This is a genomic window from Halomonas sp. DQ26W, assembly GCF_003339685.1.
Lineage (GTDB): Bacteria > Pseudomonadota > Gammaproteobacteria > Pseudomonadales > Halomonadaceae > Halomonas.
In genome coordinates this window covers 1-56,066 of sequence record NZ_QPKI01000024.1, presented here as the reverse complement: position 1 = coordinate 56,066, position 56,066 = coordinate 1, and the positions used below count along the sequence as shown (strand labels likewise).

At 62.0% G+C, this 56,066-nt stretch carries 51 protein-coding genes and 3 pseudogenes; 37 read left to right on the top strand and 17 right to left on the bottom strand.

Annotated elements, in window-relative coordinates; genetic code table 11:
- Positions 1–75 precede the first annotated feature (75 nt).
- The 6 genes from DU490_RS12840 to DU490_RS12815 all read left to right on the top strand — a co-directional run bounded on the left by DU490_RS12840 (position 76) and on the right by DU490_RS12815 (position 7,941).
- A complete protein-coding gene (locus DU490_RS12840) occupies positions 76–2,274 on the top strand; it encodes a thiamine pyrophosphate-dependent enzyme (protein ID WP_114574685.1) in 2,199 nt (732 codons plus the stop codon).
- Between the two features lie 78 nt (positions 2,275–2,352).
- Complete coding sequence (locus DU490_RS12835; RefSeq protein WP_114574684.1) at positions 2,353–2,892, top strand: VOC family protein; 540 nt, start codon at positions 2,353–2,355, stop codon at positions 2,890–2,892.
- A gap of 60 nt (positions 2,893–2,952) precedes the next feature.
- Complete coding sequence (locus DU490_RS12830) at positions 2,953–4,254, top strand: pyruvate dehydrogenase complex dihydrolipoamide acetyltransferase (RefSeq protein WP_114574683.1); 1,302 nt, start codon at positions 2,953–2,955, stop codon at positions 4,252–4,254.
- Positions 4,255–4,309: 55 nt separating this feature from the next.
- Positions 4,310–5,701 (top strand): dihydrolipoyl dehydrogenase, encoded by a 1,392-nt coding sequence (gene lpdA / locus DU490_RS12825; RefSeq protein ID WP_220270495.1) that lies wholly within the window; start codon positions 4,310–4,312, stop codon positions 5,699–5,701.
- Positions 5,702–5,746: 45 nt separating this feature from the next.
- Positions 5,747–5,995 (top strand): zinc ribbon domain-containing protein, encoded by a 249-nt coding sequence (locus tag DU490_RS12820; RefSeq protein ID WP_114574681.1) that lies wholly within the window; start codon positions 5,747–5,749, stop codon positions 5,993–5,995.
- 176 nt (positions 5,996–6,171) lie between these two features.
- Positions 6,172–7,941: an extracellular solute-binding protein gene (locus DU490_RS12815; protein WP_114574680.1), complete on the top strand. Its 1,770-nt coding sequence runs from the start codon at positions 6,172–6,174 to the stop codon at positions 7,939–7,941.
- A gap of 22 nt (positions 7,942–7,963) precedes the next feature.
- Here the strand turns inward: DU490_RS12815 and DU490_RS12810 are convergent, their stop codons facing one another.
- The 3 genes from DU490_RS12810 to DU490_RS12800 form a co-directional block, all read right to left on the bottom strand.
- Positions 7,964–8,770, bottom strand: a complete 807-nt coding sequence (locus tag DU490_RS12810) for an SDR family NAD(P)-dependent oxidoreductase (protein ID WP_114574679.1) — start codon at positions 8,768–8,770, stop codon at positions 7,964–7,966.
- A gap of 299 nt (positions 8,771–9,069) precedes the next feature.
- Complete coding sequence (locus tag DU490_RS12805; protein WP_114574678.1) at positions 9,070–9,360, bottom strand: hypothetical protein; 291 nt, start codon at positions 9,358–9,360, stop codon at positions 9,070–9,072.
- Between the two features lie 132 nt (positions 9,361–9,492).
- Positions 9,493–10,272, bottom strand: coding sequence for an IclR family transcriptional regulator C-terminal domain-containing protein (locus tag DU490_RS12800; protein ID WP_114574677.1), 780 nt, complete (start codon positions 10,270–10,272; stop codon positions 9,493–9,495).
- Between the two features lie 245 nt (positions 10,273–10,517).
- Between DU490_RS12800 and DU490_RS12795 the strand changes: the two genes are divergently transcribed.
- The 6 genes from DU490_RS12795 to DU490_RS12770 all read left to right on the top strand — a co-directional run bounded on the left by DU490_RS12795 (position 10,518) and on the right by DU490_RS12770 (position 17,492).
- Entirely contained in the window at positions 10,518–11,504 is a 987-nt protein-coding gene (locus DU490_RS12795) for a tripartite tricarboxylate transporter substrate binding protein (protein ID WP_114574676.1), read from the top strand.
- Positions 11,505–11,581: 77 nt separating this feature from the next.
- Positions 11,582–12,082 (top strand): tripartite tricarboxylate transporter TctB family protein, encoded by a 501-nt coding sequence (locus DU490_RS12790; protein ID WP_114574675.1) that lies wholly within the window; start codon positions 11,582–11,584, stop codon positions 12,080–12,082.
- Positions 12,083–12,114: 32 nt separating this feature from the next.
- Positions 12,115–13,617 (top strand): tripartite tricarboxylate transporter permease, encoded by a 1,503-nt coding sequence (locus tag DU490_RS12785; RefSeq protein WP_114574674.1) that lies wholly within the window; start codon positions 12,115–12,117, stop codon positions 13,615–13,617.
- Entirely contained in the window at positions 13,614–14,630 is a 1,017-nt protein-coding gene (locus DU490_RS12780; RefSeq protein ID WP_220270494.1) for an NAD(P)H-quinone oxidoreductase, read from the top strand. Before DU490_RS12785 ends, DU490_RS12780 begins: the two co-directional genes overlap by 4 nt.
- A gap of 220 nt (positions 14,631–14,850) precedes the next feature.
- Positions 14,851–16,074, top strand: coding sequence for a CaiB/BaiF CoA-transferase family protein (locus tag DU490_RS12775; protein ID WP_114574673.1), 1,224 nt, complete (start codon positions 14,851–14,853; stop codon positions 16,072–16,074).
- Between the two features lie 8 nt (positions 16,075–16,082).
- Positions 16,083–17,492, top strand: coding sequence for a hypothetical protein (locus tag DU490_RS12770; RefSeq protein WP_114574672.1), 1,410 nt, complete (start codon positions 16,083–16,085; stop codon positions 17,490–17,492).
- Positions 17,493–17,554: 62 nt separating this feature from the next.
- Here the strand turns inward: DU490_RS12770 and DU490_RS12765 are convergent, their stop codons facing one another.
- Complete coding sequence (locus DU490_RS12765) at positions 17,555–18,268, bottom strand: SDR family NAD(P)-dependent oxidoreductase (protein WP_114574671.1); 714 nt, start codon at positions 18,266–18,268, stop codon at positions 17,555–17,557.
- A gap of 176 nt (positions 18,269–18,444) precedes the next feature.
- On the opposite strand from DU490_RS12765, the gene DU490_RS12760 reads away from it, so the two are divergent.
- From DU490_RS12760 to DU490_RS12735, 5 genes are all read left to right on the top strand, one after another.
- The gene (locus tag DU490_RS12760) at positions 18,445–19,347 is read left to right on the top strand and encodes a 3-hydroxyacyl-CoA dehydrogenase family protein (protein WP_114574670.1); all 903 of its coding nucleotides are present in this window, start codon (positions 18,445–18,447) and stop codon (positions 19,345–19,347) included.
- 223 nt (positions 19,348–19,570) lie between these two features.
- Positions 19,571–20,416, top strand: coding sequence for a CoA transferase subunit A (locus tag DU490_RS12755; protein ID WP_114574669.1), 846 nt, complete (start codon positions 19,571–19,573; stop codon positions 20,414–20,416).
- A complete protein-coding gene (locus DU490_RS12750) occupies positions 20,416–21,189 on the top strand; it encodes a CoA-transferase subunit beta (RefSeq protein ID WP_114574668.1) in 774 nt (257 codons plus the stop codon). Before DU490_RS12755 ends, DU490_RS12750 begins: the two co-directional genes overlap by 1 nt.
- Before the next feature lie 62 nt (positions 21,190–21,251).
- Positions 21,252–22,454 (top strand): 3-oxoadipyl-CoA thiolase, encoded by a 1,203-nt coding sequence (gene pcaF / locus DU490_RS12745; protein ID WP_114574667.1) that lies wholly within the window; start codon positions 21,252–21,254, stop codon positions 22,452–22,454.
- Positions 22,455–22,728: 274 nt separating this feature from the next.
- Positions 22,729–23,772 carry a nucleoside monophosphate kinase gene (locus DU490_RS12735; protein ID WP_114574666.1) on the top strand — a complete coding sequence of 348 codons (1,044 nt, stop codon included), beginning with the start codon at positions 22,729–22,731 and terminating at the stop codon, positions 23,770–23,772.
- A gap of 176 nt (positions 23,773–23,948) precedes the next feature.
- Here the strand turns inward: DU490_RS12735 and DU490_RS12730 are convergent, their stop codons facing one another.
- The 6 genes from DU490_RS12730 to DU490_RS12705 all read right to left on the bottom strand — a co-directional run bounded on the left by DU490_RS12730 (position 23,949) and on the right by DU490_RS12705 (position 28,734).
- Positions 23,949–25,655, bottom strand: coding sequence for a potassium/proton antiporter (locus DU490_RS12730; protein ID WP_114574665.1), 1,707 nt, complete (start codon positions 25,653–25,655; stop codon positions 23,949–23,951).
- A 105-nt stretch (positions 25,656–25,760) separates the two neighbouring features.
- A complete protein-coding gene (locus DU490_RS17230; protein WP_181870038.1) occupies positions 25,761–25,904 on the bottom strand; it encodes a hypothetical protein in 144 nt (47 codons plus the stop codon).
- A gap of 288 nt (positions 25,905–26,192) precedes the next feature.
- Entirely contained in the window at positions 26,193–26,576 is a 384-nt protein-coding gene (locus DU490_RS12720; protein WP_258801655.1) for a hypothetical protein, read from the bottom strand.
- 144 nt (positions 26,577–26,720) lie between these two features.
- Positions 26,721–27,029, bottom strand: a complete 309-nt coding sequence (locus tag DU490_RS12715; RefSeq protein WP_114574664.1) for an AzlD family protein — start codon at positions 27,027–27,029, stop codon at positions 26,721–26,723.
- Between the two features lie 2 nt (positions 27,030–27,031).
- Complete coding sequence (locus tag DU490_RS12710; protein WP_114574663.1) at positions 27,032–27,742, bottom strand: AzlC family ABC transporter permease; 711 nt, start codon at positions 27,740–27,742, stop codon at positions 27,032–27,034.
- Entirely contained in the window at positions 27,739–28,734 is a 996-nt protein-coding gene (locus DU490_RS12705; RefSeq protein ID WP_114574662.1) for an LLM class flavin-dependent oxidoreductase, read from the bottom strand. The genes DU490_RS12710 and DU490_RS12705 overlap by 4 nt, the downstream gene beginning before the upstream one ends.
- Before the next feature lie 226 nt (positions 28,735–28,960).
- Here DU490_RS12705 and DU490_RS17225 point away from each other — a divergent pair, with 226 nt between their 5' ends.
- The 3 genes from DU490_RS17225 (at position 28,961) to DU490_RS12695 (ending at position 31,569) form a co-directional block, all read left to right on the top strand.
- Positions 28,961–29,137 (top strand): hypothetical protein, encoded by a 177-nt coding sequence (locus tag DU490_RS17225; protein WP_181870037.1) that lies wholly within the window; start codon positions 28,961–28,963, stop codon positions 29,135–29,137.
- 148 nt (positions 29,138–29,285) lie between these two features.
- Entirely contained in the window at positions 29,286–30,233 is a 948-nt protein-coding gene (locus DU490_RS12700) for a cobyrinic acid a,c-diamide synthase (protein ID WP_114574661.1), read from the top strand.
- A 106-nt stretch (positions 30,234–30,339) separates the two neighbouring features.
- A complete protein-coding gene (locus DU490_RS12695; protein ID WP_114574660.1) occupies positions 30,340–31,569 on the top strand; it encodes a toxic anion resistance protein in 1,230 nt (409 codons plus the stop codon).
- Here DU490_RS12695 and DU490_RS12690 read toward each other — a convergent pair.
- From DU490_RS12690 to DU490_RS12680, 3 genes are all read right to left on the bottom strand, one after another.
- Positions 31,566–31,913, bottom strand: a complete 348-nt coding sequence (locus DU490_RS12690) for a hypothetical protein (RefSeq protein WP_114574659.1) — start codon at positions 31,911–31,913, stop codon at positions 31,566–31,568. The two genes, DU490_RS12695 and DU490_RS12690, sit on opposite strands and share 4 nt — an antisense overlap.
- An 80-nt stretch (positions 31,914–31,993) precedes the next feature.
- The gene (locus tag DU490_RS12685; RefSeq protein WP_114574658.1) at positions 31,994–33,265 is read right to left on the bottom strand and encodes a GGDEF domain-containing protein; all 1,272 of its coding nucleotides are present in this window, start codon (positions 33,263–33,265) and stop codon (positions 31,994–31,996) included.
- Entirely contained in the window at positions 33,262–33,987 is a 726-nt protein-coding gene (locus DU490_RS12680; protein WP_114574657.1) for an ABC transporter substrate-binding protein, read from the bottom strand. Before DU490_RS12680 ends, DU490_RS12685 begins: the two co-directional genes overlap by 4 nt.
- A gap of 365 nt (positions 33,988–34,352) precedes the next feature.
- Between DU490_RS12680 and DU490_RS12675 the strand changes: the two genes are divergently transcribed.
- The 9 genes and pseudogenes from DU490_RS12675 (at position 34,353) to DU490_RS12640 (ending at position 41,330) form a co-directional block, all read left to right on the top strand.
- Positions 34,353–35,654, top strand: a complete 1,302-nt coding sequence (locus tag DU490_RS12675; protein WP_114574656.1) for an MFS transporter — start codon at positions 34,353–34,355, stop codon at positions 35,652–35,654.
- The gene (locus tag DU490_RS12670) at positions 35,655–36,410 is read left to right on the top strand and encodes a sulfite exporter TauE/SafE family protein (RefSeq protein WP_258801654.1); all 756 of its coding nucleotides are present in this window, start codon (positions 35,655–35,657) and stop codon (positions 36,408–36,410) included. It abuts the gene before it with no gap.
- 217 nt (positions 36,411–36,627) lie between these two features.
- Positions 36,628–37,155 carry a TIGR02281 family clan AA aspartic protease gene (locus DU490_RS12665; RefSeq protein ID WP_114574655.1) on the top strand — a complete coding sequence of 176 codons (528 nt, stop codon included), beginning with the start codon at positions 36,628–36,630 and terminating at the stop codon, positions 37,153–37,155.
- A gap of 7 nt (positions 37,156–37,162) precedes the next feature.
- Complete coding sequence (locus DU490_RS12660) at positions 37,163–38,155, top strand: YihY/virulence factor BrkB family protein (protein WP_114574654.1); 993 nt, start codon at positions 37,163–37,165, stop codon at positions 38,153–38,155.
- Complete coding sequence (locus DU490_RS12655) at positions 38,152–39,192, top strand: nitronate monooxygenase family protein (RefSeq protein ID WP_114574653.1); 1,041 nt, start codon at positions 38,152–38,154, stop codon at positions 39,190–39,192. Before DU490_RS12660 ends, DU490_RS12655 begins: the two co-directional genes overlap by 4 nt.
- A gap of 43 nt (positions 39,193–39,235) precedes the next feature.
- A pseudogene (locus DU490_RS17655) lies at positions 39,236–39,472 on the top strand (VRR-NUC domain-containing protein); the annotation flags it as partial.
- Between the two features lie 80 nt (positions 39,473–39,552).
- Positions 39,553–40,059, top strand: a pseudogene (locus DU490_RS12650) (VRR-NUC domain-containing protein); the annotation flags it as partial.
- Between the two features lie 131 nt (positions 40,060–40,190).
- A pseudogene (locus DU490_RS12645) lies at positions 40,191–41,043 on the top strand (helicase C-terminal domain-containing protein); the annotation flags it as partial.
- A 107-nt stretch (positions 41,044–41,150) separates the two neighbouring features.
- Positions 41,151–41,330 (top strand): PLD nuclease N-terminal domain-containing protein, encoded by a 180-nt coding sequence (locus DU490_RS12640; protein ID WP_114574651.1) that lies wholly within the window; start codon positions 41,151–41,153, stop codon positions 41,328–41,330.
- A gap of 14 nt (positions 41,331–41,344) precedes the next feature.
- Here the strand turns inward: DU490_RS12640 and DU490_RS12635 are convergent, their stop codons facing one another.
- Complete coding sequence (locus DU490_RS12635; protein WP_114574650.1) at positions 41,345–41,893, bottom strand: GspH/FimT family pseudopilin; 549 nt, start codon at positions 41,891–41,893, stop codon at positions 41,345–41,347.
- A 132-nt stretch (positions 41,894–42,025) separates the two neighbouring features.
- Positions 42,026–42,289: a PP0621 family protein gene (locus tag DU490_RS12630; protein ID WP_114574649.1), complete on the bottom strand. Its 264-nt coding sequence runs from the start codon at positions 42,287–42,289 to the stop codon at positions 42,026–42,028.
- Positions 42,290–42,392: 103 nt separating this feature from the next.
- Between DU490_RS12630 and DU490_RS12625 the strand changes: the two genes are divergently transcribed.
- A complete protein-coding gene (locus DU490_RS12625) occupies positions 42,393–44,024 on the top strand; it encodes an NAD+ synthase (RefSeq protein ID WP_114574648.1) in 1,632 nt (543 codons plus the stop codon).
- A 46-nt stretch (positions 44,025–44,070) separates the two neighbouring features.
- On the opposite strand, the gene DU490_RS12620 is transcribed toward DU490_RS12625, so the two are convergent.
- Entirely contained in the window at positions 44,071–44,892 is an 822-nt protein-coding gene (locus tag DU490_RS12620) for an outer membrane protein assembly factor BamD (RefSeq protein WP_114574647.1), read from the bottom strand.
- A gap of 120 nt (positions 44,893–45,012) precedes the next feature.
- Here DU490_RS12620 and rluD point away from each other — a divergent pair, with 120 nt between their 5' ends.
- From rluD to ilvN, 5 genes are all read left to right on the top strand, one after another.
- Positions 45,013–45,972, top strand: a complete 960-nt coding sequence (gene rluD, locus DU490_RS12615; RefSeq protein WP_114574646.1) for a 23S rRNA pseudouridine(1911/1915/1917) synthase RluD — start codon at positions 45,013–45,015, stop codon at positions 45,970–45,972.
- On the top strand, positions 45,969–46,724 hold the full coding sequence (gene pgeF / locus DU490_RS12610; protein ID WP_114574645.1) for a peptidoglycan editing factor PgeF: 756 nt from the start codon (positions 45,969–45,971) through the stop codon (positions 46,722–46,724). The genes rluD and pgeF overlap by 4 nt, the downstream gene beginning before the upstream one ends.
- A gap of 290 nt (positions 46,725–47,014) precedes the next feature.
- Positions 47,015–49,597, top strand: a complete 2,583-nt coding sequence (gene clpB / locus DU490_RS12605; protein WP_114574644.1) for an ATP-dependent chaperone ClpB — start codon at positions 47,015–47,017, stop codon at positions 49,595–49,597.
- Between the two features lie 487 nt (positions 49,598–50,084).
- The gene (locus DU490_RS12600; protein ID WP_114574643.1) at positions 50,085–51,809 is read left to right on the top strand and encodes an acetolactate synthase 3 large subunit; all 1,725 of its coding nucleotides are present in this window, start codon (positions 50,085–50,087) and stop codon (positions 51,807–51,809) included.
- Positions 51,809–52,300, top strand: coding sequence for an acetolactate synthase small subunit (ilvN, locus tag DU490_RS12595; protein ID WP_114574642.1), 492 nt, complete (start codon positions 51,809–51,811; stop codon positions 52,298–52,300). Before DU490_RS12600 ends, ilvN begins: the two co-directional genes overlap by 1 nt.
- A gap of 51 nt (positions 52,301–52,351) precedes the next feature.
- Here ilvN and ilvY read toward each other — a convergent pair whose 3' ends face one another.
- Positions 52,352–53,239, bottom strand: a complete 888-nt coding sequence (gene ilvY / locus DU490_RS12590) for an HTH-type transcriptional activator IlvY (protein ID WP_114574641.1) — start codon at positions 53,237–53,239, stop codon at positions 52,352–52,354.
- A gap of 179 nt (positions 53,240–53,418) precedes the next feature.
- Between ilvY and ilvC the strand changes: the two genes are divergently transcribed.
- Both ilvC and pssA read left to right on the top strand, forming a co-directional pair.
- Positions 53,419–54,435 carry a ketol-acid reductoisomerase gene (gene ilvC, locus DU490_RS12585; RefSeq protein ID WP_114574640.1) on the top strand — a complete coding sequence of 339 codons (1,017 nt, stop codon included), beginning with the start codon at positions 53,419–53,421 and terminating at the stop codon, positions 54,433–54,435.
- Positions 54,436–54,584: 149 nt separating this feature from the next.
- The gene (pssA, locus tag DU490_RS12580) at positions 54,585–55,463 is read left to right on the top strand and encodes a CDP-diacylglycerol--serine O-phosphatidyltransferase (RefSeq protein ID WP_114574639.1); all 879 of its coding nucleotides are present in this window, start codon (positions 54,585–54,587) and stop codon (positions 55,461–55,463) included.
- Positions 55,464–56,066: the final 603 nt, after the last annotated feature.

The following is a 56,066-nucleotide window of genomic DNA, read 5'->3' as shown; positions in this document are numbered from 1 at the left end:
ATACGGGAGTCGGAAGGCGCAGCATGTTTCCCCTGCTTTGCTTGACTCGATCCCGAATGCTACAGGAGTTTAATGATGTCTAAGTCGAAGAAGATCCCTCTGGATGTGGACTGGTTGGAAATCGAGTCCACCTCTTCCGACTGGGATGAGGTAGGCAAAGTCGAATGTATCAAGATGCTCAGCCATATGCAGGTGATTCGGGAATTCGAAGAGGCCCTGCTGGTGCTGGAGAAACAGGGGTTGGTACACGGCCCCCTGCACGTCAGCGTTGGCCAGGAAGGGGCGATCGTGGGAGCCATGTCGGTATTGCGCGATACGGATCTCGTCAACGGGTCTCATCGCGGTCACCATCTCTTCCTTGCCAAGGCACTGAATTATTTGCACGAAGAGGGCTTCGATCCGACAAGCGAACAGTATGCCGATTCCGTGCGCGAGATGCTGTATCGCACCATGGCCGAGATCATGGGCCTGACTCCTGGCTTCAGTAACGGGCGGGGCGGTTCCATGCACCTGCGCTGGGAAGAGGCTGGTGTGCTCGGCACCAATGCCATCGTCGGTGGTGCCGTGCCGATTGCGGCGGGTGCAGCCTGGTCGAAGAAGCGCGACGGTGACCAGGATCTGGTACTCACCTCCTTCGGTGACGGTTCCTGCCATATCGGCAATGTCCTTGAGACCCTGAACCTGTCGGCCCTCTATGACCTGCCGCTGTGCTTCTACATCGAGAACAACGGCTATGCGGTTTCCACTACGGTGAAGGAGCAGGCCCGCGAGACCCGCATGTCGGCTCGTGGGCTCGGCTTCGGCATTCCCTCGTTCCGGGTCAACGGCATGGACCCCATGAGCGTGCGGGCCGCGATGGAGAAGGTCGAGGCCCTGCTGCGCGAGGGCAAGGGTCCGGCCATTCTGGAGGTCGATGTCTACCGCTACTATCACCACAGCGGCGGTATCAAGGGCAGCGCCTTCGGCTATCGTGACAAGGCTGAAGAGGAGGAGCGCCGCAAGCAGGATCCGATCGAATGCATGGAAAAGGGACTGCGCAAGCGGAAGTGGATCGACGAAGAAGAACTCGATTTCCTGCGTGAGAATGCTCGTCACGCCGTCGAGTCGGCCGTCGACCGCTTGACCCAGAGCGTCGATGGTCGTCGCTCCATCATTGCGGAGCTCTGGCCGGACCCGAAATCCTGCGACGAGGACCTTCGTGGCGATCTCACCGAACTTGATGGTATTGATTTCGTCGAGGAAGACTCCTATAGCGGCACCCTTGGCGAGGTGAAGTTCATCGAAGTCATCGCCGGGACCCTGGTGCGCCGGTTCGAGGAGGATGAGCGTTACTACGTGCTGGGCGAAGATGTCCACAAGCTCAAGGGTGGCACCAATGGTGCCACCAAGGGAATCCCCGAGCGCTGGCCGGACCGCTGTGTCCCCACACCGATCGCCGAGCACGGCTTCGTGGGCATGGCAGGGGGAACCGCGATGGTGGGCAAGTACCGCCCGATCGTGGAATTGATGTATCCGGACTTCGCGCTGGTAGCGGCCGACCAGTTGTTCAACCAGATTGCCAAGGCACGCCACATGTTCGGTGGCACGGTCAAGGTTCCGCTGGTATTGCGTACAAAAGTTGCGATCGGCACCGGCTACGGTTCCCAGCACTCGATGGATCCGGCGGGGCTCTTCTCGATGTGGCCGGGCTGGCGCATCGTCGCACCCTCTACGCCCTTCGACTACGTCGGCCTGATGAACAGCGCCCTGAAATGCGACGACCCTGTATTGGTGATCGAGAGCGTTGATCTGTATGGCAGCACCGGCACGGGACCGGTCGAGGATCTCGATTATTTCATTGAACTTGGGAAGGCGAAGGTTGTGCGCCGTGGCAGGAAGTTCACCGTCCTGACCTACCTCAACATGGTCGACAAGGCGGTCGAGGTCTGCGAGGCGCTGGGGATCGATGCCGAGGTCATTGACCTGCGCTCCCTGGACCGCGCGAGCATCGACTGGGATACCCTCGGCGAGAGCATTCGCAAGACCAACCATGTGGTCGTGCTGGAACAGGGCTGCTTGACCAATTCCTACGGTGGAATGCTCGCCGACGAGATCCAGAAGCGCTATTTCGACTATCTCGACCATCCAGTGCGGCGCATCCACGGCGGCGAATCCTCCCCCAGCGTCTCGCGGGTGCTGGAGCGTGCGTCTTATGTCGGCGAGGAGGAAATCACCGCCGGCTTCCAGGCGGCCTTGGCGGACATGGGTGCGGCGCTGAAACGGGCTATCGCCTGACTCTCGACCGAACGTCTTAGCTGATTGCCCCTTCCCCACGGCCGGGGGGAGGTCCCTGAACAGATTGCCGGAGGCGTCATGGTAAACAATCAATCAGGCCTGCCCGGCCTGCGTGGCACGGATCATATCGGTTTCACCGTTCCCGATCTGGATGAAGCGGTCACCTTCTTCGTCGATGTGATCGGCTGTGAAGCCTTCTATGAGCTGGGCCCCTTCGAGGGTGGTGACTGGATGGCTCAGCAACTCGGTGTTCATCCACAGACGGTGATGAAAAAGCTGAAGTTCCTGCGCTGCCAGAACGGCTCGAACTTCGAGCTGTTCGAGTACCAGGCGCCTGATCAGGCCTCTGAACCACCCAAGAACAGCGATGTCGGCGGCCATCACTTGGCGTTCTATGTCGACGATTTCGATGCAGCGCTGGACTACCTCAAGCGCAGGGGGGTGGAGATCATGGGCGAACCCGTGGTGCGCGAATCCGGGCCCAGCGGCGGCCAGACCTGGGTCTATTTCAAGGCCCCCTGGGGCATGCAGCTGGAACTGCTCAGTTATCCCCGCGGCAAGGCGTATGAGAAAGACTATCCGAACAAGCTCTGGCACCCGGCTAATCCCGCCGCCTGAACATTGACTCGATGCCTGACTGTCACTTGTGGCTTCGAAAAAGATCAAGGAGATAGACAAGTGCCCATTGAAATTAGATTACCCCCCGTCACCCCTGACTTCGATGCCGGTACCATCGGCGCCTGGGCCAAGCACGTCGGTGAGCCGGTCGAGAAGGGCGATGTCATCGTCGAGGTGGAAACCGACAAGGCCATGATCGAAGTGGAAGCCGAGGAAAGCGGTGTGCTGGGCCGTATCCTCGTCGGCGACGGTCAGTGCGACGTCCCAGTGCATTCCACCATCGGCATTCTGCTCCAGGATGGCGAAACCGACGCGGATATCGACACCTTCCTCAACGGGGCCGACTCGACCGTGCTCGACCGTGCCGTTCCCACCTCCTCGCCAGCGCCGTCCGAGCCCACGGCGGGCACGACAGAAACCGTGTCGGCGCCTGCCACAGCACCAGCCGGGGAATCGCGCATCTTCGCCAGTCCGCTGGCGCGTCGCATTGCCAGCCAGAACGGTGTCGATCTCTCGGCCCTCACGGGGCGTGGCCCCAATGGCCGAATCCTCAAGGCCGACATCAATGACTTCCTCGGTGCACGTACTACCGAGCCCGAGCCGACGGCACCGGCTGAAGTCGTACCGTTACCGGCCAGGCAGGCACCGCAGGGGCATGGCGCCCACGAGGCGATAAGCCACAGCAGCATGCGCAAGGTGATTGCGTCGCGGCTGGTCGAATCGAAACAGACGATTCCGCACTTCTACCTCGATGTGGCCTGCGAGATCGACGTGCTGCAGGCGCTGCGTGCCAGCCTCAACGCCGAGTCACCCCAGGGAGAGGGCCACTTCAAGCTCACGGTCAACGACTTCGTGATCAAGGCCGCCGCACTGGCGCTGCGCGATGTGCCTGAGGTCAATGCCAGCTGGACCGATGCCGCGGTGCTCCGCTACCAGGAGGTCGACATCTCGGTGGCGGTGTCGACCGAGCAAGGGTTGATTACCCCCATCGTTCGCAAGGCCGATACCAAGGGCCTTGCAACATTATCCAATGAGGTAAAGGCGCTGGCCGGCCGAGCCCGTGAAGGACGCCTCAAGCCCGAGGAGTACCAGGGTGGCGGTTTCTCGATCTCGAACCTGGGCATGTATGGCATCGAGTCCTTCAGCGCCATCATCAATCCTCCCCAGTCCTGCATCCTCGCCGTGGGTGCCGCTGAGAAGAAGCCAGTAGTCCGAGGTGACGAATTGGCGATCGCGACGCTGGTCAACTGTACCCTCTCGGTCGATCACCGGGTGGTTGATGGCGCCGTTGGAGCGCGCTTCCTGCAGGCGTTCAAGCACTACCTGGAACACCCCACCCACATGATGCTGCGCGGTGGTTAAAGCGCCAAAGGGGCAGGGCTCCAGGCTTTTCGAACAGAGGGTAAAGAGAGTGGCGATGAACACATATGATCTAATTGTGGTGGGTGGTGGACCTGGCGGCTATGTCGCGGCCATTCGAGCGGCCCAACTGGGGATGAAAACAGCGTTGGTAGAGCGAGAGCATCTGGGTGGGATCTGCCTGAACTGGGGCTGTATACCCACCAAGGCGTTGCTGCGCTCGGCCGAGATGATTGAGCAAATTCGTCAGGCCGATCGCTACGGCATCTCGGTGGCCGGTGTCGAGTTCGATCTTGACCAGATCGTCGCCCGCTCCCGCCACATTGCCGGCACGCTCAACAAGGGTGTCGCCCATTTGCTGAAGAAGCACCAGGTCGAGGTCTATTCCGGGCATGCGCGACTCACGGGGGGAGGGCAACTCGAGGTGGACTGCGACTCGGGGCGTATCGACATGGCCTCCGGCAGCATCATCCTGGCAACCGGGGCGCGAGCGCGCAGCCTGCCGGGCATCGAGCCCGACGGCAAGCTGGTCTGGACCTACAAGGAGGCCATGACGCCGGATTCGCTGCCCGACTCGCTGCTGGTGATGGGGGCCGGTGCCATCGGCATCGAGTTCGCGAGCTTCTACAACAGCCTGGGGGTCAAGGTCACGGTCGTCGAGGCGCTGGACCAGATCCTGCCTGCCGAGGATGCCGAAATCGCCGAACTGGCTGACAAGGCGTTCCGCGAAAAGGGCATCCGGATCCTGACGGGAACCCGGGTCATCGAGCTGCGCAAAGGGGCGGATTCCGTGGTCGCCGTGGTCGAAAGCGAGGCGGGGCGGCAGGAGATCGAGGTGACGCGCCTGATCTCCGCCGTCGGCGTGGTCGGTAACACGGAGCAGCTCGGCCTGGAGCATACCCGCGCCGAGGTCGACCGCGGCACCATCAGGGTCGATGAATGGTCGCAGACCGCGGAACCCGGCCTCTATGCCATTGGCGATGTGGCCGGTGCTCCCTGCCTGGCCCACAAGGCCAGCCATGAAGGCATCATCTGTGTCGAGAGGATCGCCGGCGAGCCCGGCGTGTCGTCGTTGGACAGGGCAGCCGTGCCGGGCTGTACCTATAGTAGCCCCCAGATCGCCAGCGTCGGCCTGACCGAAGCCAAGGCGCGGGAGCAGGGCTATCAGGTTCGGATCGGACGCTTCCCCTTCAAGGCCAACGGTAAGGCCATTGCGCTGGGTGACCCGGAGGGGATGGTAAAAACCGTGTTCGACGAGCAGAGCGGCGAGCTACTCGGGGCCCATATGATCGGGCCCGAGGTGACCGAGATGATCCAGGGCTATGTGGTGGCACGACAGCTGGAAACCACCGAGCATGAGTTAATGCAGGCCATTTTCCCCCACCCGACCCTGTCCGAGAGCATGCACGAGGCCGTGCTGGATGCCTATGGAAAGGTCCTGCACGTTTAAAATCGACCGTCGCTACCACTACCATTCATCACCGTGAGGTACGTTATGCCAACCTATGTCTATGAAACCCTTCCCGTGGATGGGGCAACGCCGCCCCGCCGCTTCGAGCTCTTCCAGAAGATGTCCGAGCCGCCGCTTGAGGTCGATCCCGAGACGGGCTTTCCCGTGAAGCGGGTGATATCCGGTGGCTTGGGACTCAAGTTCAAGGGCTTGAGACGCACTACCCAAGTCAATAAATCCAGCCCGGCCGCCACGGCCTGCGGTTGTTCGAGCGGTTGCGGTCATCGTCATTGACAGAAAGCCGCCGGGTTCTTGCTTGTTCACCAAGCATTTATTGATCCATGACGCCTTGTTCGTGATAGTGATGATTGTCGTCGTGCTACTTACCGGTATGAATTTAGGCGTCGATTGCCGCTGAAACCGTCATGACGCTATCTTGGGACCATTGGCGAACCTGAGGCGAGGAAAGCATGATCGACCGTTCCGAGGATAGCCATCCGGAGGGCCCTTACGATCGGCTGACACAGATGCCGATGTCGAGGCTTTCCAACATGGAATTCGCCCGATTCCTCGACTTTGTCGAGCACTTCGAGGAGGAGACCGAGAATAGCCTCTCCATGGCCAACGGCTACCGGGAAATGCGCATGATGCTTCATCTCATGCGCAACCACCTGGCGGGCCGTCTGACGACGCCCACGTCTCTCGCCGATGCGTCCGGGCTCTCCTATGGCACCGCCAAGCGTAGGATAGAAAGCATCATGAAGCGCGGGTTGATCCTTTCACGCCCCAGGACGAAATCGGGCAAGACCGTATCGCTGCACCCCTCCCCAGTGATGATCGCGGAGTGGGAGCGCTATGCAAATCGAATCAAAGCCCTCCTAGGCCCACTGTTCGGCGTGGATCCGGCATCGGAACTGGTCAATCGGATCTTCCACAGCGCCGATTCGGGATGCGTGATTTCGACGCCCGCGGTGCTATCGGAACGCCTCGAAATAAAGGGCGGGCTGAGGGTGCTGATCCATGCCGACCCCACATTTATGGCGATGCACAACCTCAAGCGCCAATTGGAGTCGATCTTCGGACTCGAGATCCACAACACGGCCAAGTCAATCGACCGTCTGCTTGAGGAAATCCTCGACAATGCCCGGCGGGCGACCTCGCGCTACGATCTGGTGGCCTGCGACCTGCCGTGGTTCGGTGAACTGGCCTCGAAAGGAGTCCTCATGCCGCTCGATCGCCTGATCGAGCGCGATAGGCAGGACCTATCCGACTTCCACTCAGTCGCCATCCGGAGCGCCCGATATGCCGGCCAGCAGTACGGTATCCCGTTACAGACGACGCCGGAATTGCTCTGCTACCGTAAAGATCTGCTGGAGCACGCCCGGCTCGAAGCGCCGACCACCACCGAGGCCTTGATCAAGGTCGCCCGGCACCTCCATGATCCGGGAAAGGGGCGTTACGGGATCGCCTGGAATGCCGCTAGAGGAACCCCGCTTGGGCACACCTTTACTTTCCTGATGGCCAAGTTCGGCCAGCCGATCATCAATCTTCCCTCCACCGATGGCGGTTTCGACTACGAGAGTGCGAGCGACGATGCGCTGCGACCGATGTTCCTGTCAGATGCGGCCTACCAGTCCTGCGAGTATATGCTGGATATACTCAAGTACTCGCCGCCCAACATCCTGGAGATGGCCTGGTATGAGCGTGCCAAGTCCTACTCGTCCGGCGAGTCCTGCATGGCCTACTGCTATACGCTTTTGGCACCACTGATCGAGTTCAACAGGGAGTCCCCGGCCCGGGGCAACACCGGCTATCTTCCCCACCCGACTGGCCAATATGGTCGCACCATCACCCCCATCGGTGGCTATGCGCTGGGGATCCCGGCCAACCTTTCCGAGGAGCGGGTCGAGGCGGCCTGGACGGCCCTGCGCTACCTGGCCTCGGCCAGCATGTCGAAGCTCTATATTATGAACGGCAGCCTGGTGACGCCGCGCTTCAGCGTCAGCCAGGATCCCGAGGTCGCGGCGCTCTCTCCGCTGATCGGGATTGTGGACGACATGGCGCGCCGGGATATCCTCCAGGCCTGGCCGCGGCCTCCAGTGCCGGGAATCACCGACCTGATCAGTATCGCCGGTAATGAAATCTTCGAGGTGCTGGATGGGCGGCGATCAATCAAGAAGGCCCTGTCCATGGCGCAGGACAGGGCTGATCGAATAATGCGAGACAGAGGTCACTACTGATTCATCGGTCGGCACGGTGGTATCACTGCAGGATCATGCCACCATCGATCATCAGCAGTTGGCCGGTCATGTAGTCCGATTCTTGGCTGGCGAGGAAGGAGGCCGTGCCGACCACATCTTCCGGGTAGGAGTAGCGCTTCATCAGGATCATCTTCTCGGCGAGCTGGTCCATGGACTGGCCCTGCTTGTCGAACTTGCCGATGCTGACCAGGTCCTTGTCGAGCTGCTCCCAAAGCTCGGTACGCACGACGCCGGGGCCGTAGCCGTTGACGGTGATGTTGTGATCGACCAGCGCCTTGGCGCCACCGTTGATCATGGCGAGTACGGCGTGCTTGCTGCAGGAGTAGGGCACCACATCATCGAAGGCCTGACGCGAGAGGATTGAGCCCACATTGAGGATCTTGTAGGGACCGTTTTCTTTGCCCTGCGCGATCATTTGCTTGGCGGCTTCCTGCATGCCGATCAGGCAACCCAGTGCATTCACGTCCATGATCTGATGCCAATTTTCTTCGGTAATATCGAGAAACATAAGCGGCTTGTTGATGCCCGCATTGTTGACCATGACGTTGAGGCTGCCGAAGGCCTCGACGGTGGCCTGGACGGCCGCCTTCATTTGGTCTCTCTCGGTTACGTTGAGCTTGACCGCGATGGCCTTGCCACCATCTCTGCCGTTGATGCGCTTGACAATTTCCTCGCATCCTTCGATGTTGAGGTCGGCAACGCAGACATTCGCGCCCTGCGCGGCATAGTGCTCAGCGACTGCGGCACCCATGCCTCGGGCTGCACCGGTGATAAGGCAGTTTTTTCCCGTGAGTCGATTCTTGTCCATCGTTTCGCCCTTTATATTGTTTAAGGAATTTATGGCAGCGCCATTAAATTCTGGTGTGAGTCGGAGCCGACCATCATTACGTAACTTGTCCAGCGGTTCCTTTCGATGAAGCTAGCCGAGGATTAAAGCCTCTTTGCTTGCTGAACTGCATTGTCGGCGGGGCGGCGGCGAAAGCGACAGTTCGCGAAAGGGTCAATCTGACCAATTTGGATTTTTTGGGTGAGTAGCATGGCGGTTAGTCCTCATGCGAACTGGGATGCCATGGCTATCCCGTTTCCGGAATTGCTTTTCCTAAAGGTTTAGAACTGGATTCTTATAGTTACAGCATTGCGATCAGGCTTCGATGTAGCCGGCCCCTGACCTGATGGTATCAGCGAATGGGTAGAAGGTTGGTCAGCGTCATCAGCCAGATCACCAGGCTGATGGTCACGAAGGAGAGCCGTGTGCCGACTCATCAGTGTGGCGGCACTGACTCCGCCAAGGTCATAGCGCTGGCCGATGATCGGGTAGATGCTGATCATCGGCGCGCAGGCAAAGAGCACCATGGCGGCCACTGGGTAGCCAATAAAGCCGTTATTGGAAGCGGACATGCCGAGCACGTGCCTCCTTGCCTTTAACACGGCTGCCTTGTCGCCTTGGTGATACTGGCGATGGCTTCGTCACTCATCGTTCTGTCGTTCGGTTCACAGTCGCGGAGTCGACGTGGCCTGGCTTTCAGCCATTCAGCTGATATGGGCTCGAATCCGCCGAGCCTTCTCCTGTAGCAACGGCAGATAGCGCTGCTGCAGGGTGTCGCAATCGACGCGGGCAGCATTGGTGCTGATGTTGATGCCCCCCAGCAGCTTGCCGTTGGCGTCGAACACGGGCACCGCCAGTGATCGCAATCCCGAGTCCAGCTCTTGGTCGACAATGGCATAGCCCATCTGGCGTCCCTCGATGATGCGCCGCTTTAGCTCTGCCTTGTCCATCACGGTGCGGTCAGTGTAGCGGTCGAGTTTCACTCGCTGGAGAAAGGCTTCGAGTTCGTTCTCCGGAAGTTGTGCGAGAAGCACACGGCCAAGTGAGGTATGGGCCGCCGGCAGGCGGGTACCAACCGAGAGAGTAATGGCCAGCAGACGGTGACTCGCGGCGGAGCGGGCCACATAGATGACTTCATCCCCCTCCAGAACGCCCATCGAGGCGGACTCTCCGATTTCTGCCGTAATGTCCTCAAGCACTTGCTGGATAACGCTGCGGTAATTGTTCGCCGATAGAAAGGAGTAGCCGAGCTGGAGTACCTTTGGGGCTAGCTCGAACGCCCGCCCCTGCTTCTTCACATATCCAAGGGCATGCAGCGTGAGCAGGAAGCGGCGCGCCTTGGCTCGGTTCATCCCTGTCCGGGCGGCTACTTCGCTCAGCGTCATGCGAGGGTGTGCTTCATCGAAGGCCTGAATGACTTCCAGCCCGCTGGCCAGCGCGGTAACAAAGTCGCGATCCTCTGGGTTCAATACCTCGTCTTGCATTGGAAACGTCCTCTCCTCTTCGTGCTGAGTTCGCTGCGTGCAGGCGGCGAGAAGATAACGCATCAATGTTCGATATGCGAACAAAATGTGCTGCAGCCAGTGGCCATGGCCCCTCATGCTAGCTCAGCAAGGTGTTAAGACTAAAGTCGGGTTTTTGCATTTAGGCGGATCACAGTAGTCTTGGTGTGTAATGCGAATATATGTACGTACAGCGAACAAATAGATTTAACCGATAAGGTGCCATTATGAAGAAAATCGTGAAAGCAGCATGCCTGGCCGCCTGTAGCGGAGGTCTGGTTCTGGGAGCTTCCGTTTCGACGGCCAGTGCCAATGAATGGCCCACCAATGACGTGCGCCTGGTCGTTCCCTATGCCCCGGGCGGCACCACCGATGTACTCTCGCGACGCGTTGCCGACCTGCTGCAAGACGAATTGGATGCCAACGTCGTTGTCGAGAACCGTCCTGGGGCGGGTTCCACCGTGGCTACGGGCCGGCTGGCACGTGGTGGCCGTGACGTTGACCACACCATCCTGATGGCTTCGCCGGGCCACACCATCGGGGCGGCGATCTACCCCGACCTGGCCTATGATCCAGTTAAGGATTTCGTCTTTCTGCAGAACTTGATCGATATCCCCAACGTGATGGTAGTGCCGGCTGATAGCCCCTTCGACAGCGTGAATGACTTCGTAGAGGCGGCGCGCGAGCAGGGCATGACCTTCAGCCACAGTGGTGTGGGCAGCTCCATCCACATGTCTGGCGAGCTGTTCAAGACGCTGACCGAGACCAACATGACAGCGGTTCCCTTCGCTGGTAGTGGCGCGGCGCTGCCGGCCCTGTTGGGCGGCGACGTCGATGTCTCCTTCGAGAACATGCCGACGGTGTTGTCCCATATCCGCTCCGGTGACCTGAGGGCCTTGGCAGTGACTTCCGCTGAGCGCTCCGAGTACCTGCCGGACGTGCCGACCCTGGCCGAAATTGGCGAGTACAACCTGGACCAGTTTGTGACCACAGCCTGGTTTGGCCTTATCGCGCATGAGTCTTTCCCCCAGGAAGCCCAGGACGCCATGAGCGAGGCGCTTGCCAGTGTGATGAAGCGTGAAGAGTTCCTCGACTTCGCCGAGCAGTTGGGTGCCGAGCCGGGTCAAGTGGGTGGTGAAGCGTTCAAGGAGTTCATCGCACAAGAAGTCGAGCGCTGGCAAGAAGTTGCCGAGCAGGCAGGCATCAGCCAATAATCGAGTGGGCTGATCCCAATAATCGCTGAGGCGAGGACGCCGTTCTCGCCTCGCTTGTCCGTCTGTGGAGGGGTGTAATGTCGACTTCGTCTCCCCGACGTATCAGGGCTGTCCGCGACACCGGCGACGTTCTGGCAGGATGCGTGCTGATGACCGCTTCCGCTATCCTTTTGTTCTACCTGGTGCCCAACTACATCAGCGAACCGCCAATCCTGCAGAATCCGATGATGTCTCCCCGATGGCTGCCGCGCATCGTGGGTGGGCTCATGCTTGGCTTCTCTTTTCTGCTGATCGTGCAAGGGCTGCTGGTCGATAACACCGGAAAGGATGACGGTCGGCGTATCGAGAGGGGGACCAGGCTGCGCTTTGCCATGATGGTGGTTGCACTGGCTGTCTACGTGGTGCTGTTCGAGGCCCTGGGCGCAGTGATTGCCGGCATTCTGGCCACCCTGATTCTCTTTGCTGCACATCCGGTCAGGATATGGTGGGTCTACAGCCTGGCGTTCGTGTTCCCTGCCGCTGTCGCCTTCATCTTCGTGAAGGTCATGAACGTGCCGCTTCCGCTGATGCCGTTTTGATGGCAGGCGCTCCAAATAGCTCTGGGTGACCTATGGAAATGTTTTCGGAAGTCCTTGAACTCTTCCTCAGTCTGGACAACTTCATCGCCATTGCACTGGGCGTCGTCATCGGTGTCGTGGTCGGCTCCATTCCGGGCCTGACTGCCACCATGGCGGTGGCCCTGGCGCTGCCGTTCACCTTCTCCATGCAGCCGGTAGCCGCCATCCTGCTGCTGGTGGGCATCTACAAGGGCGGCATGTACGGCGGCTCGATCACCGCCATCCTGATCCGCACGCCGGGCTCGCCGGCATCCGCTTGCACCCTGCTCGACGGCTACCCGATGGCCCAACAGGGGCATGCCAAGAAAGCGCTCAAGACGGCGCTCTACTCGTCGGTGATCGCCGATTTCATCTCCAACATCGCGCTGATCTTCTTTGCCGCCTATCTGGCCAAGATCGCGCTGAACTTCGGCGCCCCGGAGTTCTTCTGGCTGATCTGCTTCTCGCTGACCATCATCATTTCGTTGGCCAGTGGCTCGATGATCAAGGGCCTGCTCGCAGCACTGATGGGCATCCTGCTTTCTTTAGTGGGGCTGGACGAGGTCTATGGCTCGCAACGCCTTACCTTCGGCAACTACAGCCTGATGGATTCCATCTCGTTTATCCCGCTGCTGATTGGTCTATTTGCCATCCCGGAAATCATCGAGTTCTATCGCAAGAAGGCCCTGCCGCACATCAAGGCCAAGGCCAGTGGTGTGGGCATGACACTGGCGGAACTCAAGCGCTGTCTCAAGAGCATCATTCGGGGCAGCCTGATCGGTGTGGTCATCGGCGCGATTCCCGGTACCGGCGCCACTGCCGCTGCCTTCATCTCCTACAGCGACGCACGCCGCCGCTCACCCAACCGTGACAATTTCGGCAAGGGGGAAGTGGAAGGCGTGGCTGCTGCCGAGGCGGGTAACAACGGTGTGGCCGGGGCGACCTTGATCCCGCTGCTGTCGTTGGGCATTCCGGGTGATGTGATTACCGCCATTATTCTCGGCGCCTTCATGGTTCACGGGTTGACGCCCGGCCCGATCATGTTCCAGGAGAACCTGACGCTGATCTATGCACTGTTCGTCGGCATCATGTTCAGCTCGCTGGTGTTGCTGGTGGTGGGCAGCGGTGCGATCAAATATTTCTCATTGATCGCCGATATTCCCAAGTCGATCCTCTTTCCCATTGTGCTGATGTTCTGCGTCTATGGAGCATACGCCGTTAATAACGATACCTTCGACGTGTGGCTGATGCTGGGCTTCGGCGTGCTGGGCTACATCTTCAACCGGGCGGCGATACCGGCGGCTCCCTTTCTTATCGGCTTCATCCTCGGGCCGATGTTCGAGGACAACCTGCGGCGTTCGCTGCTGATCGGGCACAACGACCTGTCGATCTTCGTGCGCGGCCCGATCACCTGGTTCTTCATCGCCATTACGGTGGGCTCGATCCTGCTGGCAATCTACCGTTTTGTGTCCGCCCGTCGACAGCTGCGCCGTGACACGACTCAGGAGGCCTCATGAGCAACATGCAAGCCATCGAGATTACCGCACCGGGTGAGCCGGAGGTGCTGCGGCTCACCGAGCGCTCGATCCCGACACCGGGCGAGGGTGAAGTGCTGATCCGCGTTGCCGCCTTCGGCATCAACCGCCCCGACATTTTCCAGCGCCGGGGTAACTATCCTGTGCCACCCGGTGTCACCGACATCCCTGGGCTCGAAGTGTCTGGGGAAATCGTCTCGGGAGATCTCGATCACGCCGGCAATGCTTTCGGCCTGGCTGTCGGGCAACGGGTCTGTGCCCTGTTGCAGGGTGGCGGCTATGCCGAGTACTGCACCGCCCCGGTGGCGCAGTGCCTGCCCTATCCGGACGGCTTCAGCGACGTCGAGGCCGCCGCGCTTCCGGAAACCTACTTCACCGTATGGAGCAACGTCTTTCAACGTGGTGCCTTGGGACAGGGGCCGCGCGGCAGAAGTGAGACCTTGCTGGTGCAAGGCGGTAGCAGCGGCATCGGCACCGTGGCGATCCAGCTCGCGGTGCAGCGGGGCCACCGGGTCTTCGCCACGGCGGGCTCGCAGGAGAAGTGCCAGTTCTGTGAGTCGTTAGGTGCCGAGCGAGCGATCAACTATCGCGAGGCGGACTTCGCCGCCGAGGTCATGTCTCTCACCGAGGGGCGTGGCGTAGATGTGATCCTCGATATGGTTGGAGGCGACTATCTGCCACGCGAGCTCGCCTGTGCTGCAGATGACGGGCGCATCGTGATCATCGCCCTGCAGGGCGGTAAGGAGGCGACCATCCCGCTCTCCCACATCCTGCGCCGCCGGGTGACTGTGACCGGTTCCACCCTGCGCCCACGGGATGCTGCCTTCAAGGGTGAGATTGCCCGGGCGCTGCATGCCGATGTCTGGCCACAGCTAGCCGATCGTCGCGTCAAGCCGATCATCGAGGTCGTGATGCCGGCCGAGCGGATCGTCGAGGCACACCAGTTGATGGAATCGGGCACTCACAAGGGCAAGATCCTGCTGACCTGGGGCTGAACGGACAGCATTTCATTCCAGTGTGTCTGAGCCAGCCTGGTGCGTTGCACCGGGAAGGACTCGGTCAGCAATGTCTGTTTACTCCAAGGATGTCGGTAGGCGTCAGCACAGCAAGTCTGGCTGAACTCGAACTCGCCAGTGATTCCCGGCGACAAGTGCTAGACACGCTGGCAAGTCAGGCATCTCGATGCCTGTGAAAGCAAGAATCGGAGACAACACTATGGCGGGACCGCTGACAGGCCTGCGCGTGCTGGACCTGAGCCGCGTGATGGCCGGCCCCTGGTGTACCCAGATACTGGCCGACATGGGCGCGGAAGTGATCAAGGTCGAGCGCCCGGTGACCGGTGATGATACTCGCCACTGGGGGCCGCCCTGGCTCAAGGATGGCTATGGTAACGAGACCCGCGAGTCGGCCTACTATCTTTCGGCCAATCGCGGCAAACATTCGGTGACCGTGGATATCGGTAAGCCGGAGGGACAGGCGCTGATCCGCGAGTTGGCTGCCGAGAGCGATATCCTGGTGGAGAACTTCAAGAGCGGTGGCCTGGCCCGGAAGGGACTCGACTACGCCAACCTCGAGGCCATTAACCCAGGGCTGATCTATTGCTCCATTACCGGCTTCGGCCAGACCGGGCCGATGGCCGCCATGGCCGGCTATGACTACTTGATCCAGGCCCAGGGCGGGTTGATGAGCATTACTGGGGGGGCCGACGGCGAACCGGGCGCCGGTCCTCAGCGGGTCGGCATGGCGGTGGCAGATCTGACCACTGGCATGAACGCCGTCATCGCTATCCTCGGCGCATTGCACCATCGCAACCAAGCCGGCGAAGGACAGTACATCGACATGGCGTTACTCGATGTGCAGGTGAGCTGGTTGGCCAATCAGGCACAGAACTACTTCTGCAGCGGTACGCCGCCTACCCGCACCGGCGAGTACCACCCCAATCTGGTGCCCTATCAGCCGTTCCCTACTGCCGACGGCGAAAAGGTAATCATCGCCATCGGCAACGACGGCCAGTTCCAGCGCTTTTGCCAGGTGGTGGGGCGTCCGGAGCTGGCCGAGGATCCGCGCTTCGCCACCAATCCGGAGCGGGTGCGACATCGGCTCGAGCTGGTAGCGTTGATGGTCGAGATCACGCTCACGCGTAGCAGCACTGAATGGATTGCGCTGCTGAGCGAGATCTCGGTTCCCTGCGGGCCGATCCAGAATATCGCCCAGGTGTTCGAGGATCCTCAGGTCCGGGCCCGGGAGATGAAGATCGAGCTCGAGACCGAGCATGGGCTTGTACCCGGCGTGGCCAACCCGATAAAGTACTCCCGCACCCGGCTGGAGTATCGCAAGGCGCCTCCGGCGCTGGGGGCGGACACCGATGCCGTGCTGGCGCAGCTGCTCGGCAAGGCGCCGGAGGAGATCGACACACTGCGACGACGGGGTGTTCTCTAGTCTCGGCCATGGTGACACGACAGGGTAACAGGCCGCATTTCTATGCGTTGCCCAGCTATCTGCTGGCGGCCGTGGCCGTGCTCACCGTATGGCGACAGCTGGGCGCGCCGGCGATGGTCGGCTACCTCTCAGAGCTGCTTCTGATCGGATTTCTCGTGCTCGCCTGGCCGCGCCTTTCGGCCATGGCGCGACTGCTGCTGCTCGCCTGTGGCGCGGTCTCACTTTTGGCCATCTGGCGCAGCCAGGCACCCTTGGCGGTGTTGCACGAAGCCGCAGGCAGCTTCGCTTTTCTGGCTGCCTTCATGACCGCCCTGGCGCTACTGCGATTGCCGGCCTATCGCTCGCGGCTGATTCGTCGCTGCGGGAAAAGTCTGCTGCTGCAGCCGCCCGGCTGGCGCTACCCGATGCTATCGGTGGGCTCGACGCTGTTTGGTATCGTGCTCAATTTCGGCGTGCTCAATCTCTTCATGTCGATGATCGAGAAGGCCAACACCTTGGGGGCGGCTCAGGGGAGGGTATGGGTACAGCGGGTGCGTCGACGGCGCATGTTGCTTGCCACGCTACGCGGCTTCACTCTGGCGCCGCTGGTGTCGCCTCTGGGTATAGGCGTGGCGGTGGTGCTGGGCAACCTGTCTGAACTGCAGTGGCGCGAGCTTTTTCCCTACGTGTTGGCGGCGGCCACGCTGCTGTTCCTGCTGGGTTGGTTATGCGACTACCTGGCCGGGCCGCGCCCAGGCCGCCAGGCCGTTGTGAAGGGGCGACCTACGCTATGGCCACTGCTGCATTTCAGCCTGCTGCTGTCAGCGCTCATGGGGCTGGTCTTCACGATTGCCAGTTGGCTTTCGTTGAGACTGCCTCAGGCAGTGCTGGTAGGGGTGCCGCTGGGGGCCTGGCTTTGGCTTGCCTGGCAGTGCCGAAGACAGGGGGCAGCCGGCATCTTGCCGTCCGCCGTGGTGCTCGGACGACGCTTGCCTGGGCTGCTAGGCAGCATCGGTAATGAGGTGGTGGCGTTGGGAGCGGGGGCGTATCTGGGCTATCTTAGCGTGGTGCTCATGGACCCGGCCCAACTAGCCGAAGTGGCAGCATTGCTGATCGAGTTGGGAAGCTGGCTCCCCCTGCTGGCACTGCTGCTGATCGTGGCGCTTGCTCAGATAGGGGTTAACCCCATCATCAGCGTGACCTTTCTCACCAGCATGGTCTCGCAGGTATCGCTGCCGGGTGTTTCACTGCCGCTGCTGGCGGCGGCCATGCTGGTGGGCTGGTCGCTGACCATGGTGTCGTCACCATTCACCGCGGCAATGATGATCATGTCGCGCTTCACCGGCATGTCGGCGGGGCACATCGGCCTGCGCTGGAACGGAATTTTCCTGGCTGCCTCGCTTGCGGCCGCGGCCCTTGTGCTTAGATTCGTGAGCTGAAGAGTTGGTGAGCTGAAACCTAGCGAGCCCCGCTGGCGGGGCTCGCTTGATGTGGGCATGCCTCACCCCACGGTGACGCCGCCGCAGACAAACAAAGTCTGCCCGGTAATGAAGCTGCTGCGCTCGTCGCAGAAGAAACTCACCGCCTGAGCCACATCCTCGGGTTGGCCCATACGCTGCACCGGGATGTTGTCGACGATGCGTCGTGCGCGCTCCGAGTCAGGCGGGTTGTTTTCCCAGAAGGCCGTGGTGGCGATGGGGCCGGGAGCCACGCAGTTGACCGTGATGCCATCACCGGCAAGCTCCAGCGCCCAGGTGCGGGCCATGGACTGAAGTGCCCCCTTGGTCGCGCTGTAGAGACTACGTGCCTCCTTGCCCAGCACCACGCGGCTGGCGTTGATGACGATACGGCCGTGGTTGCGCTCGCGCATGCCCGGCAGCAGGGCCTGAGTGCAGACCAGCGCCGAGCGCACGTTGAGGTGCATCAGGCGGTCGAAATCTTCCACTTGTACCTGATCGAGCAACGCCGGCATCACGATTCCCACGTTATTCACCAGGCAGTCCACGGCATGCTCCTCGATGATTTCGGCAAGCACTGCACGGGTGGCCTCCACTTCGCTGAGATCGACGCGGTGCGCATCGGTCCTGAGCGATTCGGCTTCGGGCTCGACGATATCCAATACGATGGTGCGATAGCCGTCGCGCTGCAGGCGCAGGGCGATGGCCTGGCCAATGTTGCGGGCGCCACCGGTGACGACTGCGCAGGATTCGGTCATGTCGGGTCCTTATGGATAGCGGGCGGGTTGTGACACTTATTACGTGTCGCTATTATTGTGCGTATTGCGTACATATGTTCGTCTAGCGTCGAAAAGATTGCGCTTCGCCTCTGCTTGCCTCAATGCGACCTTCGTCGTGGGCGGCTGCCTGGGCACCATGACTAAAGGAGAGACAGATGCCACAGCAGTCCCGCATCGTAGTGGTGGGAGCCGGCACCATGGGAGCCACCCTGGCAAGGCTGATGGCCTCGCGCGACATGTCGGTCACATTGCTCGATATCGATCGCGCCAGGCTCGCGAGTTGCCGAGAGGCCATGTCAGACGACGATGTCCCTTCAAGTCAGTTGGACTTCACCAGCGACTGGCAGGCAGTCGGCAATGTGAGCGTAGTGATCGAGAGCGTGACCGAGGATCTCGACCTCAAGCGCCGTGTTCTGGCCGAAGCCGAGCGCCACGTGCCTGCCGAGGCGCTGGTCATGACCAATACATCGGGCCTCTCCATCGATGCGCTGGGTCAGTCCATGGCGCACCCCGAGCGCTTTGTTGGCGCTCACTTCTTCAATCCCGCCGACGTAGTTCCCGCCGTGGAAGTGGTGCCGGGGCGGTTGACGCACGCTGCTACCGTGGAGCAGACATGCCGGCTGCTGAGGCGACTGGGCAAGCGGCCGGCGGTACTCAACAAGAGCGTGCCCGGCTTCGTCGCCAACCGTATACAACACGCGCTGATGCGTGAATGCCTGGCCCTGCTGGAGCAGGGGGTGGTGGAGGCCGAAGCGCTGGACGACATCGTGCGCTACTCGATAGGCGTGCGTCTGGCAATCAACGGGCCGCTGCGGCAGCGCGACCTCAACGGCCTTGATACCCATCTCAACATTGCCCGCTATCTCTATTCCGATCTTGAGGATCGGCATACACCATCACCGCTACTCGAGACCTACGTGGCGGAAGGTCGACTGGGGCGCAAGAGCGGGCGAGGCTTCTTCGAGTGGCCTGCGGATACCGCCGAGGCACAGTCTCGTCAAGAGCGCGAGCTGTTGGTGCGCTTGCTGGCGTTGCTGGAGGAGTCGGCCTCAAACTAGACGTTAGTCGCATCTGTTTCTCATTCCATATTCCAGAGGGGGCTGTCTGGCATTTCCAACTCCTTGATTCAAAAACTTCCTGCTCTGGAGTGGCCTGCGCGGTAGCCGGCCCGGCGGGGCCGAGGTTATTTGACGACTGTGACTCGGGATAGTATTTTGTTCGTTATACAAATGATTGTTCGTATCACGAACTAAATAGACTCGCTTCGAAGAGGGCAGTGCAATGGCCGATTTCCTGAGCCTGCATGACGCGGTCGCGCGCTACGTCGAAGACGGCGCCACCGTGGCCATGGAAGGCTTTACCCACCTGATTCCCTTTGCCGCGGGCCATGAAGTGATCCGCCAGGGCAAGCGGGACCTGACCCTGATCCGCATGACCCCCGACCTGGTCTACGACCAGTTGATCGGAGCGGGCTGCGCGAAGAAGGTGATCTTCTCCTGGGGCGGCAACCCCGGCGTGGGTTCGCTGCACCGCCTGCGTGACGCCGTCGAGAAGGGCTGGCCGCACAAGGTCGAAATACTCGAGCACAGCCATGCCGCCATGGCCTGCGCCTTCGAGGCCGGTGCCGCCGGGCTGCCGCTGGCTGTGCTGCGGGGCTATGTGGGCAGTGAGTTGCCCAACGTCAACGACCAGATCAAGTTCATCGAGTGTCCCTTCACGGGCGAGCGCCTGGCCGCGGTGCCTTCGGTGCGCCCGGACGTCTCCATCGTCCATGCCCAGAAGGCCGACCGTGCCGGCAACGTGCTGGTGGAAGGCATCATCGGGGTGCAGAAAGAGGCCGTGCTGGCGGCGAAGCACAGCATCGTCACCGTCGAGGAGATCGTCGACGATCTGACCGCCGAACCGGACTATCACCCCAACGCCTGCATCATTCCCGGCTGGGCGATCAGTGCCGTGGCAGTGGCCGAGAAGGGCGCCTACCCCTCCTACACCCATGGCTACTACCCGCGCGACAACCGCTTCTACAAGGAGTGGGACGCCATTGCCCGTGATCGCGACGCCTTTAGGCAGTGGCTTGACGAGAACGTCCACCAGCAAGTTGCCAACCCGGCGGGAGGGAAAGCCTGATGAGTCGTGAATACACTTCCTCGGAAATGATGACCGTTACTGCGGCCCGCGCCCTGGAAAACGGCATGACCTGCTTCGTCGGCATCGGCCTGCCCTCCGAGGCCGCCAACCTGGCGCGCCTGACCCATGCGCCGGATGTGGTATTGATCTATGAATCCGGCACGCTGCAGACCAAGCCGGATGTGCTGCCGCTCTCCATCGGCGACGGCGAGCTGTGTGATTCAGCGCTGACCACCGTCTCGGTGCCGGAAATGTTCCGCTACTGGCTGCAGGGTGGCAAGGTCAGCGTTGGCTTCCTGGGTACAGCCCAGATCGACCGCTACGCCAACCTCAACACCACCCTGATCGGCGACTACCATGATCCCAAGGTGCGCCTGCCCGGCGGTGGTGGGGCGCCGGAGATCGCGACGAATGCAGGCGAGGTCTTCATCACCCTGAAGCACTCCAAGCGCGCCTTCGTCAAGGACGTGGATTTCATCACCACCCTGGGTTTCGGCCGCGACGGCAAGGGCCGCGATGGCGTGCCCAATATCGGCCGTGGCCCGACTCGGGTGATTACCGACCTGTGCGTGATGAAGCCCGACCCCGAGACCAAGGAGTTGGTGGTCGTTTCGCTGCACCCAGGCGTGAGCCGTGAGGACGTAATCGATGCCACCGGCTGGGAGATCCGTTTCGCCGACACTCTGGAAGCCACGCCGGAACCCGGTGCTCGCGAACTCGAGGTGCTGCGCGACCTGAAAGCAAGAACCGACCGCAAGCACGCCGGCGAATAACCTCACCATGAAACGGCCTGCACTCAGCGCGTTTCAATGGCAAGTTCTGGAGAAATGAAGTGATGAACGACGTCTATCTCTGCCATCCGCGCCGCACCGCCGTTGGCCGCTTCGGCGGCACCCTGGCAAGCGTGCGCCCCGATGACTTTGCCGCCAGCGTGTTCAAGGGGGTGCTGGCGGAGGCGCCCGGACTGGATCCCGCCGCAATTGAAGAAGTCTTTATGGGCTGTGCCAACCAGGCCGGTGAGGACAACCGTAACGTGGCTCGCATGTCATCGCTGCTGGCGGGGCTGCCCACCACGGTGCCCGGCACCACCCTGAACCGGTTGTGCGGCTCCGGCATGGATGCCATCGGCACCGCCTTTCGTGCCATCAAGGCCGGCGAGATGGAGCTGGCGCTGGCCGGCGGCGTGGAGTCGATGTCCCGGGCGCCATTCGTCATGGGCAAGGCCGACAGCGCCTTCTCCCGCACCCAGAAGATCGAGGACACCACCATCGGCTGGCGCTTCATCAACCCGCTGATGAAGAAGGCCTATGGCGTCGAGTCCATGCCCGAGACCGCCGAGAACGTCGCCGAGCAGTACAGCATCTCCCGCGAGGACCAGGACGCCTTCACCCTGCGCTCCCAGCAGAAGGCCGCTGCTGCACAGAAGTCAGGGCGCTTCGCCGAGGAGATCACGCCGATCGAGATCCCGCGGCGCAAGCAAGAGCCGCTGGTCTTCGATACTGACGAGCACCCCCGTGAGACCACCCTGGAGAAGCTGGCCGGCCTGCCCACGCCGTTTCGAGAGGGTGGCAGCGTCACCGCCGGCAACGCCTCCGGCGTCAACGATGGTGCTGCGGCGATGCTCGTTGCCAGCCAGGCGGCGGTGGACAAGCATGGCCTCAAACCCATGGCGCGAATCATCGGCATGGCCACCGCCGGCGTGGAGCCGCGCATCATGGGCATCGGCCCAGTACCGGCGGTACGCAAGCTGATCGAGCGTACCGGCGTCTCGCTGGACGAGATCGAGATCATCGAGCTCAACGAGGCCTTCGCCGCCCAGGCGCTGGCGTGCATGCGCGAACTGGGTATCGCCGACGACGACCCACGGGTCAACCCTAATGGCGGCGGCATCGCCCTGGGCCATCCGCTGGGCATGTCCGGCGCCCGTCTGTTGCTGACCGCTGCTCACGAACTGCAGCGCACCGGCAAGCGCTATGCCCTGTGCACCATGTGCATCGGAGTGGGGCAGGGAATTGCTACGCTGATCGAACGCGTTTAACCGCAGCCGAGGCCAATCCGCTGGTGGTGCTGGCCCACCCCCTGGGCATGACCCAGGCGGTGTGGGACGACTTGTTACCGGCGCTGCTGCCGCGCTGGCACTCGGGAAAGCCCCTTGCCGTTCTGCTACAATCTTGCTTCGGTTTTTTATATATGCCCCGCCTCGGCTTGTCTGCCGAACGTTGCATCCGGCGCACTCCCGGCGCCACTCCGTCGAGGTCGCTTTTGTAGGCAAACGCTCCCTCATATGGCGTTAATCGAACATGAGAGTACCCATGACCGAAGCAACCGCTTTCAAACCCAACACCTTGTTTATCGAAGTCTCCGGATCCGGGCTGCCTGAGGTCGATGGCCTTTATGTGCCTTCAGAAGCGCCGCCCACCAAATCCGAATCGGGCGTTGTGTCCAGCCCCGGCTACTGGAACGGCAAGATGGCCTGGGATCGTGCCGATGGCAAGTCGGCCAGAAGCCCCGCCATTTCCTACTCCAACAGCTATAAGTCATGGCGTATCTGCCGCCTGGACGGACATCTTGCCTACGAATTGACCTGCGAAAATGAATTGCCGCCCACGGATCGCGAGTGGAACGTCTACAAGATGGGGGTCGCCCCGGCACCGAAAGTGGTGATCCACCATTGCGATCCGAGAGAGCCTTGCCCCGAACCCAATGTCGTCTACGTGCTTGGTGGTCCCGGCGCTGGCAAGGGCACCATGTGCGAGCTCGCGGAAATCCAGCTGGGCTGGACGCACCTCTCCACGGGGGACCTGCTGCGTGCAGAACAGGAGGCCGGCGGTCCGACCACCGAGATCATCAAGGAATACATTGCCGCCGGTAAGCTGGTACCCAACGAAATCGTGGTGCGCCTGCTGAAAGACGCCATGGAGCGGACCACCCGTACCACCGGCAAGAGAAACTTCCTGATCGATGGCTTTCCCCGTTCGCTGTCCAACCTGGAGGCATGGTACGAGGTCTTTGGCAGGGAAGCGGAACTTCCCACCATGCTCTACTTCGAGTGTCCTTTCGAAGTACTCGAACAGCGCATTCTGGGCCGCGCCAAGTACTCTGGCCGGGCTGATGACAATGTTGAGGCCATGAAGCTGAGATTCGATACCTTCAGGGCCGAGACGCTGCCAACGGTCGAGCTGTTCAAGAGCAAGGGCAAGTGCGTCGAAATCGACACCAGCCAGGACCGCGAAGCGGTCTATGCGCTCCTTCGCGAGCAACTCGCGCAGTACACCGAGCAGCGTCTGATGGATCAGCCGCTTACCGAGCAAGCCAAGATCCTTCTTGGCCTGAGGCCCTACCCGCGCAACGCGTGAGAATTGCGATTCAGTAACCACTAACGCCGGGGTGCCTAGCCCGGCGTTGCCCGTTTTCAGGTGCTACCCACCTGACTCGCCGATGAGATGCTCAAGTACGACATCGAGCCCGAGATCGAGCCTTGTGCAGCAAAGAATCCAGTCGAAGGGCTTTTGGTTTTCGGTCCGACAAGGCGTCAGTAGAAGCGCATGCCGACCCTGACGACCTTGTCACCTTTCACTTCACTCACTACCCAATGAATGCCGTGCCACGCCACGTCATCGCCGATGACGGGGTGGCCGCCAACGCGCATGGAAATGAACTCGCCAAGTGTCATGTCCTCCTCCCCCGGGGTGACGGAGATGCCATACGCCTTGGCAATTTCCCCCAGGCGGGCGTCGGCATCCAGCGTGAAAGGGCCGAAGAATTCCTTTTCTTTCTTCAGCTTGGCATCGCCGTTGAATAATTTGTTGAGTACGGCCAGGTCTTCATTGCGACCGATCACACAGATGACGTCGTCTATCTTGAGGCGCGTACTGCCTTTCGGGTGCAGCATGGCATGTTCGCGGAACAGGGCGGAAATCAGCGCACCGGAAGGAAAGCGAAGCAGTCGGATGGGCACGTCATCCAGGTTCTGATTCTCTACCTGGTATATGAACATTTCATAGTCATTCTCGGGCAGGATGCCTAGCGGCCCTCGATGGTTGGGCGCCGTGGCCGGGGGTAGTTGCACCTTCATCCAGCGTGCCATCAGGGAGATGGTGCCACCCTGGATGAGTAGCGACATCAACACCACGCCGAAGGCGACGTTGAAATAGAGAGAGGCATTTTCTACACCGCCGATGAAGGGAAAGATGGCCAGCACGATGGGAACCGCCCCGCGCAGTCCCACCCATGAAATGAAGCCCAATTCATGCCAGCGGAACTTGAAGAAGGGCTTGATGGAAACAAGTACGGCCAGTGGTCGGGCCACGAAGATCAAGGCAAACCCCACCAGGAAGGCGGGCAGCGTGTAGTCCAGCAGATCGCTCGGGGTGACCAGCAGCCCCAGCACGAGGAAGAGACCGATCTGGCTCAGCCAGGCCAGGCCGTCATGCACGGGAAGTATGAAGTTGAGATGTCGCCCGGGTTGGTTGCCGATCATCAGGCCGCACAGGTAGATCGCCAGGAAGCCACTACCGCCCAGCACGCTGGTGGCGCCGAAGACGAAGAAGCCCAATGCCAGGGCCAGCAGCGAGTAGAGGCCGGGCGCCAGGTCGACCCAGCGCAATAGCTTGCCGGTCAGCCAACCACCACCGATGCCGATAACGATACCTACCCCGAACTGCTGAAGCAGGAACAGCGTTGTTTCAGCGATGCTCCCGATGTCACCGACCAGGATTTCGATGAACATGATGGTCAGGAAGATCGCCATCGGATCGTTCGTGCCGGATTCGATCTCGAGGGTGGCACCGACCCGCTCGTTCAGATTGATGCCGCGACCGCTGAGCATCGAGAACACCGCTGCGGCATCGGTGGAGCCGACGATGGCACCGACCAGCAACCCCTGGACCAGGGTCAGGTCGAAGGCCCACATCGCAACCAGCCCTGTGATGCCGCTGGTCAGGAAGACTCCGAGCGTGGCCAGGGAGAGCGCCGGTCGAAAACCTGTGCGGAACGTCTTGAAACGGGTGCGTAGGCCACCATCAAGCAGGATCAAGGCCAGGGCGAGGTGCCCGATCAGGAACGCAAAGGAGTAATCATCGAACCTGATGCCGAGCAGGCCCTCCTCGCCTGCCAGCATGCCTAGGCCCAGGAAGATGATAAGAAGCGGAAGGCCGAATAGCGAGGAAAGTCGGCTTGCCAGGATGCTCAAGGCCAGAAGGGAGCCACTGAGCAGGAAAAGGGTGTTGATGGAGTCCATGCAGATGCCCTTCGTTTGGCAACCCTGTGCTAAGCCTGATCGGCGTTCCTTGGGTTCAGTGGCAGACTCGTGAAGCTGCTGTTCTGCTGGGCAAGACGGAACAAATTAATTATACCCGCCGCCTACCGCATGCAACCCGCACACAGTAACACTGGGATGGCAGTGAGTCCGGCGTACCTGCTCCGGTACCAGGGTGATGCCCAGTTCCGAGGCCATCAGGCCGAGTACCGTCTGCAGCTCGTTGGACACTGGAGATAGTCACTTTCAGGCCGTGGCGGCGGAACAGGCCCAGAGTGGTATCGGCCAGGCTGAGCCGTGGTTTGGCGAGAAACAGCACCAGCAGCGCCAAGTCGGCGCTTGAGGCCGAGCAGCTCGACGCCCAGGGCAAGCAGGCGGTGGCGTAACGCCAACCCATGCTACCCGTTATCCTCCTCGGCCTGCCTCACTTGTGCAGGATGGGCCTTATTTCCTCCGAGGGCACCTGAAAGGCTGATCATTACCTTCCTGGCCACGGCTTCAGGCACCAATCCAGCGGGATCACTTGTCGTCGCGGTCCCCGGGCTTCACCTCGTAGTCGCCTTCCAGCACCTGCTGCTCGCGGTGGGAATCGACCCCGGGTCGGCTGCGATAGTGCGTCTCCTGATAGTGGAAACCGGTGCCCACATCGTTCGCTTGCTCGGCACGCAATTGCTCGAGACGTTTCTTCATGCGATAGCGCATGATGGGCAGCATGGCCCAGCCGATCAGCAGGAAAAACAGTCCGAGTAAAGTGCCGATAATCAGCAGCATGCCGAACAGCAGCCAGGTCAGAATCAGCTTCAGCCCGCCGAGAGGCCCGCGCGGCGTCTGGCGAGCACGGGCACGCCACTGCTGTGCAGCGTGCCAGGCGGCGTTGCGGCGTGGGTCGTTGGGATCGGTCATGAACATCTCCAGCACGAGCATATCGTCAGCATAAAGGGCGACGAGGTGAATGGCTCCCATTTGGAGGCCACGGATACGTAAACGTTCCTGGGTGCGTCACGCTACCACGGGCGCTCCTGCCACAAGCCTCCTGCCACAAGCCTCCTACCACAAGCGCCACAGCGCGGCGGTGAGCACGCCGGCAATGATCGCGGGTAAGGGTTTCTGCAGGATCAGCATGACCGCCAGGGTGGCGACCAGGGCCAGACGGGCGCCCCAGTCACCGTGCACGGCCATTGGAGTAATCACCGCCACCAGCACCGAGCCGGCCATTGCGTTGATGAAACGCTCCACTCTGGGGCCGATCGGTACCCGCGACATGATGAAGACACCGCCGGCACGGGATAGGTAGGTGACGAACGCCATGATGACGATGGCGGAAATGGCGCCGGCAAGAGTGGCAGGAAGGTTCATGGTTACTCTTCCTTGCGCGCTGGTTGCAGAACGCCCGCGAGGCCGCCTGCCAGTGCGCCGACGATGACATGGGAGTGCACTGGCAGCCATGCCATGGCTGCCAGTGCCGCCAGCGCGGCGGCGGCCCAGGGCAATAACATCGACAGGTCGTGGCGGCCGCCCACCAGCATGGCGAGCAGGAAGCAGCCCATGATCACGTCCAGGCCGAAGCGTTGGGGCTCCTCGATGCCGCTGCCGAACAGAACGCCGAGCAGGGTGCCGAACAGCCAGGTCACCCACAGCGCGATGCCGCCGCCCACCAGCATGCCGACATTGGTTTCGCCCCTCTGGTGATCGGCGGCGGCCATGGCCCAGTTGGAATCGCTCATCACTACCACGCTGCCGTAGCGCTGGGCCGTGGGCAGATGGGCGAGCCAGGGCTGGATGGCGGCCCCCATCAGCAGATGGCGGGCGTTGATGGCGAATGTTGTGGCGACCAGTGGCAGCAGGGGGATTTCCGGCCCCCATAGCTCCAGAGCAGCGAATTGCGAGGCGCCGGCGAAGACCAGGGCGCTCATCAGCATTGCCTCGAGGCCGGAAAGGCCGCGGGAGAGGGCGGCCACGCCGAAGGCCAGACCGAAAACGATAACGAACAGCGACAGTGGCGCCATTCGCCGGATGCCGACAATGATGCCGGCCAGGTCGAGCTGTGCTCCGGGAGAGCCCTGACTCATGCTCGCCACGCTTCGGCGACGATCTCGTAGCTTCTCAGCCGATCCTCAGCCTCGAAGACGTCGGTATTTAGCATCAGTTCGTCGGCCCCGGTCTGCTCAAGGCAGTGCTCTAGCCCGGCCTTCACTGTTTCGGGACTGCCAATGATCGCGGCGCCCAGGAACTGTTCGACCTGGGCCCGCTCCCTGGGAGTCCAGTCGAGGGTTTCCACCGGTGGCAGTGAACGCGTGCGCCCCCCGCGCACCAGGTTGAGGAACTTCTGCTGCGCGGTCCTGGCCAGGTACTGGGCTCGTTCATCACTTTCGGCGGCGATCACCGGCAAGCCGACCATGGCGTGAGGCTTGTCGAGCACCGCGGAGGGACGAAAGTTGTTCCGGTACAGGCGAAGTGCCTCATGCAGGTACCCTGGGGCGAACTGGGCGGCGAAGGCGAAAGGCAACCCCTCTCGGGCCGCCAGTTGGGCGCTGTAACCGCTGGAGCCGAGCAGCCAGAGTGGCACGCGGGTACCCTGGCCCGGTACGGCTCGGACCCGCTGTCCGGGCCGGGTCTGGCCGAGAAAGCCCTGCAGTTCAGCAAGGCGCTGGGGGAAGTCATCCACTCCGGCCCTGGGGTCGCGCCGCATGGCCTGCATGGTGGCGGCGTCTGAGCCCGGGGCGCGGCCCAGGCCCAGGTCGATGCGGCCGGGGTAGAGCGTGGCCAGGGTGCCGAACTGCTCAGCCACCACCAGCGGCGGATGGTTGGGCAGCATGATGCCGCCACTGCCGACACGGATGTGTGAGGTAGCACCAGCGATATGGCCGATCAGTACGGCGGTGGCGGCGCTGGCAATGCCGTCGAGGCTATGGTGCTCGGCCAGCCAGTAGCGGGTGAAGCCAAGTCGCTCGGTCAGCCGTGCCAGGCCCACGCTTTCCCGGAAGCTGTCGGCAATGGTGCCACCCTGGCGGATGGGCGCAAGGTCGAGTACGGAGAGCGGGGTGTCGGTGAGTCGGGGCATGGTCGGTTCCGTCCGCTGATTTGTTAGCCTGCTGTGTATTCCCACTAACATCGGGGCTACGCCGGGAATATGCAATGTCTGATGCGCGAAAACCGTGTCGGAGAGCTTGACGGGCTGGCCTGTCGATGCTGAAGGCGCCTGACTCATCTTACTGTTTGTTGCAATACAGTAGTCAGGCGAGGGCGCAAGCCTTAAGCTCAGCAAAAGGGTGATACTGGACTTAAGCATGTCTCCTATCGGACCGAACAACGGCAGATATCGCCGCGGTGCTACCCGTCGACGCCCCCCTCCTCGTCAGCAGCGCGCCGGGTTCGATCGCTGGCTCGATCATGCGGTCGATGTTGCCGTGATTACCGCCCTGATGGTAGGCGGTGTGGCCCTGGTATTGAACCTTTTGTTGTGATGGTACGTGGCCCACGTCGATCACTTTCACTTCGCCATGCGGGGCTACCGGCTGTGTCGTTGATGCTGGAAGCGGGCGTCCGTTCGCACGTGGCCTCAAGCCCCCGTACACTTGTAGCATCCTCAAAGGTCGCTGAGTAAGGAGACCTATGCTGGGATTTCTCCAGGGCTTTGCTTATGGACTCTTCGTCACTTGCCTGCCGTGGCTCCTGGTCGGCCTGGCCAACCCGCGCCTGGCAGTACCAACCGATGCTCCCAGCCGGCTGCAGGTGATCTTTCGCTACTGCCTGCTGATTCCGTTCATCAGCATGCTGCTGTGGCTGACTTCACTGTGGGGCGGTTTCGGGCCGAGCCTGGGCGGCTGGCTGGGGGGCCTGGTCGCCGTCCCCGCGGCACTCCCCCTGGAACGGGCCTGGCGGCGCTGGCGGGCCCGGCGTCATCGTCGTCGGCTGGAGGCGCGCCTCGAAGCCGAGGCGGCGCACCGGCGTGCAGAGCAGGAGCGTGAGGCTCGCGAGGCCGGCGTGGCAGTGCTCGACCCGGCCCATCCCCCGGTCGACGCCGATGAATTGATGATGTCCCTGTGCCGTGCCAAGCAAGGCCTTCTCGATACCCGACGACCCGACCTCGCCATCCAAGTGGACCGATTCTATAGCCGCTATTGCAACGTGATGGATGTGTTGGTGGCTCGCTTCGACAGGAGCGAGCTGGCCTTCGAACGCTCTCGGGGGCTGGTCACCGAGGTGTGCCTGGGTGCGGTGGACAACTTTACCTCCATGGCTGCTCAGGCGCGTGGGGTGGTGGGCCTCGATGGGGGCTTCGTGCGCCGCCGCTTGGAGCAGGACGGTGCCAAGCTGTCGGTGGAAGAGCGGATTGCACTGAAGCGTCGCCTGGAGTTGATCGATGACACCGAGTTGCGCCTGCGTCGCCTGGTGGCACGCAACGAGTCGGCGCTGACGCTACTCGATGATGCTGCCGTGGCCCTGGCGCGGATCGAGACGGGGCGCCCCCAGGCCTCGGTGGCCACTGACCAGGCCCTGGAGGAGCTGCGGCGCTTCATTGGCCGTGCCGAGCGTTACGGGCGAGGGGATCAGCGCTGAGGCTGGCAGGGTGCTAGCTTGTAGCTAAGCGACAAGGTTTTTTTGAGACCAGACTTTTTGAGACAAGGCTTTTTGAGACAAGGGACCGAGACAAGGGAAGCAACCTATGAGTGAGCCGTCCGAGCGTGGATCCCGTCTCTCCTTGCCGCCGGCAGAGGAGATCGCCAGCGAGCTGGTGAAAACTCTGCCCGAAGTCGCGGAGGAGAACGCACCCGAGGCAGATGACCCCGAGTTGAACGAGATGGCCGACGCCTTCGTCGAAGAGGTGCTGGCCAGCAGTGAAGACGGCTTGGCGCTTGCACGCCAACGCCGTGCGGTGGACGAAATGGGCCTGGAGCTGCAGCAGCAGGCAGCGCACAAGAGCGAGATGCTGCAGACGCCGCTGAAAAAGCTGGCGCACCAGGGCGATGACGGCGGCCCTGTGGCCCGCGCCTTGGTCGACCTGCGCGGCAGGATGGAGGAGCTGGACCCCCAGCAGCACCGGCTTTCGCACAATCGGCTCGATCGGTTGATGGCACGTATCCCGGGGGCAGGCAGCCGGGTACAACGCTATTTTCGCAAATTCGAGAATGCGCAGCAGGCACTGGACGCGATCATCGTCGATCTGGAGGCGGGGCGCGACATGCTGCACCGCGATAACCTGACCCTGAGCGACGACCAGGACGCCTTGCGTCAGCTAATGGGCCGGCTGCATCGTCAGATCAGCCTCGGGCGCTTGATCGACCGTCGGCTGCAGCAGGCAGTGTCCGGCCTGGCCGCCGACCATCCACAGCGGCCTTTCATCGAGGAGGAACTGCTCTTTCCGCTGCGCCAGCGCATCGTCGACCTTCAGCAGCAGCTGGCAGTCAGCCAGCAGGGGGTGCTGGCGCTTGAGGTCATCATCCGCAACAACCGCGAGCTGATCCGTGGCGTGGACCGTGCGATCCACGTCACTGTTTCGGCCCTGACCGTGGCCGTCGCGGTGGCCATGGCGCTGGCCAACCAGCGGCTGGTGCTCGACCGCGTCGAATCGCTCAACACCACCACTTCGGACATGATCGCCGGCACCGCCAGAGCGCTGCGCCACCAGGGAGTGAAGATCCAGACCCGGGCGGCTTCGGCACAGCTGGACATGGCGTCCCTGGAGCAGGCATTCGGTGACGTAATGGGCGCCATCGACGACCTTTCCCGCTATCGCCAGGAGGCTCTGCCCCGCCTGGACGAGCAGATCAACCGGTTGATGAAGCTATCGCATCAGGGGGGGGAGGCGATCGACCGACTCCAGCGTGGTAGTGAGGCCCAGCCCGAGTCAGCCGAAGAGAAGGCGTCGGTCGAAGAGAAGAAAAAGGGGGCCTAACGCTCGCCGGGGCCGTCGTCATGCCGGTCATTGGTAGTGTCGGGCGGACTGCGCGGTGGGATGTCATTGCGCCAGGCATCCCGAAACGCCTTGCGCATCAGTTCCCACGACTCCTCCATGCCCTGGCGTAGAGAATCCCAGGCCGCCTCGCTGGCGTGCTGCAATTCATCGAGCCGGCGGCGTGTTTCGTCACGGCGCTGCTTCAGCCGCTCGATATCTTCTTCGTACTTGACCCGTGCCTCGTCGCTGGCGTGGCGGGCCCTAGCGGCGAGCTCATCGATTTCGGCATTCCACTCATCCAGCCGGGCCTTCATCTGCTCGACGAATTCGTCACGATTGCTCATGGTCTATCCCCTCCCTTCGCAAGACGTTCTTCGCTTGAGCATGAGATACAAGCTGGCTTCCTACAAGCGCGCTGCGACGCTCAAACCTCCCACGCCACCCGGTTGCGGCCCTGTTGCTTGGCCCGGTAGAGCTGGCTGTCCGCCTGTTCGATCAGCTGTTCGCAGGTGAGCGCGCTACTGGCGGGAACGGCGCTGGCGACACCCAGGCTGGCGGTGACCTTATCGGCGTGGTCCGAGTAAGCATGGGAAATCGCCAGGGCGCGAATTGCATTCCGAATGAGGTGGGCGACCTTGCGGGCGCCCGCAAGATCGGTATCAGGCAGGACACAGACGAACTCTTCTCCCCCATAGCGCGCCACCAGGTCGGTGGATCGTGTGACTACCCCGGCCAGGGCACCGGCGATCGCGCGCAGGGTGTCGTCGCCAGCGACATGGCCGTAGTGATCGTTAAAATCCTTGAAGCGGTCGATATCAATGAAGATCACGGAAAGGGGCTTGCCGGAGCGCCGGGCCCGCTGCCAGGAGTCGGTCAGGAAGCTATCGAATTGGCGCCGATTGGCGATGCCGGTAAGGCCATCGATGGTGGAGATCTGATGCAGCTGATCGCGCTGGTCAAGCCCGCGCTGGAAGGCATGCAGCAGTTCGTCGAGACTCTCGACCAGATGCCCCAGCTCATCATCGACATGATGTGACAGGTCGGGCTTGCGCCATCGCCCAGGCTGGCTCGGGTTGGTATCGATGATGGCCGCGTGGACCTTCAGCAGTGGCCGGGTAATGAAGGCGTGGAAGACGACCACCAGCAGAGCGGCGATGGCCAGCGCCTTGAAAACACCCAGTGAGAAGATCAGCAGGCTTCGATCCATGAAGTCGCGGGCCAGGCTGTCGATGGCCAGCGTCATTTCGATATCACCGACCGATTGGGTCGGCGAGGCAGCTCCCAGGTCGTACACCAGCATTTCTTGATAATGAAGGATGTCGCCGAAAAGCGCATGGGCCAGCCAGTTGCTATCAGGCGGCACGTTCCTTTCGCGCAGGGCCATGCTGCGACCGAAGTCGTCTCGGATGACGACATGGGCCACCCTGCCACCGCTGAACAGCCCCTCCACCACCTGTGTTGCTAGTTCCGGATTGAGTTGAAAGGCGGCTTCTGCGGCGGTGCCGTGTACCAGATCCAGCCGGTGCTGCGTCTGGTTCTGGACTTCATGCCGCATCTTGCGGGCGTCCAGGGCGAGTTCAAAGGCTCCGGCAATGATGCTGAGCAGCAGCGCGATACAGAGCGTCAATACGGCCTGCTTGGCGGTCAGACTGCTTCGGCGGGGACGTCGTTGCCGGATGGGTGTGCTGGCTGTCATTGTGCTACGTCCGTTTCACCGCTCGACTCGAGCGTGACGCTCTCGGCGGTGTGTAGCCTATCGATGGCAGACTGGAGGCGGGTCGCGTAGTTCTCGGGCACCGACGGGTGGCAGGCAAGATAGAGCTGGGCAGCATGGAAGATGAACAGCTGGCGAAGCTCGACTTCCGCTTCGCTGGCGAGGTATGTCGCGGTTTCCACATTGGAAACCCATACATCGATTAGGCCGGCCTTCAGCCGTGCGATATTCTCACGCTCGGCGGAGGCCTTGACGATGGAGATTCCTTGGCGTTCAACGAACTGACCCGCCGCATCCTCGCGAAAGCTCCCCACTTGCAGTGATTCCAGTTCGTCCAGCGAGCCAGCCTGCGTCGCGGAATCGGCAAGGCTATAGGCTGCCCATTCATTGGCCCCGAGCGGGCCGATCCAGGTGAAGTGGGACTCGCGCTCGGGAGTGCGTGCCGTTGAGTAGACGCAGTGGTTGTCCCTCAGTTGGGCTTCGGCAAAGGCGCGCGCCCAGGGGAGCAGCCTGAACCTGGCTGAAAGCCCTGACTTTTCCAGGGCGGCCCTCAGCAGCCGGGTCGACTCGCCGTCAATGTCGCCGTCATCCGTCAGGTAGTTATATGGCGGATACTCTTCGGTAATGAAGGTGAGAACCGGCAGGTTGGCAAACGCCGGAGCAGGCAGCAGCAGGCAGACCGCAAACAATAGCCATTTTTTCATGCGCCTGTGGATGCCTCCTGTTTTAAGGGATATTGTGCGACAACAACCTAGCCGATGCCTCCCGGAAAGTCACCTTAGGCCGTTAACGCAAGCTTGGCTCTGTAGAGCCTGCCGGCCTGTGGCTGGCGGTCTTGGCGATGGCATCAGCACATTGCCCAGGGGGAACTGGCTCAGCCAAGAATGCTCTGCTTGACGGGGGCCAAGCGCCAGGCGTGTCATGAATGCAACCGATGCATCATAAGCTGATAGGCTATGAGCCGAAGCCCCGTCCACGGCAAGGAATAATCACTATGAGCGCGGTACCAGCGGCTGTCGGAGACACGCCACGGCAGCGGGCGTCGAAAAAGGAGCTCTTCGGATGGGCGATGTTCGACTTCGCCAACCAGGCCTTTACCCTGCTGATCATTACCGTGGTCTTCGGCGAGCTATTCACTACGGTGATCGTCGGCGACCGTGAAGACGGCTTTCGGCTGGCCAACCTGCTGTGGAGCCTCGCCCTGGCCGTGAGCTACCTCTTGGTAGTGATCACGGGTCCGCTGTGCGGTGCGGTCATGGATTACCATGCTGCCAAGAAGCGTTTTCTGTTCGTCAGCTACTTGGCAACGGTTGCCGCAACGGCGATGCTCTACTTCGTGCAGCCCGGCTATGTGGTGCTGGGCCTCTTGCTGATCGTGGTCTCCAACTACGCCTACTCCATGGGCGAGTCCTTCATCGCAGCCTTCCTTCCCGACCTGGGGCCGCCGGAGGACATGGGCAAGATATCCGGCTTCGGCTGGGCGCTGGGTTATGTAGGCGGGTTGTTCGCCGCCGGCTTCACCCTGCTGGTACTGGGCGAAGCCACCGCAGACAACTTCGAGCGTATCCGCTGGGTGGGACCCTTTGCGGCGGGCTTTTTTCTGGTGACGGCCATTCCCACCTTTCTCTGGGTCAAGGAGCGTGGTACGCCGCAGCCACCGGGCAAGGCCTACCATCAGATCGCCTGGGAACGGGTTGCGAGGACCCTGCATGAGCTCAGGCATTTCCGCGATCTGGGCCTTTTCCTGGTCTCGCTGCTGTTCTCCATGGCGGGGGTCTATATCATCATCGCCTTCGCTTTCATTTACGGCGCCCAGGTGATCGGCTGGGATGAGGCGACCCGCAACATAATGTTCATCATCGTCCAGATCACCGCGGCGGCGGGGGCGCTGGGCTTTGGCTTCATTCAGGATCGCATCGGTACCAAGCTCACCTATCTGTTTACCCTGACACTGTGGGTGGCGGCGATCTTCGCCATCTGGGCCACGCCGGAAGTCACCGCCTTCCTCAATGCAAGCCTGGGGCTCGAGTGGGAGGCACAGCACCTCTTTCTGGTGGTGGGCTGCCTGGCCGGGCTGAGCCTTGGATCGAGCCAGTCGGCCAGTCGCGCCTTGGTGGGTCTCTTCTCGCCCACTCGCAAGGCGGCAGAATTTTTCGGCTTCTGGGGGCTGGCCAACAAGTTTGCCGGCGTCATGGGTATCATCGGCCTTGGACTTCTGCAGTCGGTAGTTGGTCTGCAGGCCTCCATTCTGCTTTGTGCCGCGCTGTTCATCACCGCGATCCTGATCTGCCTTGCGGTCAATCAGGCGCGCGGCCAGCAGGCGGCCCGCGACTGGGAGGTGCGTAATCCGGTCCAGGAAAAGGCAGGCTAGATGTCGCTGTTGATCGACCCGCTGCTGCTGGCCTCGGTGGCCCTGGTCTTCCTGGTGGCCGGCACCGTCAAGGGCGTTATCGGCATGGGCATGCCCACGGTGTCCTTGGCACTGCTCACCGCAACGGTAGGGTTGCCATCGGCCATGGCCCTGCTGCTGGCACCCACCATTGTCACCAACGTCTGGCAGGCATTGGTGGGCGGCTATCTGCAGCAGATCCTGCGGCGACTGTGGCCCTTTTTGGTGGCCTCGGTGGTTACCGTATGGCTGGGCGTAGGCGTCTTGGCCAGGGTCGACGTGCGGTGGCTCTCCGGCCTGCTGGGCGTGTTGATCGCCTTCTATGCGCTTTCGGGGCTGTTCAACCTCGGCCTCGGCAAGTTGGTCAGCCGTGGCCGACATGCGGCGCCGGTCAATGGCGCGCTGACCGGGCTGATCACCGGCATGACTGGCTCGTCGGTCTTTCCTGGCGTAGCCTATCTGCAGTCCCTCGGCCTGCCGCGGGATATGTTGATCCAGGCCATGGGCGTGTTGTTCGTGGTCACGACAGCGGCGCTGGGATTTTCCATGTGGGAGCAGCACCTGCTCAGCGTGGAACTGGCGCTACTGTCGCTGGGTGCGGTGATACCGGCCATTCTTGGTATGCAGCTAGGTCAGCGACTGCGACATCGGTTGTCGGAGGCCGCTTTCCGGCATGTCTTCCTCACCGGCCTGCTGGTCATGGGTGGCTACCTGCTGCTGCGTGCGCTGACCGGCTAGGCGTTGCCGGGCGAGGGAATGCTTTGCCGAGGCGAGGGTCGAATACTCAATGCTGTCATGCATGGGACTATCCTTGTTGTAGTCGTTCGCGCGATAGTTGTCTGCGCATCTAGGGCACTTCATGGCCCGGCGGTAGGCGATTTACAGTACAGGCAGCAGGCACAGAGGTGTCAACGCCCAAGGGTTGGCTCCGACAATGGGCCAAGGGAGACGTGCTATGAGCCGTGGTGACGGGTCGGCCCGATGGACCGGACTGGGTATGATGCTGCTGTTCTGGGTTCTGTTCATCGGTGCCGGTGGCTGGTGGTTCCACGGCTTTCTCGAGCAGCAACGTAACCCCAATGCTCACCTGGTAAATGCGGTGACCGGGGAGAGCGATCAGGTTGTTCTCGAGCGCAACCGTTCGGGTCATTTCATGGCCACCGGGCGCATCAACGGAGAGCCGGTGGAATTCCTGCTCGATACCGGTGCTACCTATGTCGCTGTGCCCGCGGATATGGCCGAGCGACTCGGCTTGAAGCGCACGGGTTCGGCCTGGTTCAATACTGCCAACGGCCGTGTGCGCGGGGATCTGACGACGCTTGATGAGGTCAGTCTGGGAGGGTTCACAGCGGATCAGGTGCGAGGCTCCATCAGTCCAGGCCTGGACGGTGAGGTGGCCCTGTTGGGCATGAGCTTTCTCAATCGCTTCGATATCCAGATCCGCGATGCCCGGATGATCCTGCGCCCGGCCCAGCAACCCTGAGGCGTTCATGAACGACCAACCGCGAGGCCGTCGCGCCGAAAAGCCCAAGCAGATACCGGGGCCAGGCTGGCTGGATGTCATCTGGCGGGTCAAGCAGGAGCTTGCCGACGACCGTGTCAATTTGCTGGCTGCTGGCATTGCCTTCTACGCTTTGTTGTCACTTTTCCCCGCCCTGGCCGCCGTCATTTCCCTATGGGCGCTGGTCTTGGATCCCCATGAGATAGTCAGCCAGATCGGCGAAATAAGCCGTTTCATGCCGCCGGGTGGAGCGAGCCTGATCAATGAACAGGCCCGAGAGGTCAGCGACAGCACGGATGCCGGGCTCAGCCTGACCGCCTTCATCAGCCTGTTGATAGCGCTGTTCGTGGCCTCCAAGGGCGTACGTGGCTTGATGGTAGGGCTCAATGCCGTCTATGGCGAGGATGAGCGGCGGCCATTTTTCCAGCGTTTCCTGGTCGTTGCCATTCTTACCCTGGGGCTGATCCTGATCTCCCTGGCCGCCACCATCTTCGTGGCGTTCTTTCCCCTGTTGATCGGCATGCTGGGCCTGGACAGCACGGCGGTCAGGATCATCGGTTGGCTGCGCTGGCCGGTACTCCTGCTGTTTATGATGCTGGTCATTGCTGTACTATATCGCTTTGGCCCATACCGCAGTAAGCCGCGCTGGGAGTGGGTCAGTGTCGGCACCGTCACCGCGACGCTGCTGTGGCTGCTGGGCTCCGGCGGCCTCTCGCTCTATGTCAGCCGGGTGGCCGACATGGCCGAGCTGTACGGTTCGCTGGGTACCGTCGTGGTAATGATGCTCTGGTTCTGGCTCTCCGCCTTTGTCGTATTGCTGGGTGCCGAGATCAACGCTGAAATGGAGCGACAGACCCGCAAGGACACTACCACCGGTGAGCCCCGACCCATGGGCGAGCGCGGCGCTCATGCCGCCGACACGCTGGGTCCCAAACGGCCCTGGCGGCAGATCCAGCAAACCCACCATGGAGATGAATCATGAGCCTGGCCCAGCGACTCGGCATCGACCTTCCCATCCTTCAGGCACCCATGGCTGGCGTGCAGGGCTCGTCCCTTGCCATCGCGGTGGCCGAGGGCGGCGGCCTCGGGGCGCTGCCCTGCGCCATGCTGAGCCCCGAGGCCATGAGCGACGAGCTCGACAGGATTCGAGCGAAGACCACACGACCGATCAACGTCAATTTCTTCTGTCACCTGCCACCAGAGTCCGATTCCGCCTGCGACGCACGTTGGCATCAGGCGCTGGCGCCCTACTATGCGGAGTTGGGTCTCGACATCGACAGCGTGCCGGCCGGCCTCGGCAGGCGGCCTTTCGACGCCGAGGTCTGCGATGTGCTGGAGACGTTACGCCCCGAGGTGGTGAGCTTTCACTTTGGCTTGCCATCGCCGACTCTGCTCGAGCGTGTGAAGGCCTGGGGGGCGACCGTGCTCTCTTCGGCCACCACGGTTGAGGAGGCCATGTGGCTAGAGGCGAATGGTGCCGATGCGGTGATCGTTCAGGGGCTCGAGGCAGGCGGCCATCGAGGCATGTTTCTCACCGAGGATCTCACCACCCAGGTAGGCACCCTGGCGCTGCTGCCCCAGGTGAGGGCAGCCGTCACGGTGCCGGTGATCGCCGCGGGGGGTATCGCCGACGCACGTGGTGTGGCGGCGGCGCTCGCCCTGGGGGCGGATGCGGTGCAGGTCGGTACTGCCTTCCTTTGCTGTCCCGAAGCGACCACGTCGATGCTGCATCGGCGGGCACTGCAGAGTGAGGCCGCGCGTCATACGGCACTGACCAACCTCTACAGTGGCCGGCCGGCGCGAGGTATCGTCACCCGCCTGATGCGCGAGCTTGGTCCGATCAGCGCATTGGCACCGGCCTTTCCGTTGGCTACAGCGGCCATCGGCCCGTTGCGTAGTGCCGCCGAGGCGCTGGGAAGCGGTGACTTCTCGCCGCTGTGGGCCGGCCAGAACACCAGCGGCTGCCGCGAAGTGCCTGCCACCGCGCTGTTGCGGGAATTGGCCAGCGAGATTTCCTGAGGCTGCAATGACGCTGTGGTGGTGGGGCTGATATCATGGATGAATGAACAGTATTCTGCCTGTCGCGCCGGTCACGGCCTCTCTCGATGATCCGTTCTACTACTTAGCGAACTTTCATTTCGTTCTCGGCTGGGTGCGCGAGCGCCACGACGATCTCCTGGATGATGACGAGCGGCGCTTCATCGCCGACTTCGATGTGTTGTCTCGGTCTTCGCAGGCGCTGCTGGTTCGCATGGTCATGCGCAAGGGCGAACACTTCCGTTCCACGAAGCTCGTCTATGTCGAGATCGGCGCCCCCGCGGTGGCGCTCGATTCGCTGGTTGATGCCGGCTTGGTCGAGGCTGCTTTATCGGCTGGGGCTGGCCGGCGATCTTCGCTCCGCTGCCTGGTGCTTTCTTTCACCCCTTTCACAATGGCCCGGCGGACCTCAATCGAGCCGACTTCGTGGCGCGCCGTGGCGAGTGGTTCGAGGCCTGCCTGGCCCAACTGGATGACGGACGCTACCGCAAGACCATTCTCGAGACCTGGCAGTGCAAGCGGGGTCTGGCATCGCCGTTCGTGCACTGGGAGGCGCTCAATGAGCCGCTGCTCCTGCAGGCCTTGGCGTGTATTCCCGCCGCTCACCTGCGCGCCTGCTTCGAGCGACTGCTGCTCGACCCCCGAGCCAACCGGGCGGGCCTCCCCGACCTGATCCAGTTCCTGCCCGAAACCGATGTTGGCTCACCCACCTATCGGTTGATCGAGGTGAAGGGCCCCGGCGCCCGGCTGCAGGACAACCAGCGACGCTGGCTGACCTGCAGCCGGGCGCACGGCATCCCCGCCGTGGTGTGCCACGTGACCTGGCAGGACGAGGCGTTCGGCCCATGACCGCGGAGAACGAACAGTATCCCGTGGCGGTACGCGCGCTGTGCGACTTCACCGCCCGTGAAGGCGATCTCGACCATCGCTTTACCCCGTCACCCATCGCCAAGGAGGGCATCGCCGGCCATGTCATGGCGGCGCCTCAGGCCCTGGCTAGACCCCTGGGTCGAGTGGTGCGTCAGTGGCAGTCGCTGGTTCGCGATGCGGGGCCGGCATCGCAAGGGGAGCCGGGGCGGCCGGCCTACCGCATCCTCGATGGACTTCCCGACAAGCTGGTGGGAGCCCTGCAGTTACTGGCCGCCGCCATCACCGATTACCTGGGCGAGCATCCGGTCGGCAGCGACCCCGAACTGCAGGAGCGCCTGGCAGTCGGTATCCTCGCCCTTCACCAGCGACCAGTTGGAGGTGCGCATCCAGGGTGGCATCTCGACGCGGCTGCGAGACCGGGCGGCCTCCGTAGAGCCGATCGTCGCCGAACTGGCAGGGCAGTACCAGAGACGGCCCGGCCACTACCTAGCCTTCTTCAGCAGCTTCGCTTATCTCGAGATGGCGCTCGCGCGTTTATGCGAAACCCATGTCGAGATACTTGTCTGGGCCCAGACCCGGAGGATGCAGGAAGCCGACCGCGACGCCTTCCTGGCGCGCTTCCAGCCGGGTGGGCTGGGCATCGGCTTTGCAGTGTTGGGCGGCGCCTTCGCCGAAGGCATCGACCTTCCTGGCGATCGTCTGATCGGTGCCTTGATCGCTACCCTGGGGCTGCCTCCGTTCGACCCCTTCAACGAGGCCCTCAAGGCTAGGCTGGAACGCCGCTTCGGCTGCGGCGACGATTATGCCTACCGTATCCCCGGCCTGATCAAGGTGGTACAGGCGGCCGGGCGTGTCATCCGGGGGCCCGAGGACCGTGGTACGCTGGTATTGACCGACGACCGCTTTGATCATCGCCGTGTACGTAGCTTGCTGCCGCCCTGGTGGCGGTTGCTGGAGCGCTAGAGTTACACAGGCTGACATTTTGCTACGGCTTTGGTTTGTGACGGTTACTGGGGCGTGCTACTCCTACTAGAGGATGCGTTGCTACTCAATCGACAAGGAGATGTCCGATGGGAATCGAAGTAGGCGGTTTACTTGGCCTTATCTGGCTGATCATCTTGGTCTGGGCCATCGTCAAGGTGGCGAAGAGTCCGGCCGGCCCGCTGGCCAAGGTGCTATGGATTCTTGCCCTGTTGCTGTTCCCGCTGGTGGGGTTGATCGTGTGGCTGTTAATGGGGCCCAAGGGCTAGTCTATCTGGCGGCCTCAACACGTCGGTGTGTCGTCCACTCGCACGCGCCCGAAGTTGCTGACGATGACCCTGGCACCGGCGTCGTGTCGGCCGCATATATGGAAGGTGCCGTTGTGCCCGGCCGGTCGCCCCAGGGCGCCGTAGCGCACCGGTCGATTGTCCTGACGGTAGCTGACCGACGCGACACGGCTGTCATCGAGAATACGAAGCACCTCGTCGCTGCCGATATTGCCCCCCTCGGCACGGCCCTGTATCACCATCAGCGGCGCTGTCCAGTCGTCGTTGTTGCAGCCTATGCCGTCGTGGCTGGGGCAGACGGTCACGGTGGTGCGGCGGGCGATGGCCGTATTACGGGCCAGAGCCAGTGCGGTCTTGAGTCGCAGTATCTCGGCCGACACCTCATGACGAGCGCTGAGTGCCTGGAAGGAGGGAATAGCCCAGCCGAACAGCAGGGCCATCACGGCAATGGCGACCAGCAGTTCGGCCAGGGTGAGGCCGCGCTGTCTGGCCAGAGAAGGGGGGCCGCCGTGTGATGCGGCGCTGATTGACGAGTCCGTTCGCATGGTGCTCTCCCGGTGAAAGTCGTTGTTACATGGGTCTTTTCACTCTAGCCGGGACTGGCGAACGTTCCGTAAGCGTTTTCCGACAGCCAATGTAGGCATTCTGCCGCACTGGTTGTATGCGAAGGGCGGCGGTTACTCCTCGGGCTTCTGCTCCTGCAGATAGCGGTCGCGATGGGCACTCGAACAGAACCATTCGCCCTGGTCACGCAGGGCCTCTGTTTCAGGCACGTGGACCTGACACCAGCGGCAGCGAACCATCTGGCCACCGTCCTGGCGTGTGTCATCTTCCAGCAGTTCCTCCTGGTTGAGCTTCCACTCGCGGTACATTCGGTAAAGCTTGAGGCCGGCGAAGAACAGCACGGCGAAGATGATCAGGCGTATGAGCAAAAGGTTCATCCTTATCTGGCTCCCTGGTGAGGGGGGGGCTAGCGGCTTTGCCAGCCGGCCGTCCTTGCGGGACAATGTGAGCACACTGGATTCTCAAGAGATTTCTACGCCCATGCAAGACTTGACGTTGGTAATGGCTCAGCTGGATCCGTTGGTGGGGGATATTCCCGGCAACGCTGATCGTGCCATCGAGGCCGTCCGCGAGGCACGTATCGAGCATGGTGCCGATATCGTGGTGTTCCCCGAGCTCTTCCTCAGCGGCTATCCGCCGGAGGATCTGCTGCTGCGGCCTTCCATGGAGACTCGTTTGCGCGAAGCGCGTTCCCGTATGGCTGCCAAGGTGGCCCGTGACGTGATGGTAATCATCGGTTACCCAGGTCGTCGGGAGGGAAGTGCTTACAACATGGCTGGGCTGCTCTATAACGGTGAATGGCTAGGCGAATATGCCAAGCAGGTACTGCCCAGCTATCAGGTGTTCGACGAGCATCGCTATTTCGCCACCGGCGAGCATAGCCTGGTGATCGAGCACAAGGGGGCGAAGCTTGGCCTGCTGATCTGCGAGGACCTGTGGGATGGCGCCCCGGTGCGAGCGGCCCGCGATGATGGTGCCGAGATCTTGATTGCCCTCAATGCATCGCCCTACCACCAGGACAAGCCGGCCGAGCGCCTGCGCCTGCTCGAGCAGCGTGCCGCCGAGGTAGCCTTGCCGGTAGTCTACGTCAACACCATCGGCGGACAGGACGAGCTGGTGTTCGACGGCGGCTCGGCCTGCGTGGACGGCAGCGGCACCTTGCGCGTGCAGGCTCCCTATTGGCAGGCGGGCCTGATGCCGATCCAGTTCGTGCAGGAGGGTGGTGGCTGGGTGCCGCAGGAGGGGGAGATCGAGCCTCCGGAGGAGCCGGAGGAGAGCCTCTACTGTGCCCTGGTCAGCGGCCTGCGCGACTACGTCAACAAGAGCGGCTTCGATGGTGTGGTGATGGGGCTCTCCGGTGGCATCGATTCCGGTCTGTCGTTGGCCATTGCTGTCGATGCGCTGGGCCCGCAGCGGGTGCATGCGGTGATGATGCCCTACCGCTATACCGCCGACATCTCACGCGAGGACGCCGCCGCGCAGGCCCGGTTGCTGGGCGTCGATTATCAGCTCCTTCCAATCGAGCCCATGGTCGACGCTTTCACCGAAACCCTGGCTGATACATTTGCCGGTACCCAACGGGATACTACCGAGGAGAACCTGCAGTCGCGCTGTCGCGGCGTGCTTTTGATGGCGATCTCCAACAAGAAGGGCTTGATGGTACTGACCACCGGCAACAAGAGTGAGATGGCAGTGGGCTATGCCACGCTCTACGGCGATATGGTGGGTGGCTTCAATGCCATCAAGGATGTTTACAAGACTTGGGTCTATCGTCTGGCCCGCTGGCGCAACACCCAATCGCCGGCGATACCCGAGCGGGTCATCGAGCGTGCCCCTTCCGCTGAACTGGCGCCGGACCAGAAGGATAGCGACTCGCTGCCCGAATATGACGTGCTCGATGCCATCCTGATGCGCTACATCGAGGGTGACATGAGCGCGGAAGCGATCATCGAGGTCGGTTACGATCATGACGACGTCTACCGAGTGGTAAAGCTGGTCGATCGCTGCGAGTACAAGCGGCGCCAGGCGCCGATAGGGGTTCGGGTGACGCCGCGGGGGTTCGGACGCGACCGCCGCTACCCCATCGTCAACGGCTGGCAGCCGGGGGAATAGGCCAAAAAACCGCGATAAGACCATCGCGGTTTTTTTATGCAGACTCCTAGACCGAAAGCGAATCGGCGCTGACGTGCTGCGGTCGGAAGGTGCGGCCGTGCAGGCGTTCATTGTCGGGATCGTTCTCGATCAGCACCTGCAGCACCTCGCGGGCGCGATCGCGCATGTCGAGGCCAAGGTAGCCTTCCACCATCACCGCTAGTGCATCACGGGTAGCTTCGGCCTCGGGGTAGTTCTCTACCACCCAGCGGCCGCGCTCGACGGCTGCCAGATAGGCACCCTTGCGTAGGTAGAAGTCAGCGACATGAAGTTCGTGCCGTGCCAGCAGGTTACGCAGATAGACGATGCGTTGCTCGGCATCCGGCGCGTACGCGCTGTCAGGATAGCGGCTGACCAGTTCGCGGAAGTCGGTGTAGGCATCTCGCGAGGCACCGAGATCGCGCTTGGAAATGTCGATCAAGCGTAGACGCTCAAGGCTGAAGCGGCCGGCCTGCCAGGAGGAGAGCCCGCGCATGTAGAGCGCGTAGTCCGCCTGGGGGTGGGTGGGATGCAGCCGAATGAAGCGGCTGGCTGCGGCGCGGGTGGCCTCCCAGTCGTTCGTCTCGTAGTAGGCGTAGATCAGCTCAAGCTGCGCCTGTTCGGCATGGCGGCCGAAGGGGTAGCGGGTATCGAGGGCCTCGAGACGAGAGATTGCCGTGGTGTGGCGCCCCCGATCCAGGGCTTCCCGGGCCTCTTCGTAGAGCTCTTGTTCGGCGACCCCGGCGAACTCGTCCTGATCGTTCGTGCCTGACCTGCCGGCGCAACCGGTGGCCAGGGCGGTGGCCAGCAGCAGGGCGACAAGGCGTGTAGCGATGGTGGAAACGCGCATCCTGATCCTCGTGTCTAACATCCCGTGTCGGCCATGGTAGGATTGGCCGTAACACGTCCACTATAAAGCACCTTGCGTGAAAACGCAGTCCTCCGGTGCCTGCTCAGCGATAGCCCCTATATGCCCCAGATTCTGGAAGCCCAGCAACGAGTGCCCGTTTCCCTTGCCGGAGTCCGCCTGGACCAGGCTGCCGCCGAGCTCTTTGCCGACCATTCCCGTGAACGGCTCAAGGGCTGGATCAAGAAAGGTGCCCTGACGGTCGATGGTCTGGCCGGCAAACCCAAGGACAGGGTTGCCGGCGGCGAGTGGCTGCGACTCGTCGCCGAACTCGAGGACGACACGCGCTTCGAGGCCGAAGAGATTCCTCTCGACGTGGTCCATGAGGACGATGAGGTGCTTGTCATCGATAAGCCGGCAGGGCTGGTAGTTCACCCGGCGGTGGGCAATCCCGACGGTACGCTACTCAATGCTCTGCTCTATCACTGCCCGGCGCTCGCCATGGTCCCCCGGGCGGGCATCGTGCATCGCCTGGACAAGGACACCACCGGACTGATGGTGGTCGCCAAGACATTGACCGCCCAGACTGCACTGGTCGACCAGTTGCAGACGCGAACGGTCTCGCGTGAGTACGATGCTGTGTCGGTGGGGGTGATGACGGCCGGGGGCACCGTGGATGCGCCGATTGGTCGCCACCCCAAGGATCGCAAGCGCCAGGCGGTTAATGTCAATGGCAAGCCCGCAGTGACGCACTACCGGGTAGTGGAACGGTTTCGAGGCCATACGCATGTGCGCTGCCGGCTTGAAACCGGGCGCACCCATCAAATTCGCGTCCACTTGGCCCATCAGCGTTTCCCTTTGATCGGTGATCCGGTCTATGGCGGCCGCCTCAAGCTGCCGCCGGGAGCCAGTGACGGGCTCAAGGAGCTGCTACGAGGGTTTCCCCGACAGGCGCTGCATGCCCGCAAGCTGGCTTTCGACCATCCCGGTAGCGGTGAGCGGGTCGAGTTTCGCGCCGCCTTGCCCAATGATCTGCTGATGCTGATCGACTATCTCCGCGACGACCGTGAGGCGATGCTATGAGCGATGCTCCCCATCTCCACCCGACCCTCATCGAGCCGGATTGGCCGGCCCCCGCGAGTGTCGGTGCCTTCGTTACCACCCGGGAGTCTGGCCCCAGCCAGGGAGACTTCGCCTGCTTCAACCCGGGCCACAAGGTGGGCGACAACCCCAATCATGTGGCGCTCTGCCGACGCCTGCTGGCGGATGAGCTCGACAGTGACAGGCCGCTGCTGTGGCTGAACCAGGTCCACGGTGCCCGAGTCCAGTCTAGCTACTCCGAGGCGCTGCCCGACGCCGACGCCGCGGTAGCCTTCGATCAAAGCTACGCCTGTGCGGTGCTTACCGCCGACTGCCTGCCGGTGCTCTTCTGCGACCGCCATGGCTCGCGGGTGGGCGTAGCCCACGCTGGCTGGCGCGGGCTGGCTGGCGGCGTGCTGGAAGCATCGGTGGCGGCGCTGGGTGTGCCGCCGGAAGAGGTCATGGCCTGGCTGGGTCCGGCGATCTCCAATGCCCAGTTCGAGGTCGGCCCCGAGGTGCGACAGGCCTTCGCCGGGGTCCACCCCGAGGCTGAGGCTGCCTTCGATCCGAGCCCATACCGCCTGGGACATTTCATGGGTGATCTCTACAAGCTGGCCCGGCTGCGCCTGGAGCGGCTCGGCGTGTTCCATGTCAGCGGCGGCCACTTCTGTACCGCCTGTGAATCGCGCTTCTACTCCCATCGGCGTGATGATGGCAGGACGGGACGGATGGCCAGCGTGATTTGGCTAAGATGAGCTTATCCCGTCACTAACGATCGTCTTTCAGGCGCCAGGCCTTTGCGGAGGCGCTGTAAACCCTTCCATGGGCGCTACATTTGCCATCCATGGCAAATGACCTCCGCTACAACCTGTCCCCTGCGCCGCTCTTCCGGGCATGGCCTGACCTGTGTCAACCTGAACATCCTTTCCCTGGCGGGCGACTTGAAAGCCGGCCACGCTGACTCCATTGATACTGTCAAACGCGATATGACAGGGCCAAGCGGCGCGTCCAAGCAGCGCCGCCACCCCGATGGAGGAGTGATCGAATGCGATTCGACAAGTTCACCGGCAAACTTCAGAACGCCGTGGCCGATGCACAATCATTGGCCGTGGGACGTGGACACAACCAGCTCGATCCCGGCCACCTGCTGCTGGCGCTGCTCGATGCCAGCGACACCGGTGTCAAGGCGCTGATACAGCGAGCCGATGGCGACCCCGCCCGGCTACGCGACGGCCTTGTGGGCTATCTCGACGACCTGCCCCAGGTCGGCCAGTTCGAGGGGGAGGTTCAGCCTTCCCGAGACCTGATCAAGCTGTTCAACCTCACCGACCGCGAGGCGCAGAAGCGGGGCGATCAATACATCGCCAGCGAACTGGTGCTGTTGGCGGCGCTGGAAATGCGCCATGGCGTGAGCAAGCTTTTGGCTCAGGCCGGCGTGACGCGCAAGTCGCTGGAGACAGCCATCGACAGCCTCAGGGGTGGCGAACGTGTCGACGACCCCAATGCCGAGGAGCAGCGTGAGGCGCTGGAAAAGTACACTCTGGACCTCACCGAGCGGGCTGCCAATGGCAAGCTCGACCCGGTGATCGGCCGCGATGATGAGATTCGTCGCACCATTCAGGTATTGCAGCGTCGCACCAAGAACAACCCGGTGCTGATCGGCGAGCCCGGCGTGGGCAAGACCGCCATCGTCGAGGGCCTGGCCCAGCGCATCGTCGACGGCGAGGTACCGGAAGGACTCAAGAACAAGCGCGTGCTGTCACTGGACATGGGTTCGTTGCTGGCGGGCGCCAAGTTTCGCGGTGAGTTCGAGGAGCGACTCAAGTCAGTGCTCAAGGAGCTGTCCCAGGAAGAGGGCCGGGTCATCCTCTTCATCGACGAGCTGCACACCATGGTCGGCGCCGGCAAGGCCGAGGGTGCCATGGATGCCGGCAACATGCTCAAGCCGGCTCTCGCCCGGGGCGAGCTGCACTGCGTCGGTGCTACCACTCTGAACGAGTACCGCCAGTATATCGAAAAGGACGCTGCGCTCGAGCGCCGCTTCCAGAAGGTACTGGTGGAAGAGCCATCCGAGGAGGATACCGTGGCGATCTTGCGCGGCCTCAAGGAGCGCTACGAGGTGCACCATGGTGTCGATATCACTGATGGTGCGATCATCGCTGCGGCCAAGCTCTCGAATCGCTATATCACCGACCGTCAGCTGCCTGACAAGGCCATCGACCTGATCGACGAGGCGTCGTCGCGCATTCGTATGGAGTTGGACTCCAAGCCCGAGCAGATGGATCGCCTAGACCGCCGGCTGATCCAGCTCAAGATGGAGCGTGAGCACCTCAAGAAGGAGACTGACGAGGCCTCACGCAAGCGCCTGGAGACCCTGCAGGCTCAGATCGACGAGCTCGAGCGCGAGTACGCCGACCTCGACGAGATATGGAAGGCCGAGAAGGCCAGCATCCAGGGCGCGGCCCAGTTCAAGGATGAGCTGGACAAGGTGCGTATCGACCTGGAGCAGGCGCGCCGGCAGGGAGACTTGGCGCGGATGTCAGAGATCCAGTACGGGGTGATTCCGGCGCTGGAGAAGAAAATCGCCGAGAGTGGCGAGGGCGAGGCCGATACTTCGAAACATCAGCTGTTGCGCTCCAACGTCACCGAAGAGGAGATCGCCGAGGTGGTATCGCGCTGGACCGGGATACCGGTCGCCAAGATGCTCGAGGGCGAGCGCGACAAGCTGCTGCGCATGGAGGAATCACTCCATGAGCGGGTGATCGGCCAGCACGAGGCGGTCACAGCCGTGGCCAACGCCGTGCGCCGTTCTCGTGCGGGGCTAGCCGATCCCAATCGGCCCAACGGCTCGTTTCTGTTTCTTGGCCCAACCGGGGTGGGCAAGACCGAGCTGTGCAAGGCGCTGGCCAACTTCCTCTTCGATACCGAGGAGTCCATGGTGCGCATCGACATGTCGGAGTTCATGGAGAAGCACTCCGTTGCTCGGCTGATTGGTGCGCCTCCCGGTTACGTCGGTTACGAGGAAGGGGGCTACCTCACTGAGGCGGTTCGCCGTCGACCCTACTCGGTGCTGTTGCTCGACGAGGTGGAGAAGGCCCATGCGGATGTCTTCAACATTTTGCTGCAGGTGTTGGAGGACGGCCGCCTAACCGATGGCCAGGGTCGCACTGTGGACTTCCGAAATACTGTGATTGTGATGACCTCCAATATGGGGTCGGACATCATCCAGCGGATGGGCGGCGACGACACGGACTACGAGCAGATGAAGGAGATGGTGATGGCAGTGGTGGGCGACCACTTCCGGCCGGAGCTGATCAATCGCATCGACGAGGTGGTAGTCTTCCACGCCCTTGGCCAGGAGCAGATTCAAGCCATTGCCGGGATCCAGCTCGATCGTCTGCGTGTGCGACTCGCCGAGCACCAACTCGGGCTTGAGGTTAGTGACGAGGCCTTGGCTCAACTGGCCGTGGTGGGCTTCGATCCGGTGTTTGGCGCTCGTCCGCTCAAGCGAGCGATCCAGAGTCGCATCGAGAACCCGCTGGCCCAGGACCTGCTGGCGGGGCGGTTCCGGCCCGGCGACATAATCCGAGTTGCCGTCGACAACGGCAAGTTGGCGTTCAGCACTTGATTGGAACAAGGTGTTACGCACTTGGCCAGCCATGCGGTTGGCAACTGTCTACACTAAATGGAGGTTGCGTCCTGTAACCCCCTTGCCCGCCCTTCGCTGGCGGGTTTTTTTATTCGAAATCTTGCAAAAATTCCTGATCTTGGCTAGCAAAAGCCGCTTGGCGGTTGACACCGCTGCGGTGCTATTGGAATCTTGACGGTTCCTGATTTGCGGGCGCGGAGCTTGCGGGCAATCCCCCATTACCGCGTGACGGGTAGGCCATGTTGCCTCTACTCGCCGAAGGACTACCGGGACCGGGCCAACCGCCCGTCCTGGCCAACGCCCCGACGCGGCGATCAGTCGTGATGAGAGTGCAGGCCCCAACAGGGCCACTTGCCAGGGTTTGGCATCAGGTGCCGGCATATCCGGCAGCGACATACCGTCGCACTCGAACCCGTGCCCGAGAAGGGTGCGGATCGCACTCGAGACCTCCAGGGGAGATACATCAGTGGAACTGCTTTCCGGCGCAGACATGATCGCCCGATTCCTGCAGGATGAGGGCGTCGAATACATTTACGGCTATCCCGGTGGCGCGGCGCTGCACATCTACGATGCGCTGTTCCGCCAGGACAAGGTCAAGCACATTCTGGTGCGCCACGAACAGGCGGCGACCCACGCCGCTGACGGCTATGCCCGGGCGTCGGGCAAGCCGGGCACGGTGCTGGTGACCTCCGGCCCCGGCGCCACCAATGCCGTGACCGGTATCGCCACCGCCTACATGGACTCGATACCCATGGTGGTGCTGTGTGGACAGGTGGCGAGCCACCTGATTGGTGAAGACGCCTTCCAGGAGACCGATATCATCGGCGTGACGCGGCCCATCGTGAAGCACAGCTTTACGATCAAGCACCCGTCCGAGATACCGGAAGTGCTCAAAAAGGCCTATTACCTCGCTTCTACCGGCCGGCCTGGCCCGGTGGTGGTGGACATACCCAAGGACATGACCGCGCCTACCGAACGCTACGAGTACGTTTATCCCAAAAAGATCAAGATGCGCTCGTACAATCCGGTAGCGCGCGGCCACACCGGCCAGATCAAGAAGGCCGTCGAGCTGATGCTCAAGGCTAAGCGGCCGATGTTCTACACCGGCGGCGGTGTGGTCACCGGCCGGGCCAGCGAGGGGCTCACCGACCTGGTCAAGCGGCTGGGCTACCCCATCACCACCACGCTGATGGGCATCGGCTCCTACCCGCAGAGCGATCGTCAGTGCCTGGGCTGGCTGGGCATGCACGGCTCCTATGAGTCGAACATGGCCATGCACCATGCCGACCTGATCATCGCCATCGGGGCGCGCTTCGACGACCGGGTCACCAACAACACCTCCAAGTTCTGTCCCACGGCCAAGATCGTGCACGTGGACATCGACCCCAGCTCGGTCTCCAAGACCGTGCGAGCGGACGTGCCCATCGTCGGGCCGGCGGGTAGCGTGATCAACGAGATGATCAGCCTGCTGCAGGGCAAGGAGATCGAGCATCCCGAAGCACTGGGCGAGTGGTGGCAGAAGATCGAGGGCTGGCGCGAGGAGCGGGCGGGCAAGCTCTACGAACCCTCTCAGTCGGGTGAGGCGCTCAAGCCGCAGGAGGTGATCGAGGCGCTCTGCGAGGTCACGCGTGGCGAGGCGTACGTGACCACCGACGTGGGGCAGCATCAGATGTTTGCGGCCCAGTACTACAAGTTCGACAAGCCCAATCGTTTCATTACCTCCGGTGGGCTCGGCACCATGGGCTTCGGCTTCCCGGCGGCCATGGGTATCAAGCAGAACTTCCCGGACGAACAGGTGATCTGCGTCACCGGCGAAGGCAGCTTCCAGATGATGATGCAGGAGCTGTCGACCTGTAAGCAGTTCGGCGGTGGCGTAAAGATCGTCAACCTGAACAACGCCTCGCTGGGCATGGTGCGCCAGTGGCAGGACCTCAACTACAAGTCGCGTCATGCGCACTCCTACATGGAGTCGCTGCCCGACTTCAGCAAATTGATCGAGGCATATGGCTTCACCGCGCTACGGGTGGAAACGAAGGAGGAGCTCGGCCCGGCGCTCGAGCGCACCTTCGCCGACAACCATGAGCTGGTGTTCCTCGACGTCATCGTCGACCCGCGCGAGCACGTTTATCCGATGCAGGTGCCCCTGGGCTCCATGCGTGACATGCTGCTTTCCAAGACGGAGCGGACCTGATGCGTCATATCATCTCGATTCTGATGGAAAACGAACCGGGCGCTCTGTCTCGTGTGGTGGGGCTGTTCTCGCAGCGCAACTTCAACATCGAGACGCTGAACGTGGCGCCTACCGAGGACCCGTCGCTCTCACGGCTGACCGTGACCACCGTGGGCGACGACCGGGTCATCGAGCAGATCACCAAGCATCTCAACAAGCTGATTGACGTGATCAAACTGGTCGACCTCACCGAGGGCAACCACATTGAGCGCGAGTTGATGCTGGTGAAGGTCAAGGCCTTGGGAGCGGCCCGCGACGAGGTCAAGCGCACAGTGGATATCTTCCGCGCGCAAATTGTCGACGTGACGCCGAGCCTCTACACCGTGCAGATCACCGGCGACGCCGGCAAGCTGGATGCCTTCCTCCAGGCCATGGCGCCGGTGGGCATTCTCGAAGTGGCGCGGACGGGGGTATCCGGTATTGCCCGCGGGGATAAAGTCCTCAGCCTCTGATTCGTGCCGCTTGATGCCTTCCAAGCCGCCCTTCGGGGCGGCTTTTTCGTCTCAGCGCTCCACTACCTCGTCCCACAGTGCCTGGATCAGCGGGCTCTTCAGGCGGCGATTGAGCACGCATAGCCCGACGTCGTAGTGGGGCAACTCCGGCTTGACCGGCAGCACCCTGACCCGCTCGACGAGTGGGCTGTTGTCGAGCACGATCTTGGGTACAACGCCGACCCCGAAGCCCAGACCGACCATGCTGACGATGGCTTCGTGGCCGGCGACCTGGGCATATATCCGCGGAGTGATGCCCAAGGCCTTGAACCAGGTATCGCTGTACTCCCGTGACAGCCCCGCTTCGGAGAGGATCATCGGCACGTTCTGCCACTGCGTGTCGGAGGGGGATTCGGGTGTGCCCGGTATCCAGCCGGCCTGCACAGCGGGGGCGATGAAGACCAGCGGTGAGCGAGTCAGGGACTTGAAGGCAAGTGGGCCGGGCACGCTCCGGGGGCGCGGTGTAATCGCCATGTCCTCTTCGCCGTCTAGCACCCGCGCCATGGATTCGGCGGGATCGCCGGTATGCAGCTTGAGCTCGATTCGCGGATGGCGCAGACGAAAATCACTGAGCAGGTCGTAGAGGAAGCTGTAGCTGGCAGTTACCGAGCAGTAGATGCTGATCTCGCCGGCGAGTTCGTCGGCGTCCCTGCTCAGCGTGTGACGCAGCAATTCCCACTGCGCCAGGGCATCCTTGGCATAGTCCTGGAAGATCAGGCCTTGGGGGGTCAGGGCCACGTGACGGTTGTCGCGCTCGAATAGCGGTACTTCCAGGTTCTGCTCCAGTTGGCGAATGGTGCGAGAGAGCGTGGAAGGGCTGACGTGGCAAAGCTCGCTGGCACGACCGAAGTGCAACGTATCGGCCAGGGCGAGAAAGTGCTTGAGGGGTCGCATGTCCATGACATGATTATTTCATATTCCGGCATGACGTATTGCAAATATAGCGTTTTACGCAATGTCGGCACTGACGTAATGTGGCGACATCGGATGGTTAGAGCCCCGGTGCCGCGACAGACGGCGCGGGCGGCCATCAACGCTGACACCCTCAAACCCTCGGTATACCAATTCAGGAGCACACCATGCGCGTTTATTATGACAAGGACTGCGATCTCTCCCTCATTCAAGGCAAGAAGGTGACCATCGTCGGCTATGGTTCTCAGGGCCACGCTCACGCCAACAACTTGAAGGAATCGGGTGTCGACGTCACCGTGGCCCTGCGCCCGGGTTCCTCTTCTGCCGCCAAGGCCGAGGCTGCCGGCCTCAAGGTTTCTGGCGTGCCGGAAGCGTGCAAGAGTGCTGACGTGGTGATGCTCCTGGCGCCGGACGAGAATCAGAAGGCTATCTACGAGAACGAGGTGGAGCCGAACCTGAAGCAGGGTGCCACCCTGGCCTTCGCCCATGGCTTCAATATCCACTACAATCAGATCGAGCCGCGCAAGGATCTGGACGTGATCATGATCGCGCCCAAGGCGCCGGGCCATACGGTGCGTTCCGAGTTCGTCAAGGGTGGCGGCATTCCCGACCTGATCGCTATCCACCAGGATGCCTCCGGTACCGCCAAGGAGCTTGCGCTCTCCTATGCTGCTGGCGTCGGCGGTGGTCGCAGCGGCATCATCGAGACCACCTTCAAGGACGAGACCGAAACCGATCTGTTTGGTGAGCAGGCGGTGCTCTGTGGTGGTGCGGTCGAGCTGGTCAAGGCCGGTTTCGAGACCCTCACCGAGGCTGGCTACGCTCCGGAAATGGCCTACTTCGAGTGTCTGCACGAGCTCAAGCTGATCGTCGACCTGATGTACGAGGGCGGCATCGCCAACATGAACTACTCCATCTCCAACAACGCGGAATATGGCGAGTACGTGACCGGCCCCGAAATCATCAACGAGCAGTCACGTGCGGCGATGCGTAACGCGCTCAAGCGTATCCAGACCGGTGAGTACGCCAAGATGTTCATCAACGAGGGCAATAGCAACTACCCTTCGATGACTGCTCGTCGTCGCCTGAATGCGGAGCACGACATTGAGCAGGTCGGCGCCAAGCTGCGCGGCATGATGCCGTGGATTGCCGCCAACCAGCTGGTCGACAAGTCCAGGAACTGAGCCTCGGCTCGTCGGTATGACGCCAAGGGCGCGGACTTCCGCGCCCTTGGCGTATCCGAAGGTAGCCGCCGAGCTTTGCGCTTCGGTGACAGCGTGTAGAATGAAGGTATTGCCTTCGGGCGACCCCATTCTGGCAATGGATGAGACGAATGAGTCAGGATCCCCGCAATACCGAGCAAGGCCCTCGTAATGAGTGTCCCGAATCCGGCCCGACCGAGCACGAACGACTCCCGCCCGCCGAGGAAGATCTGGCCGCCGCTTTCGTTCGCGAAACGGAGGTTATCGAGGAGTCCATCGAGGATGGCAAGAAGGTCAGGCGCAGAGGCATCTACCTGTTGCCCAACCTGTTCACCACATCGGCGCTGTTTGCCGGTTTCTTCTCCGTGGTGGCTGGCATCAATGGAGACTTCACCGCCGCGGCGGTGGCCATCTTCATCGCCATGGTGCTCGACGGTCTGGACGGGCGTGTCGCTCGCATGACCAACACTCAGAGTGCTTTTGGTGCCGAATACGACAGCCTTTCCGACATGGTCTCCTTCGGCGTGGCGCCGGCACTGGTGGCCTTTACCTGGATTCTGCAGGACATCGGCAAGACCGGTTGGGTGGTGGCCTTCCTCTACGTAGCCTGTGCTGCCTTGCGTCTGGCGCGCTTCAACGTGCAGGTGGGTAGTGTCGACAAGAAGTGGTTCATCGGTCTACCGAGCCCATCGGCTGCCGCCTTCGTGGCGGCAAGCGTCTGGACCTTTCACAGCTTCGATGCCGATGCCCTCGGGTTCAAGCTTCTGATGCTGTTGGTGGTGGCTGCCGCCGGCGTGCTGATGGTCAGTAATATCCGCTACTACAGCTTCAAAGAGGTTGACCTCAAGGGTCCGGTTCCCTTCGTGGTGCTGCTGGCCATCGTGCTGGGTTTCGTGGTGATCTCAGTGGAGCCCTCAGTGATGCTGCTTCTACTGTTTGGTGCCTATGTGGCGTCCGGACCGACTCAGGCGATCATGCGCAAGATGAAGCCGCCGCCCACCTCTGGCTGAACTGCGGTTTCAGCCTGGTGCCGCAACGCCCGCCATGTGCGGGTGTTGTTGTCTCTGGCCTGAGTAATCCATCCACAGCCACTTGTCCCAGGCCGCCTGTGGATAGCCTGGCTGCCCATCATTCCGTCATGGCCCCGTCATCGTCCTGAAACTTTTTTACAAGGGCTCTTGCAGGGGGCAAAGGAAAAACGTAAAGTACGCATCCGCTGCCGGCAACGGGCAAACGTTACCGGCGGTGGAAGTGAAGAAGGTGCTTGTTTCTGTTTGGTTTTTTTCGAATCGGCTAGAGCGATTCGCGATTGACAGAAGCGCCGGAGACGGTAGAATGCACGTCACACTGAAGGCAGCCGGCAAGCGCGGCGCTTCGACACCAGAACGGCTTCGGCAGGGTGCGAAGGGAGTTGACAAACTCAGCCACTTCAGTAGAATGCGCCTTCCTCGCAGGGCGCTGGCGAGGCCGCTAACAGCGTTAGCCGCCACGACAGCAAGCGAGACGCTCCGCTCTTCACGATGTGGTTTGAAGAGAACGGGAGCCGCTCTTTAACAATCGATCAGGTAATTCATGTGGGCGCTTGTCGATGAGGTGGTGAGAAGTCACACCAT

What these genes read in the sequence shown, in the direction of transcription:
- DU490_RS12840 (WP_114574685.1), top strand. Translation starts at nt 76, where the DNA reads ATGTCTAAGTCGAAGAAGATCCCTCTGGATGTGGACTGGTTGGAAATC.
- DU490_RS12835 (WP_114574684.1), top strand. Translation starts at nt 2,353, where the DNA reads ATGGTAAACAATCAATCAGGCCTGCCCGGCCTGCGTGGCACGGATCAT.
- lpdA (WP_220270495.1), top strand. Translation starts at nt 4,310, where the DNA reads ATGAACACATATGATCTAATTGTGGTGGGTGGTGGACCTGGCGGCTAT.
- DU490_RS12820 (WP_114574681.1), top strand. Translation starts at nt 5,747, where the DNA reads ATGCCAACCTATGTCTATGAAACCCTTCCCGTGGATGGGGCAACGCCG.
- DU490_RS12815 (WP_114574680.1), top strand. Translation starts at nt 6,172, where the DNA reads ATGATCGACCGTTCCGAGGATAGCCATCCGGAGGGCCCTTACGATCGG.
- DU490_RS12810 (WP_114574679.1), bottom strand. Translation starts at nt 8,770, where the DNA reads ATGGACAAGAATCGACTCACGGGAAAAAACTGCCTTATCACCGGTGCA.
- DU490_RS12805 (WP_114574678.1), bottom strand. Translation starts at nt 9,360, where the DNA reads ATGTCCGCTTCCAATAACGGCTTTATTGGCTACCCAGTGGCCGCCATG.
- DU490_RS12800 (WP_114574677.1), bottom strand. Translation starts at nt 10,272, where the DNA reads ATGCAAGACGAGGTATTGAACCCAGAGGATCGCGACTTTGTTACCGCG.
- DU490_RS12795 (WP_114574676.1), top strand. Translation starts at nt 10,518, where the DNA reads ATGAAGAAAATCGTGAAAGCAGCATGCCTGGCCGCCTGTAGCGGAGGT.
- DU490_RS12790 (WP_114574675.1), top strand. Translation starts at nt 11,582, where the DNA reads ATGTCGACTTCGTCTCCCCGACGTATCAGGGCTGTCCGCGACACCGGC.
- DU490_RS12785 (WP_114574674.1), top strand. Translation starts at nt 12,115, where the DNA reads ATGGAAATGTTTTCGGAAGTCCTTGAACTCTTCCTCAGTCTGGACAAC.
- DU490_RS12780 (WP_220270494.1), top strand. Translation starts at nt 13,614, where the DNA reads ATGAGCAACATGCAAGCCATCGAGATTACCGCACCGGGTGAGCCGGAG.
- DU490_RS12775 (WP_114574673.1), top strand. Translation starts at nt 14,851, where the DNA reads ATGGCGGGACCGCTGACAGGCCTGCGCGTGCTGGACCTGAGCCGCGTG.
- DU490_RS12770 (WP_114574672.1), top strand. Translation starts at nt 16,083, where the DNA reads ATGGTGACACGACAGGGTAACAGGCCGCATTTCTATGCGTTGCCCAGC.
- DU490_RS12765 (WP_114574671.1), bottom strand. Translation starts at nt 18,268, where the DNA reads ATGACCGAATCCTGCGCAGTCGTCACCGGTGGCGCCCGCAACATTGGC.
- DU490_RS12760 (WP_114574670.1), top strand. Translation starts at nt 18,445, where the DNA reads ATGCCACAGCAGTCCCGCATCGTAGTGGTGGGAGCCGGCACCATGGGA.
- DU490_RS12755 (WP_114574669.1), top strand. Translation starts at nt 19,571, where the DNA reads ATGGCCGATTTCCTGAGCCTGCATGACGCGGTCGCGCGCTACGTCGAA.
- DU490_RS12750 (WP_114574668.1), top strand. Translation starts at nt 20,416, where the DNA reads ATGAGTCGTGAATACACTTCCTCGGAAATGATGACCGTTACTGCGGCC.
- pcaF (WP_114574667.1), top strand. Translation starts at nt 21,252, where the DNA reads ATGAACGACGTCTATCTCTGCCATCCGCGCCGCACCGCCGTTGGCCGC.
- DU490_RS12735 (WP_114574666.1), top strand. Translation starts at nt 22,729, where the DNA reads ATGACCGAAGCAACCGCTTTCAAACCCAACACCTTGTTTATCGAAGTC.
- DU490_RS12730 (WP_114574665.1), bottom strand. Translation starts at nt 25,655, where the DNA reads ATGGACTCCATCAACACCCTTTTCCTGCTCAGTGGCTCCCTTCTGGCC.
- DU490_RS12720 (WP_258801655.1), bottom strand. Translation starts at nt 26,576, where the DNA reads ATGACCGATCCCAACGACCCACGCCGCAACGCCGCCTGGCACGCTGCA.
- DU490_RS12715 (WP_114574664.1), bottom strand. Translation starts at nt 27,029, where the DNA reads ATGAACCTTCCTGCCACTCTTGCCGGCGCCATTTCCGCCATCGTCATC.
- DU490_RS12710 (WP_114574663.1), bottom strand. Translation starts at nt 27,742, where the DNA reads ATGAGTCAGGGCTCTCCCGGAGCACAGCTCGACCTGGCCGGCATCATT.
- DU490_RS12705 (WP_114574662.1), bottom strand. Translation starts at nt 28,734, where the DNA reads ATGCCCCGACTCACCGACACCCCGCTCTCCGTACTCGACCTTGCGCCC.
- DU490_RS17225 (WP_181870037.1), top strand. Translation starts at nt 28,961, where the DNA reads ATGTCTCCTATCGGACCGAACAACGGCAGATATCGCCGCGGTGCTACC.
- DU490_RS12700 (WP_114574661.1), top strand. Translation starts at nt 29,286, where the DNA reads ATGCTGGGATTTCTCCAGGGCTTTGCTTATGGACTCTTCGTCACTTGC.
- DU490_RS12695 (WP_114574660.1), top strand. Translation starts at nt 30,340, where the DNA reads ATGAGTGAGCCGTCCGAGCGTGGATCCCGTCTCTCCTTGCCGCCGGCA.
- DU490_RS12690 (WP_114574659.1), bottom strand. Translation starts at nt 31,913, where the DNA reads ATGAGCAATCGTGACGAATTCGTCGAGCAGATGAAGGCCCGGCTGGAT.
- DU490_RS12685 (WP_114574658.1), bottom strand. Translation starts at nt 33,265, where the DNA reads ATGACAGCCAGCACACCCATCCGGCAACGACGTCCCCGCCGAAGCAGT.
- DU490_RS12680 (WP_114574657.1), bottom strand. Translation starts at nt 33,987, where the DNA reads ATGAAAAAATGGCTATTGTTTGCGGTCTGCCTGCTGCTGCCTGCTCCG.
- DU490_RS12675 (WP_114574656.1), top strand. Translation starts at nt 34,353, where the DNA reads ATGTTCGACTTCGCCAACCAGGCCTTTACCCTGCTGATCATTACCGTG.
- DU490_RS12670 (WP_258801654.1), top strand. Translation starts at nt 35,655, where the DNA reads ATGTCGCTGTTGATCGACCCGCTGCTGCTGGCCTCGGTGGCCCTGGTC.
- DU490_RS12665 (WP_114574655.1), top strand. Translation starts at nt 36,628, where the DNA reads ATGAGCCGTGGTGACGGGTCGGCCCGATGGACCGGACTGGGTATGATG.
- DU490_RS12660 (WP_114574654.1), top strand. Translation starts at nt 37,163, where the DNA reads ATGAACGACCAACCGCGAGGCCGTCGCGCCGAAAAGCCCAAGCAGATA.
- DU490_RS12655 (WP_114574653.1), top strand. Translation starts at nt 38,152, where the DNA reads ATGAGCCTGGCCCAGCGACTCGGCATCGACCTTCCCATCCTTCAGGCA.
- DU490_RS12640 (WP_114574651.1), top strand. Translation starts at nt 41,151, where the DNA reads ATGGGAATCGAAGTAGGCGGTTTACTTGGCCTTATCTGGCTGATCATC.
- DU490_RS12635 (WP_114574650.1), bottom strand. Translation starts at nt 41,893, where the DNA reads ATGCGAACGGACTCGTCAATCAGCGCCGCATCACACGGCGGCCCCCCT.
- DU490_RS12630 (WP_114574649.1), bottom strand. Translation starts at nt 42,289, where the DNA reads ATGAACCTTTTGCTCATACGCCTGATCATCTTCGCCGTGCTGTTCTTC.
- DU490_RS12625 (WP_114574648.1), top strand. Translation starts at nt 42,393, where the DNA reads ATGCAAGACTTGACGTTGGTAATGGCTCAGCTGGATCCGTTGGTGGGG.
- DU490_RS12620 (WP_114574647.1), bottom strand. Translation starts at nt 44,892, where the DNA reads ATGCGCGTTTCCACCATCGCTACACGCCTTGTCGCCCTGCTGCTGGCC.
- rluD (WP_114574646.1), top strand. Translation starts at nt 45,013, where the DNA reads ATGCCCCAGATTCTGGAAGCCCAGCAACGAGTGCCCGTTTCCCTTGCC.
- pgeF (WP_114574645.1), top strand. Translation starts at nt 45,969, where the DNA reads ATGAGCGATGCTCCCCATCTCCACCCGACCCTCATCGAGCCGGATTGG.
- clpB (WP_114574644.1), top strand. Translation starts at nt 47,015, where the DNA reads ATGCGATTCGACAAGTTCACCGGCAAACTTCAGAACGCCGTGGCCGAT.
- ilvN (WP_114574642.1), top strand. Translation starts at nt 51,809, where the DNA reads ATGCGTCATATCATCTCGATTCTGATGGAAAACGAACCGGGCGCTCTG.
- ilvY (WP_114574641.1), bottom strand. Translation starts at nt 53,239, where the DNA reads ATGGACATGCGACCCCTCAAGCACTTTCTCGCCCTGGCCGATACGTTG.
- ilvC (WP_114574640.1), top strand. Translation starts at nt 53,419, where the DNA reads ATGCGCGTTTATTATGACAAGGACTGCGATCTCTCCCTCATTCAAGGC.
- pssA (WP_114574639.1), top strand. Translation starts at nt 54,585, where the DNA reads ATGAGTCAGGATCCCCGCAATACCGAGCAAGGCCCTCGTAATGAGTGT.